This window comes from Arthrobacter terrae, from assembly GCF_015708085.1.
GTDB classification, from domain to species: Bacteria; Actinomycetota; Actinomycetes; order Actinomycetales; family Micrococcaceae; genus Arthrobacter_M; species Arthrobacter_M terrae.
Window position 1 is genome coordinate 1 of sequence record NZ_JADNYM010000027.1, and the last position, 57671, is coordinate 57671.

Annotated in this window: 44 protein-coding genes, 1 tRNA gene and 2 pseudogenes (1 of these 47 running past the window's edge); 35 read left to right on the forward strand and 12 right to left on the reverse strand. The window is 62.2% G+C overall.

Features of this window, described 5'->3' with window-relative positions; genetic code table 11:
- The 7 genes and pseudogenes from IV500_RS17820 to IV500_RS17850 form a co-directional block, all read left to right on the forward strand.
- On the forward strand, positions 1-519 hold a 519-nt coding region (locus IV500_RS17820; RefSeq protein ID WP_281064072.1), incomplete at its 5' end, for an enolase C-terminal domain-like protein.
- 41 nt (positions 520-560) lie between these two features.
- Positions 561-830: pseudogene (locus tag IV500_RS17825) on the forward strand (shikimate kinase); the annotation flags it as partial.
- 299 nt (positions 831-1129) lie between these two features.
- Complete coding sequence (locus IV500_RS17830; protein WP_196398168.1) at positions 1130-2563, forward strand: hemolysin family protein; 1434 nt, start codon at positions 1130-1132, stop codon at positions 2561-2563.
- Entirely contained in the window at positions 2560-3636 is a 1077-nt protein-coding gene (locus IV500_RS17835) for a hemolysin family protein (protein ID WP_196398169.1), read from the forward strand. Before IV500_RS17830 ends, IV500_RS17835 begins: the two co-directional genes overlap by 4 nt.
- A gap of 97 nt (positions 3637-3733) precedes the next feature.
- Entirely contained in the window at positions 3734-4660 is a 927-nt protein-coding gene (locus IV500_RS17840) for a metal ABC transporter solute-binding protein, Zn/Mn family (protein WP_196398170.1), read from the forward strand.
- Between the two features lie 80 nt (positions 4661-4740).
- Complete coding sequence (locus tag IV500_RS17845) at positions 4741-5526, forward strand: metal ABC transporter ATP-binding protein (RefSeq protein WP_312875983.1); 786 nt, start codon at positions 4741-4743, stop codon at positions 5524-5526.
- Positions 5526-6440 carry a metal ABC transporter permease gene (locus IV500_RS17850; protein WP_196398172.1) on the forward strand — a complete coding sequence of 305 codons (915 nt, stop codon included), beginning with the start codon at positions 5526-5528 and terminating at the stop codon, positions 6438-6440. Before IV500_RS17845 ends, IV500_RS17850 begins: the two co-directional genes overlap by 1 nt.
- Positions 6441-6508: 68 nt before the next feature.
- Here IV500_RS17850 and IV500_RS17855 read toward each other — a convergent pair whose 3' ends face one another.
- Complete coding sequence (locus IV500_RS17855; protein ID WP_196398173.1) at positions 6509-6967, reverse strand: Fur family transcriptional regulator; 459 nt, start codon at positions 6965-6967, stop codon at positions 6509-6511.
- A 141-nt stretch (positions 6968-7108) separates the two neighbouring features.
- On the opposite strand from IV500_RS17855, the gene IV500_RS17860 reads away from it, so the two are divergent.
- Together IV500_RS17860 and IV500_RS17865 are read left to right on the forward strand one after the other, a co-directional pair.
- Positions 7109-7765 (forward strand): MBL fold metallo-hydrolase, encoded by a 657-nt coding sequence (locus IV500_RS17860; RefSeq protein ID WP_196398174.1) that lies wholly within the window; start codon positions 7109-7111, stop codon positions 7763-7765.
- An 875-nt stretch (positions 7766-8640) separates the two neighbouring features.
- Entirely contained in the window at positions 8641-8853 is a 213-nt protein-coding gene (locus IV500_RS17865) for a hypothetical protein (protein WP_196398175.1), read from the forward strand.
- 67 nt (positions 8854-8920) lie between these two features.
- Here the strand turns inward: IV500_RS17865 and IV500_RS17870 are convergent, their stop codons facing one another.
- Both IV500_RS17870 and IV500_RS17875 read right to left on the reverse strand, forming a co-directional pair.
- Entirely contained in the window at positions 8921-9454 is a 534-nt protein-coding gene (locus IV500_RS17870) for a hypothetical protein (protein ID WP_196398176.1), read from the reverse strand.
- A gap of 614 nt (positions 9455-10068) precedes the next feature.
- The gene (locus IV500_RS17875; RefSeq protein WP_196398177.1) at positions 10069-11127 is read right to left on the reverse strand and encodes a helix-turn-helix domain-containing protein; all 1059 of its coding nucleotides are present in this window, start codon (positions 11125-11127) and stop codon (positions 10069-10071) included.
- A gap of 144 nt (positions 11128-11271) precedes the next feature.
- Here IV500_RS17875 and IV500_RS17880 point away from each other — a divergent pair, with 144 nt between their 5' ends.
- The 4 genes from IV500_RS17880 to IV500_RS17895 all read left to right on the forward strand — a co-directional run bounded on the left by IV500_RS17880 (position 11272) and on the right by IV500_RS17895 (position 15345).
- The gene (locus tag IV500_RS17880; RefSeq protein WP_196398178.1) at positions 11272-11568 is read left to right on the forward strand and encodes a hypothetical protein; all 297 of its coding nucleotides are present in this window, start codon (positions 11272-11274) and stop codon (positions 11566-11568) included.
- Between the two features lie 275 nt (positions 11569-11843).
- Positions 11844-12620 (forward strand): electron transfer flavoprotein subunit beta/FixA family protein, encoded by a 777-nt coding sequence (locus IV500_RS17885; protein ID WP_196398179.1) that lies wholly within the window; start codon positions 11844-11846, stop codon positions 12618-12620.
- An 11-nt stretch (positions 12621-12631) separates the two neighbouring features.
- Positions 12632-13618: an electron transfer flavoprotein subunit alpha/FixB family protein gene (locus IV500_RS17890; RefSeq protein WP_196398180.1), complete on the forward strand. Its 987-nt coding sequence runs from the start codon at positions 12632-12634 to the stop codon at positions 13616-13618.
- A gap of 668 nt (positions 13619-14286) precedes the next feature.
- Entirely contained in the window at positions 14287-15345 is a 1059-nt protein-coding gene (locus IV500_RS17895; RefSeq protein ID WP_312875979.1) for a cytochrome b/b6 domain-containing protein, read from the forward strand.
- 658 nt (positions 15346-16003) lie between these two features.
- On the opposite strand, the gene IV500_RS17900 is transcribed toward IV500_RS17895, so the two are convergent.
- Positions 16004-17671 carry a serine hydrolase gene (locus IV500_RS17900; protein WP_196398182.1) on the reverse strand — a complete coding sequence of 556 codons (1668 nt, stop codon included), beginning with the start codon at positions 17669-17671 and terminating at the stop codon, positions 16004-16006.
- A 206-nt stretch (positions 17672-17877) separates the two neighbouring features.
- Between IV500_RS17900 and IV500_RS17905 the strand changes: the two genes are divergently transcribed.
- A complete protein-coding gene (locus IV500_RS17905) occupies positions 17878-18831 on the forward strand; it encodes a hypothetical protein (protein WP_196398183.1) in 954 nt (317 codons plus the stop codon).
- A gap of 1225 nt (positions 18832-20056) precedes the next feature.
- Here IV500_RS17905 and IV500_RS17915 read toward each other — a convergent pair.
- On the reverse strand, positions 20057-20980 hold the full coding sequence (locus IV500_RS17915) for a GIY-YIG nuclease family protein (RefSeq protein WP_196398185.1): 924 nt from the start codon (positions 20978-20980) through the stop codon (positions 20057-20059).
- A gap of 1306 nt (positions 20981-22286) precedes the next feature.
- On the opposite strand from IV500_RS17915, the gene IV500_RS17920 reads away from it, so the two are divergent.
- Positions 22287-22565 (forward strand): hypothetical protein, encoded by a 279-nt coding sequence (locus tag IV500_RS17920; RefSeq protein ID WP_196398186.1) that lies wholly within the window; start codon positions 22287-22289, stop codon positions 22563-22565.
- Positions 22566-22586: 21 nt separating this feature from the next.
- On the forward strand, positions 22587-22901 hold the full coding sequence (locus IV500_RS17925; RefSeq protein ID WP_196398187.1) for a hypothetical protein: 315 nt from the start codon (positions 22587-22589) through the stop codon (positions 22899-22901).
- A 953-nt stretch (positions 22902-23854) separates the two neighbouring features.
- Here IV500_RS17925 and IV500_RS17930 read toward each other — a convergent pair.
- Positions 23855-24373 (reverse strand): MarR family winged helix-turn-helix transcriptional regulator, encoded by a 519-nt coding sequence (locus IV500_RS17930; protein WP_196398188.1) that lies wholly within the window; start codon positions 24371-24373, stop codon positions 23855-23857.
- A gap of 94 nt (positions 24374-24467) precedes the next feature.
- On the opposite strand from IV500_RS17930, the gene IV500_RS17935 reads away from it, so the two are divergent.
- From IV500_RS17935 to IV500_RS17945, 3 genes are all read left to right on the forward strand, one after another.
- Positions 24468-25031 (forward strand): YceI family protein, encoded by a 564-nt coding sequence (locus tag IV500_RS17935; protein WP_196398189.1) that lies wholly within the window; start codon positions 24468-24470, stop codon positions 25029-25031.
- 203 nt (positions 25032-25234) lie between these two features.
- A complete protein-coding gene (locus IV500_RS17940; protein ID WP_196398190.1) occupies positions 25235-25852 on the forward strand; it encodes an NADPH-dependent F420 reductase in 618 nt (205 codons plus the stop codon).
- Positions 25853-26798: 946 nt separating this feature from the next.
- Entirely contained in the window at positions 26799-27485 is a 687-nt protein-coding gene (locus IV500_RS17945) for a DNA alkylation repair protein (protein ID WP_196398191.1), read from the forward strand.
- Between the two features lie 174 nt (positions 27486-27659).
- Here the strand turns inward: IV500_RS17945 and IV500_RS17950 are convergent, their stop codons facing one another.
- Positions 27660-28745, reverse strand: a complete 1086-nt coding sequence (locus tag IV500_RS17950) for a PLP-dependent cysteine synthase family protein (protein WP_196398192.1) — start codon at positions 28743-28745, stop codon at positions 27660-27662.
- Between the two features lie 146 nt (positions 28746-28891).
- On the opposite strand from IV500_RS17950, the gene IV500_RS17955 reads away from it, so the two are divergent.
- From IV500_RS17955 to IV500_RS17970, 4 genes are all read left to right on the forward strand, one after another.
- Complete coding sequence (locus IV500_RS17955) at positions 28892-30016, forward strand: magnesium transporter CorA family protein (RefSeq protein WP_196398193.1); 1125 nt, start codon at positions 28892-28894, stop codon at positions 30014-30016.
- A gap of 64 nt (positions 30017-30080) precedes the next feature.
- Positions 30081-31037, forward strand: coding sequence for a sulfurtransferase (locus IV500_RS17960; protein WP_196398222.1), 957 nt, complete (start codon positions 30081-30083; stop codon positions 31035-31037).
- 4 nt (positions 31038-31041) lie between these two features.
- Positions 31042-32091 (forward strand): NAD(P)-dependent alcohol dehydrogenase, encoded by a 1050-nt coding sequence (locus IV500_RS17965; protein ID WP_196398194.1) that lies wholly within the window; start codon positions 31042-31044, stop codon positions 32089-32091.
- 9 nt (positions 32092-32100) lie between these two features.
- Entirely contained in the window at positions 32101-32529 is a 429-nt protein-coding gene (locus IV500_RS17970) for an HIT family protein (protein WP_196398195.1), read from the forward strand.
- A 101-nt stretch (positions 32530-32630) separates the two neighbouring features.
- Here IV500_RS17970 and IV500_RS17975 read toward each other — a convergent pair whose 3' ends face one another.
- The 3 genes from IV500_RS17975 to IV500_RS17985 form a co-directional block, all read right to left on the reverse strand.
- Positions 32631-33206: a GNAT family N-acetyltransferase gene (locus IV500_RS17975; protein ID WP_196398196.1), complete on the reverse strand. Its 576-nt coding sequence runs from the start codon at positions 33204-33206 to the stop codon at positions 32631-32633.
- Between the two features lie 11 nt (positions 33207-33217).
- The gene (gene hrpA / locus IV500_RS17980) at positions 33218-37195 is read right to left on the reverse strand and encodes an ATP-dependent RNA helicase HrpA (RefSeq protein WP_196398197.1); all 3978 of its coding nucleotides are present in this window, start codon (positions 37193-37195) and stop codon (positions 33218-33220) included.
- A gap of 199 nt (positions 37196-37394) precedes the next feature.
- Positions 37395-37470 (reverse strand) — tRNA-Arg (locus IV500_RS17985).
- A 168-nt stretch (positions 37471-37638) separates the two neighbouring features.
- Between IV500_RS17985 and IV500_RS17990 the strand changes: the two genes are divergently transcribed.
- Entirely contained in the window at positions 37639-38907 is a 1269-nt protein-coding gene (locus tag IV500_RS17990; protein ID WP_312875980.1) for an MFS transporter, read from the forward strand.
- Positions 38908-38952: 45 nt separating this feature from the next.
- Here IV500_RS17990 and IV500_RS17995 read toward each other — a convergent pair whose 3' ends face one another.
- Complete coding sequence (locus IV500_RS17995; RefSeq protein ID WP_312875981.1) at positions 38953-40512, reverse strand: HNH endonuclease; 1560 nt, start codon at positions 40510-40512, stop codon at positions 38953-38955.
- Between the two features lie 413 nt (positions 40513-40925).
- Between IV500_RS17995 and argS the strand changes: the two genes are divergently transcribed.
- The 9 genes and pseudogenes from argS to IV500_RS22315 all read left to right on the forward strand — a co-directional run.
- Positions 40926-42572 carry an arginine--tRNA ligase gene (argS, locus tag IV500_RS18000; RefSeq protein ID WP_196398198.1) on the forward strand — a complete coding sequence of 549 codons (1647 nt, stop codon included), beginning with the start codon at positions 40926-40928 and terminating at the stop codon, positions 42570-42572.
- 6 nt (positions 42573-42578) lie between these two features.
- Positions 42579-44234, forward strand: a complete 1656-nt coding sequence (locus tag IV500_RS18005; protein ID WP_196398199.1) for a diaminopimelate decarboxylase family protein — start codon at positions 42579-42581, stop codon at positions 44232-44234.
- 142 nt (positions 44235-44376) lie between these two features.
- A complete protein-coding gene (locus tag IV500_RS18010) occupies positions 44377-45756 on the forward strand; it encodes a homoserine dehydrogenase (RefSeq protein WP_230855148.1) in 1380 nt (459 codons plus the stop codon).
- Complete coding sequence (gene thrC, locus IV500_RS18015; protein ID WP_196398200.1) at positions 45756-46892, forward strand: threonine synthase; 1137 nt, start codon at positions 45756-45758, stop codon at positions 46890-46892. Before IV500_RS18010 ends, thrC begins: the two co-directional genes overlap by 1 nt.
- A complete protein-coding gene (gene thrB, locus IV500_RS18020) occupies positions 46879-47913 on the forward strand; it encodes a homoserine kinase (protein WP_196398201.1) in 1035 nt (344 codons plus the stop codon). The genes thrC and thrB overlap by 14 nt, the downstream gene beginning before the upstream one ends.
- 313 nt (positions 47914-48226) lie before the next feature.
- On the forward strand, positions 48227-50770 hold the full coding sequence (gene rho / locus IV500_RS18025) for a transcription termination factor Rho (RefSeq protein WP_196398202.1): 2544 nt from the start codon (positions 48227-48229) through the stop codon (positions 50768-50770).
- A 219-nt stretch (positions 50771-50989) separates the two neighbouring features.
- Entirely contained in the window at positions 50990-52063 is a 1074-nt protein-coding gene (gene prfA, locus IV500_RS18030) for a peptide chain release factor 1 (protein WP_196398203.1), read from the forward strand.
- The gene (gene prmC, locus IV500_RS18035; RefSeq protein ID WP_196398204.1) at positions 52064-52975 is read left to right on the forward strand and encodes a peptide chain release factor N(5)-glutamine methyltransferase; all 912 of its coding nucleotides are present in this window, start codon (positions 52064-52066) and stop codon (positions 52973-52975) included. It abuts the gene before it with no gap.
- Positions 52976-53061: 86 nt separating this feature from the next.
- Positions 53062-53547, forward strand: a pseudogene (locus tag IV500_RS22315) (L-threonylcarbamoyladenylate synthase); the annotation flags it as partial.
- Positions 53548-53791: 244 nt separating this feature from the next.
- Here IV500_RS22315 and IV500_RS22320 read toward each other — a convergent pair.
- Positions 53792-54814: an NAD-dependent epimerase/dehydratase family protein gene (locus tag IV500_RS22320; RefSeq protein WP_281064073.1), complete on the reverse strand. Its 1023-nt coding sequence runs from the start codon at positions 54812-54814 to the stop codon at positions 53792-53794.
- 168 nt (positions 54815-54982) lie between these two features.
- Between IV500_RS22320 and IV500_RS18050 the strand changes: the two genes are divergently transcribed.
- Together IV500_RS18050 and IV500_RS18055 are read left to right on the forward strand one after the other, a co-directional pair.
- Positions 54983-56914: a glycosyltransferase gene (locus tag IV500_RS18050; RefSeq protein WP_196398205.1), complete on the forward strand. Its 1932-nt coding sequence runs from the start codon at positions 54983-54985 to the stop codon at positions 56912-56914.
- 210 nt (positions 56915-57124) lie between these two features.
- Positions 57125-57671 carry the 5' end (the start) of a polysaccharide biosynthesis protein gene (locus IV500_RS18055; RefSeq protein WP_196398206.1) on the forward strand. 1286 nt of this gene lie beyond the right edge of the window, so 547 of the gene's 1833 nt are visible here — the first part of the coding sequence; its start codon is at positions 57125-57127; its stop codon lies beyond the right edge, outside the window.

Here is a 57671-nt window from a genome sequence, read left to right on the forward strand (position 1 = left end):
GATTTGTTCTGGTTGGAGGACTGCACGCCGGCGGAGAACCAGGACGCCTTCCGGCTGGTCCGCTCGCATACGACGACGCCGTTGGCGGTCGGTGAGGTGTTTAACACGGTTTTTGATTTCCAGACCCTGATCCGTGAGCAGCTGATTGATTATGTGCGGGCCGCGTCCACGCACTTCGGGGGGATTTCGCCTTTGAAGAAGGTCATGGACTATGCCGCGCAGTACCAGATTAAGTCCGGTTTCCATGGTCCCACCGATGTTTCCCCGGTCGGGTTGGCCGCGCAGACGCATCTGGGGCTGGCGATCCATAACTTCGGGATTCAGGAATACATGGAACACAGCGGGACGACGAATACCGTCTTTGAACAATCCATGACCTTCGCCGACGGGTACCTGCATCCGGGGGAGAAACCTGGACTCGGTGTTGAACTCAATGAAGAAGCCGCTGCGTCCTTCCCGTACCAGCAGGCGTACCTGCCCTACAACCGTCTGGCCGACGGCACGGTGCATGACTGGTGAAAGCGCTTACCCCGGTCCCGGTCCTCCACCCGACGGTCGTCATGATGGGTGTATCCGGCTGCGGGAAAACCACCATCGGCGCCCTCGTCGCTGCTGCCCTGGACACACCGTTCGTGGATGGGGATTCCCTGCACCCGGTGGACAACATCGCGAAGATGGCGTCCGGGTGGGGGAGCGAAATGGACCGCTTTAGCGTGGACCTCACCGCTGCGCCGCTCAACCTCGACGAGGACGCCGTCGCCTGGGTTGACGGCACCATCGAGTCGATGAGCCTGGAAGAGAAGATCCGGCAGCTGTTCATCAACCACAACCCACTGCCGGCCCCGCATTGTCGGACCCAACCTGCCGGCCCCGGAGAAGCCATAATGTAGACTGACACTCTAATGGACAGCAACTCTAGGGGCCGGCACCCGGGTTCGGACTGTGGAACTAACCACAGGTCCTCGAACTTGGCATATGCCGGCAGACCCCGCACTCGTGCCCATCGTTCTCCTACACTTTCCACGGCCACAGTTTCCGCGGTCGGCTGCGCTGCAGGCGCTTCCGACCGGCCTCCGCCCGCCACCTTCGGCAGCCAGCCGGACCACCGCCGGGGCGGGGTTAACCGCTGATGGAGTGGCTGCTCTTACTCGTCGGGCTCTTGCTGATCCTGGGCACCGGCTTCTTCGTCGCCGTCGAATTTTCCCTGCTGGCTCTGGATCAATCGACGGTGCAACGCGCCATTGACGGCGGAGATTCTGCTGCGGGCCCGCTGCTGCATTGCCTGAAATCACTCTCGACCCAGCTCTCCAGCTGTCAGCTGGGTATTACACTGACCACGCTCTTGACCGGGTTCGTCATGGAGCCATCGGTCGGTGCCCTGCTGAGCCGGCCGTTGACCGGTTTGGGGCTGGATCCGTCCGTGGTACAGCCCGTCGCGCTGGCTGCGGCGATGATTCTGGCCACCCTGCTGTCCATGCTGATCGGCGAACTGGTGCCGAAGAATATGGCGATCGCGCGCGCTTTTGAAATCGGCCGGGCCTTGGCGCGGCCCCAACTTGTCTTCACCACCATCTTCAAACCGGCCATCCTGCTGCTCAATGGCTTCTCTAATCGTGTGCTGCACCTGTTCGGGCTGGAGGCAAAAGAGGAGATTTCCGGAGCGCGCTCCCCGGCCGAGCTTGCTTCGCTGGTTCGACGTTCGGCTGACATGGGCACTCTTGACGTGCGGACCGCCAATTTTGTGGCCCGCACGCTGAAGTTTGCGGACCGGACGGCCGCGGATGTGATGACGCCGCGTATTCGGCTGGTCAGCATCGAAGCGGATCAGTCCGTGGCGGATATTGTCGAGGCTGCCCGGCGGACGGGACATTCCCGGTTCCCGGTGATTGGCGATTCCCCTGATGATGTCCGGGGGGTGGTGCATGTGAAGAAGGCCATCGCCGTGCCATCCGGCAGGCGCGCTCAACTGCAGGCCGGCGCCATCATGACTGATGTCCTGCGCGTTCCGGAGACCATTCATCTGGATGCGCTGCTGACCGAACTCCGGGAGGGGAACCTGCAACTGGCCGTGGTGCTGGATGAATACGGCGGAACGGCCGGAGTCACGACCTTGGAGGACCTGGTGGAGGAAATTGTCGGCGAGGTCTCCGATGAACATGACCGGACCAAGCCGGGTGTGCTGCAAAGTGCGGCCGGAGAATGGTTCTTCCCCGGGCTGATGCGTCCCGACGAGGTTTCTGAGCAGGTGCCCGGACTGACCGTGCCGGACGAATCGAGCTATGAAACGGTGGGCGGGTTTGTGATGGCGGCGCTGGGCAGGATCCCGCTCGTGGGCGATCTTGTCGATGTGGGCGGCGGGCAACTGGAAGTGGAACGGATGGACCGGCGCAGGATTGACCGGATCCGCTTCATCCCCACTGCGTTTTCCGAAGGTACTCCGGAATCCGCCGGCGGCGCCCAGCTGCCCGGTCGTGATGTGCCCGGTCGTGATGTGCCCGGTCGTGATGTGCCCGGTCGTGATGTGCCCAGTAGAGATGTGCCCAGTCGGGGAGGGGCCCGATGAGTGACTGGTCCGGCATTCTCTGGCTGGTGGTGCTGCTTGCGGGTAATGCTTTTTTTGTTGGCGCTGAATTCGCCATCATGTCCGCACGCCGCAGCCAGATTGAGCCGCGCGCGGAGGCGGGGTCTGTCCGTGCCAAGACCACTCTGGCGGCGATGGAGAACGTTTCCCTGATGCTGGCGTGCTCACAACTGGGGATCACCGTCTGCTCGCTGCTGATTCTCAATGTTTCGGAGCCGGCGATTCACCACTTACTGGCGGGCCCGTTGTCCGCGGTGGGTATCTCCGATGACATTGCCGCTCCGGCAACCTTTGTGCTGGCATTGCTGGTGGTCACCTTTTTGCACGTTACGTTCGGCGAGATGATCCCGAAAAACATTTCCGTTTCGACGGCGGACAAGGCGGCCCTGCTGCTGGCGCCACCGCTGGTGTTCATCGGAAAGCTGGTGAAACCGGTGATCTTTTCGCTGAACTGGCTGGCGAACCATATTGTGCGGCTGTTCCGGATCGAGCCCAAGGATGAGGTCACCTCAAGCTTTACCTTGGAGGAAGTCCAGTCGATTGTGCAGGAGTCCACGCGCAGCGGTCTGGTGGATGACCAGACCGGGCTGATTAACGGTGCCCTGGAATTTTCGGCCCAAACGGCGGGCAGAATCATGGTCCTGCGCGATGCTTTGGTCACGCTGCAGACGGCGGCGACGCCGGTGGACTTTGAGCGTGCGGTCCGCCGCACCGGGTTCTCCCGATTTGTGCTGGCGGACGATTCGGGGAATCTAACCGGCTACATGCACGTAAAGGACGTCATTTCGATCCCGCAGGAAAGCTATCAGCTGCCCTTTGCGGAGAGCCGGGTGCGCTCGCTGGTCAATATTGGAATGGACGATGAGATCGAGGATGCGCTGGCGACGATGCAACGCACCGGGTCGCATCTGGCCCGCGTCATTTCCCCCGACGGCGGCACTCGAGGCGTCCTGTTCCTCGAGGACGTGATCGAAGAACTGGTCGGTGAAATCCGCGACGCCACCCAGGCCACCGGGCTGCGCCGGTTGGGTGGGCAGGGTACCGGCGAGGACTAACGGCACCATCCTTGATGCGAATCGTTCCTATTTGCGTTATGCTGAAGCGAGCTTATTCGTAATTATTCTCATCAAGCAGGAAGTGAAGGCCATCCTAGTGCGCCGTCTTATTGGTATCTGTGCTGCGGGGGCAGCAGCAGCGGTGTTGCTGGCGGGCTGCGGTAACGGTGCGGCAACGTCCCCAGCAGAACCGGCGACGACGGCGGCGGGCAAGATCCGGGTGGTCACCTCCACCGACGTTTACGCCAGCATCGTGGAAAGCATTGGCGCAAACCGCGTCCAGGTCAGCTCCCTGATCAATAAACCAAGTCAGGATCCGCACTCCTACGAGGCCACGGCCCAAGACAAACTCGCCATTTCCAAGGCCCAGCTCGGCGTGGAAAACGGCGGCGGCTATGACGGTTTCTTCGACCAGCTTGCCGGCGGCGGAACCTTGGCGGAAGAGAGGATCCTCAACGCCACGGATATTTCCGGGCTGCGGACCGAGGCCAATAAGGACGATTTCAATGAGCACGTCTGGTACAGCCTGCCCACGGCCGTTAGAGTAGCCGATGCAGTGGCCACGCGGCTTGCTGAGCTGGACCCGGAGGCAGCCGGCATTTTCAAGGACAACGCCGCAGCCTTCAAGAATTCTGCAGCGCGGATAAGCGAAATGCTCGCCGGTCTGAAGGCCGGGCACACCGGCCAGGAAATTGCGGTCACCGAGCCGGTCCCGCTGTACCTGATTCAAGAGGCAGGCCTGGTGAACAAGACCCCGGCGGCCTACAGTCATGCCATTGAAGATGGGCAGGATGTCCCGCCGGCAGTACTGCAGGAAACCATCGAACTGGTGGGTAGCCAAAATACCCGGTTCCTGGCCTATAACGACCAGACAGAAGGACCGCAGACGCAAGTGCTGAAGAAGGCCGCCGTCACAGCCGGAATCCCGGTGCTCAACTTCAGTGAAACGTTACCCGCCGGACAGGACTACCTGACGTGGATGGCCGCCAATGCCGACAGCATTAAGAAGGCCATCAGCCAATGAGCTCTCTTTCTTCGGCACGGTCCGCGGCTCCGGCTCTCTCCTCACGGTCGGCTGTCCCTGCCGCCTCGGCCCCGGCGGTAGTGAACCTCGCGGACGCCAGCCTGGGCTTTGGCGAACGTCTGCTGTGGGATGGACTGGACCTGCAGATTATGGCGGGGGAGTTCTTCGCCGTGCTCGGGCCCAACGGCAGTGGAAAGACCAGCTTCCTGAAAGTGCTGCTGGGACTGCAGGCCCTGACCCGCGGAAGTGTTCGGGTGGGCGGGGAGGCGGCGCGCCGGGGAAGCCGCCACATTGGCTACATTCCGCAGCAAAAGGGCTTCGCAGCAGATACTCCGCTGCGCGCCCGTGATCTTGTCGGTCTTGGGGTGGACGGACACCGCTGGGGAGTGCGGTTAGGCGTGCGCAGGCACCGGCGCCGCGTCGATGAACTCTTGGACCGGGTTGGTGCGGCCGACTATGCCAACGTCCCCGTCGGGCTCCTGTCCGGCGGCGAGCAGCAGCGCCTTCGAGTTGCCCAAGCGCTGGCTACGGATCCGCAGGTTTTGCTCTGCGACGAGGCCTTGCTCTCCCTCGACCTGCATCATCAGCAAGCCGTCAGCAGGCTCATTAGCGACCAATCTCGGCACAACGGCAGCGCGGTGGTCTTTGTTACCCACGAAATCAACCCGATTATTGAGTATGTGGACCGCGTGCTGTACCTGGCCGGCGGTAAGTTCCGGATTGGCGCCCCGGAAGAGGTCATGACCACCGACGTGCTCTCCGACCTCTATGGCACCCACGTCGAGGTGCTGCACACCAACGGAAGAATCGTCGTCGTCGGACTGCCCGACGCCACGACCCACGGGCACGCAGCGGAAGGGCACTGATGACTTTCCAGGACTTCATGGATGCGGTCTTGAACTTTCAGAATTACGGTGAACTCCTGCCGCTGTTTCGTGACTCCATTCTGGCCGGTGCCATCCTGGGGCTGGTGGGCGGGCTGATCGGCACCTTTGTGATGATGCGTGATCTGGCGTTCGCCGTGCACGGTATTGCCGAACTGTCCTTTGCCGGTGCCGCCTTTGCCTTGTTGGTGGGCGCGGACGTGATTCTGGGATCCTTGGTCGGCTCGGTGCTGGCTGCGCTGGTGCTCGGTATCATGGGCGTGCGGGCGCGGGACAGGAACTCTGTAATCGGTGTGATCATGCCGTTTGGCCTGGGTCTGGGGATTCTGTTCCTGGCGCTGTACCAAGGCCGTGCGGCGAACAAATTCGGGCTCTTGACCGGTCAGATAGTCGCGGTTGATTCAACAGCGCTGTCCATGCTGGCCGGTGCCGCCGTCGTCGTTATTGCCGGCCTGCTCATCATCTGGCGGCCGCTTACCTTCGCCAGCGCGGATCCGGAAATCGCCTCCGCCCGCGGGGTACCGGTCCGCACGCTGTCCTTGGTGTTCATGTTCCTGCTGGGCATTTCCGTGGCGCTGTCCATTCAGGTGGTCGGTGCGCTGCTGGTGCTGGCGCTGCTGATCACCCCCGCTGCGGCGGCGTTGCAGGTAACGTCCTCGCCCAAGCTCGTGGTGCTGCTGAGCATCGGATTCGCCATGCTGTCCACCGTGGGCGGGATCCTGCTGGCGCTCGGCGGCCGCATCCCGGTCAGCCCTTACATCACCACGCTGTCATTCTTGGTCTATGTCAGCTGCCGCGGCATCGGCGCCTACCGGCGCAGGCGCGGCCGCAGCGGGCGGATTGTGCGCGTAAAGGCAACGGAACCTATTACGGTCAGTGAACTTTCCGCGCTGTAGTTATTTGGCCTGGTGAGCTATTACAGTCCAGCGACGAGCTGGACACTGCCGTCATTTGGATGCTTCGATCAGTTCCCAGCGGCTTTGGTGGAGCACTCGGGGCAGAGGCCGACGATCTCCACGGTGTGCTGGACCTCGGTGAAACCATGCGCAGCAGCCGTTTTGGCCGCCCAGCTCTCCACTTCGGGCGCCTCAATCTCCACAGCTTTTCCGCACGTGCGGCACAGCAGGTGATGGTGGTGCGCAGCCACCGAACAGCGACGGTAAACCGCCTCACCCTCGGCATTGCGCAGGACATCAACCAAACCGTCCTCCGCCATGGACTGCAGGATCCGGTACACCGTCGCCAGCGCCACTGACGACCCATCGCTTTGCAGGCTCCGGTGCAGCTCTTGAGTACTGACAAAGTCATCCAGCTGATCCAGCGCGGAACCGACCGCCACGCGTTGCTTCGTGATGCGCTGTTCCCTGCTGGGACGCGGCAGCTGCTTGCCGGCACTGGTTTGCGACGTTCTTGCCTCGGACATTACTGCTGCTCGCTTCCTTGCGTGGGTCAGCCGCCCCGCTAGTCCAGATTATCAGTGCACGGCCATGCAGCTCCTGGCCCTTCGCCAATGTTCTTAATGCGTACCTTGGTACACACGCAAGCACGGACGTAGGCTGGTGGCATGAAGCTGACAAAGTACACACACGCCTGTGTCCGGTTGGAAAAAGACGGCCACGTTCTGGTGATCGACCCCGGAATCTTCTCCGAAACAGACGCCGCTCTAGCGGACGCCAGCGCAATTCTCATCACTCATGAGCACGCGGATCACCTTGACTCCGACGCGGTTGCGGCGGCGATGAGGGGAAACTCGGAATTGGTGCTCCATGCTCCCGCGGGCGTTGCAAAGGAGCTGCGAAAGAAGGAACCTACAGCCGCAGACCGGGTGAAGGACGTTGAACCAGATTCGGACTTCTCAGCGGCGGGCTTCGCGATTCGCACCTTTGGCAGTCAGCACGCGCTGATCCACCCGCTGGTTCCAATCGTCGCCAACATTGGTTTTTTGGTGGACGAAAATGTCTACCACCCGGGGGATTCCTTCACAGTGCCCGACGGCGTCCAAGTACAGACGCTGCTCGTCCCCATCCACGCGCCGTGGTCCAAGACCGCCGAAGTCATTGACTTCGTCATCTCCGTCAGGGCACCGAAGGCCTTCCAGATTCACGATGCCCTGCTTAACGAGCAAGGACTGAGTTTCTCCGAGGGACATGTGGCAAAGGTCGGAGCCAAATACGGCACTGAGTTCCGTCACCTCGCCCCGGGCGAAAGCGTCCAGCTCTGAGAAACTGAGTCATAAAGCGGGGGAGTCAGACGTTGGCGACTATGAACCGTGTCTCCCGCCGGCTCCTCCGTCGGCGTCTCAACACGCCCCCGGAAGCCACGGCCACCACTTCCAGGGAAACATCCCCGCGGCTTCCTCAATCCCTGAACCGATGACAAAACCTGCCACTGCCGAGCGTGGCACATCGTCCAGCCGGCGGCATTAGCGTCGTGCAGGAAAATGATCGTTTCAGCCGCTGCCGGGATCGTGCCGGTCCCGGAGTCGAACGTGAGCATCTTCATCGTCACCGCCACTTCTCGCCGCGCGTCATCACGAAGCGCTTCCAGACGTAATCCCAAGAGGTGACGGCGGCAATTATGAGAACGAAGGAGCGACTGAGAAGCATGGTCGTGGTGGCCGTGTCCAAGGGCTGGTGGCAAACGGGATGAGCTCTCAGGTCATGGGAAAGGAGCAAGCGCAATTCTTGTCTTCACGGGGGAAGAGCGCCGGGGTGCGCGACCTTCAGGCCCTCGCCGAGGAGGCACGATTGTTCACTGAGACCGGTTATGCTGACGAAGCGGGCAGGAATCCGTGTTCAGGAGTCTAAACTCTTGCCGTTGACGGAACACTCACACATATTTCTGACGCGGAGATTCGACCGCCACGGCGGTAGGCGCATCCCATACATGAGCCTGCGATCAACCACGCGCTGCTGCGAACCGGCAACGGGTGGACGCTGTCGCCGTCGTTCGATGTGAACACCAGTGCAGCGGCCACTCGGCAGGGGGAAGTCGGGGTTCCTGAACACACGCGTGGAGGCAAGACAGTGCGCGGACACTACCGCAAGCGTCGAAATTGACCGCGAGCTGCGGAAAAGTACTCGCCAGGTGGCAGAGGTGATGGCAGCCCTGGCCACACTACAGGGCCAGGAAGGAGGCCGAGAGCTGCCCGTCTCCGTTCGCGCCCCCGTCAACACGGCGACAGTCGAGGGCCTCAATGCCCTGATCATGAACATCGAACGGAAATCAGTTAACCGGCCGTCGCTGACCGGAGTACGCCACGAAACCCGAAGTGCCACTTTGAGCGCGCCGTGGACGGCACGCTGTTAATAGTTCTGGTCGCCGGATTAAGTCCCCCCGCGGCCGGAACCATTGACAGAGATCCGCAAACTGAATGCTATTTGGAGCTCTTCTCCACGAACAGGCACTCCGCGGGCCGGTGGTTGCTGGACGACTGGCTGGCAACTTGCCCCCCGTCGATCGTGACGGTGCAGGAGATCTCGCCGGTGGCGCCGGAGGCATATTTGCCCAGCACCAGGACCTTAGTGAAGGAGGCGTCGGCGGGCAGCGTGAGTTCTTGGTCGAAAGGCAGCTTTACATCCCGCATGTCTCCGCCGTTTTCCTTGCCGTCGGCTGTCACTACGAGGGTCTTCACGAGTGCATTGGCCTGGGCGCCCTCAACATGCAGGCTCACCAAGCGTCCCACTGGTACCGTCGACGGAGTGGGGTCCGTGTTTGGGGCGGTTGTGTCGTCAGTGGTGGCCTCCGCGGATAACGGCTTTTGGGCCGGCGAAACGGCGCTGAGTGATTCGGCGGGGGCAGCGGTTTCAGCCGCGGAGCACCCGGCCAGCGACAAGCCCAGCACTGCCATCGTGATGCCGGAAAAGGCACTCAGTGCGGACTTTCCGACGGGTGTTATCGTACTGTTCATACAGCCATACTTGCCCACGGGCCGATGGAACGAAAATTGGACATTGGGGCGCACTGTCTGTACCCGGCAGCCAACGCAGACCCGCCGCACGTCACCGCGATGCCGGCAGTAAAGTCGCCGCAACTACCGTGGGTATTCGCATCCGTCGTCGCCACTACGGGCGCGGGTCTGACTTTTGCTGGATCGATACGGCCGGCTCGTCCGCTGGCTCGTAGTGCCTTCCGAGTAGGCTGAACTTTCCGTGTGCTGTACGCGAATGCGAGATGGGCCAGCCGACCATGACGACGGTGGCTGAAGTGATGGCTGATCTCGAAACGACTAGCGAAAGCATCCACTATTCTGCGGAGCATCAACTAGCGGACGCCGTCGTGCGGCGTATCGTCCAGTCACGGCGAGCTGAGATTGACGCAAAAGCCCGTTAGGCAATTTTTGCTTTGCTCTCGGGCCCGCACCTGTTGCTACCTCCGCGGCCCTTGACAGCCGATCAGGTTGGGCTCTGTTCACCACGGAGCCGGCTTGCGTTTCGCGTACAACGGGCCACATCCAGCCGGCAAAGCCATAAACGCCCGCCGTTCACTGGATGGACCGAGCCTCTCGGGGTCATTCGTCGATCTTTAGCCCGCGCGGGTGCCGACGATCTGGGCGAGAAGTGATCGGCGATTGTGCGTCTGCGACTTTGCGAAGATGGACTTGAGGTGATCCTGCACGGTTAACTCGGACAGGAACATCCGCTGGGCAATCAGTTTCGTGTCGCTCCCGTCTGCGAGCATGGCCAGAAGTTCTGCCTCGCGCGCGCTCATACCGTGGGCCAGGGCGAAGACCTCAAGACGTTCCTCGGGCGAGCTCGCTTCAAGCGACACTGCGATCTGCGAACCCATTCTCGCGGCACGAACGGTGATCCACGTGCCATCGGTGAGATGCACACGAGCGCGGGCCTCATGTGAATCGACCTTTTGTTCGACCGCAAGTAGCTGAGCGGCCGCGTTATAAACGCTCGCCGGCACCGGCGGGAAATCACTGGCAGCCGGCAAGAGCGTGCGAAGCCATTCTTCCGCCGCACCGGTCTGGCTGACCACCTCGAGGTTCTCACTCAGAACAAGTACGACGGGTCCGCTGTCGCGGCGACGGGCCGGCGGCACTGTCGAAAAGGTGACCGACTGGCACACACGAAGCCCACGCGTCAGCACCGGCGTGAGCTGCCGAAGAATCGTAAGCTCATCGCCATCGAACGCGTTCGGGGCGCCCCTGCGCCATAGGTCGAGAAACCCCCAGCAGCCGTAACGATCGGCCATGACTATCGATGCGACGTCCTTCACCCCGTAGTCGTGGAGAACTTCCCTCCAGAGAAGGCTCTTCGCCAGATCTGCGCCCGTCGCCTCGACAAGGGAGGCAACCTGCACCCTGCGCGCAATCAAATCACTCCATCGATTAACTGCTGTCAGGTACTTGAACTTAATCAGGGAAGGCAGCTGATCGAACGCCGGTACATCCGCATGCGGGTCGGAACCGACGGTGGTCACCGGATCAGTGAGCAGCCACACGTGCGCGTCAAAGCCGACCGCACGATGCAGTTCGCGTAGTACGTCGGTGCGAAACTTCCTGGCATCCGAAGCCGCCCCGCTGAGGGACTTGATCCGCTCAAGAACGTTAGCGCGTGTAAGCTCTCTGGCCATGTCTCGACAGTACGCTCAACGAAACCCGGCTCGCCCGTTGAGATTGCGGCCGCTCACCGTTGAAAACATCCCAGAGAGCTGGGATGTTTTCTGTCCGCGACCACACTTACGCTCAGAGAACACCCACTAGAGAAAGTAAGGATCATGCCTATTCTTCGGATTGAACATCCCACTGAAGATTTTGCCACATGGAAGGCCGCGTTTGACCGGGACCCGGCAGGCCGAGGCAAAGCAGGAGTACAGCAATACTCCATCTACCAGCCCGTCGACAACCCGCGTTATGTGTTGATCGATCTGGAATTCGAGACGGTTACCCAAGCAGAACGGCTGCTGGACACCATGAAACTCATCTGGAGCTCCGGTGCCGCCGGACCCGCGCTCGGCGGTGAGCCGCGAACGCAGATTCTTGAGACCAAGGAAGTCACACAAATCCTGGAGTGACGCCCGACAACCGTATGGCGCGGGATTCCTTCATCGTGCCCGACGGCGTCAAAGTACAGAGGAGCGCCGCGCACCCGCGACATCTTTGAATGAGAGCGGCTCGTCTTTGAGCTCCGCGCACAGGCAGGCCCGGACGCCCGGGCTGATCGGCCCGACCCTGCCCTTTCCTGCACGACACGGGCTTTGTCAGCCAGGACGGGCACCACTTCCGTAGACTCGATGAGGATTCCAGATGTCTCCTTTGGGGGACATGCCCGCCACAGGAAGAGCCATCGATGAAGATTGTCGTCCTAGTAAAAGTGGTCCCCGACACGTACGGGGACAGAAAACTGAACCTCGAAACAGGCCTCGCCGACAGAGAAGCCAGCGAGGCAGTCGTTGATGAAATTGGTGAGCGAGCCTTGGAACTGGCACTGTCATACGCCGACGCGAACGAGGGCACGGAGGTCGTCCTCCTCACACTGGCTCCAGAGGGTGCCACGGCGACGATACGCAAGGGGCTTGCGATGGGCGCGGGGAGCGCTATCCACGTCTCGGACCAGGGGCTTCGGGGAGCTGATCTTGGGCTGACGGCCGGAACCCTCGCTGCAGCGATCCGTCGACTTGAGTTTGACCTTGTGATCACCGGCAACATCTCCACCGATGGATCCGGCGGCATGATTCCCGCGATGCTTGCGGAATTGCTCGACGTACCGCATGCTACCGGTCTCAGCTCGGTAGAAATCAGCGACGGCGTGGTTTCCGGCTCCAGGCCGGTTGAATCCGGCGTACAGCAGGTATCAGCGAACCTGCCCGCGGTGATCTCCATTACCGAGGCGCTTCCCAGCGGGCGCTTCCCGAACTTCAAGGGAATCATGGCCGCAAAGAAGAAGCCCCTTGAGGTGCTTACCCTCTCAGACCTAGGGATCATCGCCGACGATCCGGAAGCGGCAAGTTCGATCATGCTCACGGTTACAGAGAAGCCCCCGCGTGCGGCGGGCGTAAAGATCATTGACGAGGGTGATGCTGGCGAAAAGCTTGCTGACTTCCTGGTAGAGAACCGACTGGCGTAAGGAGCAACGACATGACTGAATTCCCTCGCGATGCAATCCTGGTTGTCGTAGAAGTCCAAGGCTCCGGTGGGCTCGAGCAGGCTGCGGCAGGACTCCTCGGTGCCGCCGCTGCCGTTGGCACGCCGGTTGCCCTGGTACTAACCCCACCCGGCGCAGGGAGCGCCGCCGCCGCGGAGGCCGCTGTCCTTGGTGCCGCGCGCGTACTTATCGTAGAGACTACCGATCCTTCCGTCCTCGGCGTGCCGAGCGTTGACGCGCTCTTCGCTGCTGTGGAGCGGGTCCGGCCAGACGCGATCCTGATTTCACATTCTTTGGATGGGCGCGACCTTGCTGGTCGTTACGCTGCTCGGTCGCGTGCAGCGGTTTGTGCCGATGCAGTCGGGGTGGCACGTGATGAAGAGGGCGTCGTGGCACACCACTCCGTCTACGGCGGTGCCTACAACGTCACGTCGGCATCCACGTTTGGGGCACCGGTGATAACCGTTCGTCAGGGCTCCATCGAAGCGCGTGCCACGGCTCAGCCCGAGGAGTCAGAGACCCTGGCAGTGACGCCCTCCGAAAAGCCGGCTGCACGGATCGACTCCTTCGAGGAGGAAGTCGGCGCCTCTTCGCGGCCGGAACTGCGTGGTGCCGCGAAGGTCGTCGCGGGTGGCCGAGGCTTCGGGTCCCAGGAACAGTTCGCACTTGTTGGACAGCTCGCCGATACACTCGGCGCTGCCGTTGGTGCCTCCCGTGCCGCGGTGGATGCGGGCTACGTCCCGCAGTCGCATCAGGTCGGCCAGACTGGGGTTTCCGTGTCATCACAGTTGTACGTCGCGCTAGGCATTTCGGGTGCGATCCAGCACCGGGCCGGCATGCAGACCTCGAAGATGATTGTCGCCGTTAATAAGGATAGCGACGCACCGATCTTTGAGATTGCTGACTTTGGTGTGGTCGGCGATCTCTTCAAGGTTGTGCCCCAGCTGATCAGCGCACTCCAGGCGCGGAAGAAGCAGTGATGGTACCTCTATCTCCATCGGTTCGGCGGGGCCTGCCGCGCGTCGAGGGCGGTGACCCCTGGCCTGCAGCAGGCCAGGCACCCGCACACATTGCCGCGGACGAAGCGCGTATCCCGTCGGCGGCTGCTTCCAGGGTGGGACCGGTAGCTGCCGGGCCGCCCTCCACGCCCGCTGCGCCAACCGCTGCTGCTGCTTCCGCCCCTGCTGCCAGTCAGGAGACGGTACCCGCCGCGGCGGCGTCCGCGCCCACTGTGAACGAAAGCCTCAGGCTGACGACGCAGCTTCGCCGGGGCCTGCCCCGCATGCCGGGCGGAGAGCCCTGGCCGCCAGCGGGTGAGGTTTTGGGATCAGTGGCTCTGCTGGAATCCCTAGCCACAGCAGGAACACCCACCCCAAATTCAAGTGTTCCTGCGCAATCCGCGCCGGCAACGACGCTACCTGCGGCGGCTCCAACCACCGCACCCGCTGCGGCTGGTCCAACGACGGCACCTGCGGCGGCTCCAATGACGCCACCCACCACACAGACAATGGGAAGCGTCCCGCTTCGCCGCGGGCTTCCCCGTACCGCCGGCGGCGAACCATGGCCACCGGAAGGATTAGCGCCCACGGTTGTGCCAGCGTCTCTTGCCCAGGCAGCCACCGAAGCTGTTGCTGAGGCACCTTCTGCGGTGACGGCCGAAGCTGCGGCGACGGCTTTTGCCGCTTCTGAAGCACCGGCTGTGGTGAGTCAAGCACCTACGGTGCGTGCCGCCGTCGTGCCCCCAGCACTGGCTCCTGCCAAAGTGGTTGCCCCAAACAAGCCGGCGAAGGCCACAGCCGAGGGGAAGCTCTACCGTTCGCGGACCGTGACGCAGTGGACCAAGTTCGTTGCGCTGCTCGCGGTCGGTGCTGTCGCTGCAGCAGGGATTCTTGTGCTCGCCGCGCGCGGCGTGACGACGCTGCCGGGCGTGCCGGAGTTCCTCCAGCGGTACCCAGGAACGTATCAGCTGCCCGATACGACGCAGTCCGGCTTCCCATGGTGGGCGCAGTGGGCACATTTCTTGAACATCTTTCTGATCGTGCTTATTATCCGCTCCGGCTATCAGGTGCGCACTGAGCAGAAGCCGCCGGCGTTTTGGACGCCGAAGCGCGGTGGCAAGAAAATCAGCATCAATCTATGGCTGCACCAGTTGCTGGACGTTCTGTGGTTGGTCACTGGATTCATCTTTGTGGTGCTGTTGTTCGCTTCCGGTCATTGGATACGAATCGTACCGACCAGTTGGGAGGCGGTTCCGAACGCGCTCTCCGCGCTCCTGCAGTACATGACGCTGGACTGGCCCGTGGAGAGCGGGTGGGTGAACTACAACAGCCTGCAGCAGATCATGTACTTCCTCGTGGTCTTCATTGCGGCCCCGCTCGCAGCGATCACGGGTGTGCGCATGAGCGAGTTCTGGCCGAAAAATGCGAAGAGGCTGAACAAGATCTACCCGGTGGAGATCGCGCGCGCGATTCATTTCCCGACGATGGTGTTCTTCGTGCTGTTTATTCTCGTCCACGTGTTCCTGGTGTTCGCCACCGGTGCGCTGCGAAACCTGAACCACATGTTCGGCGGCACCGACGTGGTGAACTGGGTTGGGTTCTGGCTCTTCGCGGCCGCAATGGCTATCACGATTGCTGGGTGGTACGCCGCCCGTCCGCTCCTGCTCGCGCCAATCGCGAAGCAGTTCGGGCAGGTGAGCAGCCGCTAGGCGGAGCCGACTGCACGGGGGAGGACCATGACCACGCGGAGCCAGGCGCTGGGACGCGAGAGAGTTATTGCGTGGTTTCGTACCCGTTGGCTCTGGTCCGCCGCTACATCTAGTTTCCGGAAGAGCGCGGGCCAATGGAGTCCATCGATATGCCATGATTTGCGGTTGGTTTATGTTCAAAAACCTGAGTAAAACGTGAATAAAACGTGACGGGGCCGTGCCGTGTGGCGCCGAATGGTCTGTTTGGCGGCTGTTTGCAGGTTCGCCTGCCAGGTTGATGGCATGCCGCCGGTTGTCGAGGGCGGGACGTCGTATGCCAACAAACCTTGTTTTCGAGGGCTCCGGTTCGTCCCTGCGGCAAGCTCCCCGCCTTGGGCGGGAAATCTGATTCGCGGTGACATTTTTCATGGCGACAAGAAGCATGGATATCAATGAACCGGACGGGGAGCAACTTCCGGTTGGCCCTCGATTTGGCTCTCCTGCGGGCTTGGAAGTGCATCAATTTCGCGAGTCAAACTGGGAACAAGTAGAAAGTTGGTGCGCACAAAGAATCGCAACCCGAGCACTGGGCGGCGGGTCCAATAATTTGTCGGAAGGACAGGCTTGATATAGCCCTTAAACCGCCGCGCATCCAACATAACTATCGGCGGATCGAGGGTCAGCCGGCCCGGGTGAAGACACCGAGCCCGTTCGGCTCCTGCCCAGCCGCCGGAAACTTGTTGAAGTAGGTCAGGGTGACCCTGGTGATTTGCTCGCCCTCGCGGACGAAGACCGCCGAGGAGAGTGAACCGGGGAGCGCGTTCTCACCGGTGGGCACGAAGGACAGCGTGTCACCGTTCCACGGAGCGATCTCGAACGTGTAACCGCCCTCGGGGCCGAGCGCGCCGGTGAGGGTACCGTTCTCCTCGGTCACGACGAGGTTGCCGAAGTAAGGACTCGTGTATGTGCCGACGTAGTCGCCGGCCGGGCCCGCTGCCGCGGCACCTGTAGGGGGCTCCTGGCCGACGAGGTCGCCCGCCGGGTCGGAATAGTGCGCGAAGACGGTGGGCATCACGTCCAACCAGGGTCGCGTCTCCGCACCGAACTGAACCAGGTCGACGAACTCCGAAACGATCGCCTCCGGAACTCCCGACGGCGCTCCGTTAGTGAGCACGACGATCCCGAGGTTCAGATCGGGGATCATCGTGGCGTTGGTGGCGGAGCCCCACCCGAATGCGCCGGAGTGGCTGATGTTGACGCGGCCGGTCACGGTGGCACCGACGTTCGTGCCGAAGCCGTAGTGCGATGTGCGCGATGTCAGGTTCCTGGCATCGCCGCCGGTGATCGAATGGGCGGAATAGGTCTTTGCGAGCACGAGCGGGTCGATGAATTCAGCGCCGTCGACCTCGCCGTTGGCCAGCACCACACTCATCCACTTCGCAATGTCGCCGGCAGTGGATGCGACACCGCCGGCAGGAGCCTCGGCATCAGCGTCACGGTCGAAGAGCTGCTCGTACTGACCTTCTCCGGTACGCGCGTGCATCGCCGCGCGATCATCTGCGGCGAGGTATTCGTCGTGGACGGTGGTCGTCGAAGTCATGCCGAGCGGCCCGAACAGGAGTTCGTGCGCGGTCTGCGCCCACGTTTGCCCGCGCGACGCCGCGACCGCCTCGCTGCCCACCGTCAGTCCGAAGTTGGAGTACTGGTATGTGTCGCGGAACGACGCCAGAGGAATCTGGTTCATGTGGGCCATGATGTAGTCGACATCGAAGCCGATGTCTTCGAGGTCATCGCCGCCACCGGTTGGAATGCCGGTGCGGTGCGAGAAGAAGTCGGCGATCTTTCCATGCTCGGTCACGTATGGATCGTTCAGCGCGAAGTCGGGGAGGTATTTGACGACCGGATCCTCCCAGGACAGATCGGCGTCTTCGGTGATCGCTTTGGCCACAACGCTCGACGAGAGGGGCTTGGACAAAGACGCGATCTGAAACACGGTGTTGACGTCTACGGGTTCCTTCGTCGTCAGGTCCCGCACACCGTGTCCCTCTTCGAACACGACCTTACCGTTCGAGACGACCGCGACTCCCGCGCCGGGCACTCCTGTCTGCTTGAGCGCCTTTTCGATGAACCGGGGAAGTGCATCGACGGCTGCGGCCACTGCCGTGTCACGATCCGTGTAGAGATCGACGACGTCCTGGTTGGGCGCGTCGCCGACTGTGACAGCGAGCCCGCCCGCGGACGACGGTTCCGCGGTCTTACCCGCGTTGCACTCCGTTATTCCCAGCGTGAATGCTGCCACCGTCGAAACGGCGGCAACGCGTACGATGCCCTTGTTCGTGCTGCTCATGCTGTTCATGTCGCTGCCTCCCGTTGACTATCTGTTACCGGATCCATGGCTTCCTACGCGCGCATACGAAGCCATGGACTCCGGTCCCCGAGATAATTGTGCGTGGACAGAAGCGGACAAAACAACCTCCGCTTCCGGACATGGCCTCTAGAGGGCGTCCGGATGCGGTCACACGCGCCATAATGGTGTCCACACACGTTCCGGAGGTGGACATGGAAGATAGGGAACTGCTCGAACTGATCTACCGCAGCCGCCCTAAGACGGTGGCGGAGCTCGCCACTACCGCGCACGCGGATGAGGGCGAGGCCGCCGATGCCGTTGTGCGTCTCGCGCGGGCAGGTGCGATCTCGGTGCGCGATGGCGCGATCGCGTCCGCGACGCCGGCGATATGGACGGCCGACGTCGTCGAACGCGAAGTGCGTGCGATGCGGCAGACGGCGGACGAGGCCGCCTCGCGAATCGAGGAACTTGTTGCAGACTTACCGGCTCTGCTGCGTCACTGGGCTGTGGGCGAATCATCCGGTGATCTCGTTCCCGTTTTCGTGCGACACGGGCCGCAGGCGGCAGAAGACCTCTGGTACGACATAGCGCGGGAGGAGAGCGACACCGCCTGGGCCGTGCTTCCCGATCTCGGACGCTACCTGCAGACCGATCCCGCGCGCGCCAGCCGTTTCGCGGAAATGTTCACCGGCAAGCGATCGGTGCGCGCCCTTCTCCCGCGTTCGATGGCAGAGGACGCCCGGCTCGTCGCGATCGCCAAGCGCTACGCGGCCATCGGGGTGGAGTTCCGCCTTCTCGACGACCTTCCGAGTTGGTTTTGGATCGACGGCGGGGTGCTCGCATTGCCGATCGAATGGGGCGAGGGGTGGCCGGCCAGCGTGGTCGGTGTCCGTAGCGCGTCCCTCGCCGAGATGGGCCGAAGCCTGTTCCGCGAGCTCTGGCGTCGCGGCGAGCCGATCGGTGGTGTGGAGCCGCCGTGGGCGCCGCTTCTTGTGCTGATGAAGCAGGGCGTCACTCTCGACGCGGCATCTCGCAGGCTCGGGATCAACCCGCGAACGGGTCGGCGTCGCATTGCAGCGGCAATGGAGCAGTACGGCGTGTCGACATTGTTCGCCTTGGGTGTGGCGTGGGCCGCAGACGGGAAGCCCACCGCCCGCTGAGCGGTGGTGTCATCATGCCTGTGCCCGTAACGACCACTCCCTCGTTTGCGCCGACGCTCATCGCACCGTCGCGCGGCCGCGCGCACCAACGACGGGCACACGGCTGCCGGATGAACGTGCAAGACTCCGAGCGTCTCTCGGGATCGCTAGAGAGCGGTGGGTACGTCCTCACCGCCGGCAGGCTGTACGGAACACTGGGACATCTGAAGCCATGCAAAGACGTGCATGACGGCGGCTGTGTGACGCAGATGGACAAGCAGGCCGACCTCGAAATCCTCGAAGCTCTGGAGACTGAAAATGTGTCTTTGGGAGGTTCCTCTTGCGGGAAGGGAAAGCAGTCGCCCCGGAACGGATCTGCCGTAGTCCGTCTGTGTGTGGTGTTTGAGGGCATCGTGGCCGGATTGCGAGAGTTGGAAGGCCGTGTTTGCTGGGCATTCCAGTCTGGCAAATTCTCGACGGAAGTCCTCAGTTAGCCTCGCCGCTCAGTGCCGCGGGGGCGCCGATGGAGGGGTGCTCGTTCTGCCCGCCGATTGAAAAACGTGCCGACAACCGGAAGCTGAATTGCCCCTCCATTGGCCAAAAACGTGAGTAACTTTTCGTTCAAAAACGTGAGTAGAACGTGGTTTGGCCCCTCTTCGCACGCGGACAGTTATCTTGGTCTTGAATGATTTTGCACTTATTGCACAAATAGTTACTGCCGCCGCTTTGATTTTTGCTGTTTTTCAAATCGTTGGTGATCGAACTCAAAGGCTTCGCGAATTTGAAAATTTGTGAGTTCAACGTTACTGGCAGATACTCGACGTAATGTCACCTTCGTTGTACGAGGAAGGGGTTCAGTCTCGTGAATCACCTTCGGATCGTCGTGCATGCCTCAGCTATATGAGGTTGTGCGAGGACGAGCTCGATATGAGGCGAACCGGCTCGATAACGGACAATACCTGGATGATTTGGAGCGAAGGTATAGGGCTTCAAATGGGAATGACTGCATATGCTGAATTATTGGCGGAATCAAAGCCGCATGATTTAGTCAAATTGAAGGAATTTTTAAAAGAGTCTAATAATCCGCTCACCTGGTCGTAGCCGAAGAAGTGGTGGTCCGGGTTAATTTAAAATAGTAACTCTCGATAATGGCTAATTCTCGCGCTTTTGTTTCGTTTTGGCTTTTGGCGGTGCCGTGGTCAGGTGTCTCATAAATGAGCATTGCTGCAATACTGAACGCGACGTCCTAAAAAATTGACGATATTCCATGCGACAATGGGTTCTGGGCGATGTCTGTTTTTGCCACAACATCGACTTCAATCTCGTTGACCGATTTGCCTGCGGCGTTTTTCCAGCTGTCACGGCCGTTAACGCTTCCGCCGACCAGTATGGCGGCTGCCTGGCTCGGACTTGAAAACAAGTGATCCTGGACCATGATCAGTTGCTCGTCCCGAAGTTCAGCAATTCCTCGTTCGACAAGGGATTGCCGGCCACGGATGATCGACTTCGGGGCAGAGGGGCGAGGACGTGAATTCCCGACTGAGCCAGCAAGCACCACAAGCCCCTCCGAAGTAGGGTCCGCTTCAGCGCGGCACCCAGACTGTCGAAGGTAGAGCCGTTCAGCTTCAACTTCGTAGGGGGAATCTTGGGTGTGTTTTCGGATTGATTCAAGTGCAGGGTAACCGAGGGTAGCGGTCAGTACAGAGATGGTCTCCAGATACTCATTGCAGTCGGCTTCCAACGGCGCTGGCGTGTAACGATTGGAAGCCGCATTGCCGTTCAGTAAAGGGTATCGAGCGGCTTGGACGGCACGAGAAATGGCTTCCCACTCCATGAATCCCACATGTGTATCCGTCCACGTATTTGTCAAAGAAACAGCCACGATGGCCCGTTCCCAAAAATCCTTGCCGGCAACGTGTTGCTTCAGCCTGCCACCGACGTTTCCGCTTTGCCCGATGTAACAGGAGACGCCATCTTCCGAATCGCCACCAAATAGGAAATAAAGTCCCACCTGCGACGCTTCGGACATCGAAAGGAAGCCACCAAGCAAGGACCGGGGGACATCGAAGACGCGAACTGTTCGTGTAGTGATTTCTGCCATGCGGATACCTGAGGGGTCACCGTGAGGTAGAAAGATTTGGATTGTTTGGGGACGTGAAGTGGTCTGCATTCGGGTTCTCCTCCGGAAGAAGACTGCATACAAGATCAAACTTACCGCCAGAACAGACTGAAGCTGGGACAGCCTCGGAATTGCATGGGTCACCATGCTCCTCGAAGTCATCGAACAGCTCTAATAGGCCCAAGAACGATGAATTTTTCGGGTCTGAGAACCAGTGCCTGATGTCGATGATACTTGTCATGCGGCGATACCATGACGTGCGGCGACTGCTGGAAGACGGCGTGCCGCTAAACAGCAATCTCTTGGAAAGGCAGCAGCGAGGCGTCCCACCCAACCGGGGATTCAAGGAACGGTGTATTTGGAACGAATGGTTGATCGCGGGCGCGTCTCTCCCGCCCGCCTACGTTAAAGGCCATGATGTGCCTCGATGCTGGAGACTGCCAATGTGCTTCGAAGAAACCAACATGCAGCCGAAAGGAGGGGTCCGCCCAGCTGAAAAGGGGGAGTGATTTCTGACGAAAATTTTGCTGAATTGGGGGAGTAAAGGGGGAGTTGGGTCGTTTTGGCCCTAAACGGCTCTAACCTGCGGAACATAACCGCGGGTCAGAGCCACTATTTGGTGCCGCGGGCGGGAATTGAACCCACAACCAAGAGAAACTCAGGACTCTCATGCCAACTGTTGCCATTCAACGCCGAAAACCGTCAATTTCCGTGGATCTTCAGACCAGTGGAGTTCATCGATATGCCATGATCTGTGGTTGGTTTTCGTTCAAAACGTGAGTAAAACGTGACGAGGTCCTGCAGCGTGGCGCCGGATCTGCTGTTTGATGGTCGTTTGCAGGTTCATGGACACGGGGGACGGCATGTCGTTGGTTGTGAATGGAGGGCCGTCACTGTTCAACAATTGCAGTGGTTTGAGGCGTGGTCTCGGCACCCCAGTCGTGTGGCCACTATTGGCCGGGAAACGTGCTTTTTGCTGACTCTTTGCTGGGGGCGTGGAACACCATCCATCCAAATTGGGCGGCCATTTGCCTCCGGTTGGCCGACCTGGACAGCCCAAATTGGGATCAATTTCATGCGCCAAAATGCGAACAATTCAACGGCGTATAGGTGGCAGTCCAGAGAGGAACCGCGGGGTTTTTAGGGAGGGAAGGGGGTGACGATGGTGACGAATCATTGGTGGGAGTTATTAAATGCTGAGGGCCCCGCAACTCCTGGCCGCGGGACCCTCAGAAATCCATAACAGGCAACTTGTCCCTGTCTCCCACCACAGTTTAGTGCTGTGAACAGGCGCGAACAAATAAGTGTTGAGGCTGTAATGCTAAGGCGGCTGAGTGCGCCGCGATTGACACCGTATGTGGATGCCGCAGGCAGCCTGCAGGGCGCTGTGCGGCTATGCCGGTGGAACGTAGAGCTGTCCGGTGCTGTGTACGAGGCGCTGCACATTTTCGAGGTCGTCCTGCGCAACGCCCTGGACGAGCAACTGAGCGTTTGGAACGCAGGACAAATCGACCCGACCACGGGGGAGCCGCACTCCAGTGATTGGCTTATGGATCCCTCGATCCTGTTGGAGCGCGTCGTTGGTAGGGACCTACCAGAAGCAAAGAACCGAGCTGGCCATTCAACCAGGGCCTGACCCAAAGAACAGCGCGATCCGTTGCACGCGGACATTCTTGCCGCTTTGTCCACGGGGACCTGGCGTTTCCTTCTCCCCGGCCGCAAGGACCTGGGCAAACAATTGCTATGGGATGAAGCACTTCACAGTGCTTTCCCGCATCTTCGGCGACCGGTCCACGAGCTTGAACGGGCGGTCGGCGGTGTCTACCGCCTAAGAAACATGGTGGCGCATTTAGAACCACTCATCAATAGCAGCATCGCTGCACAGCTGGCCAACATGAGGACAGTCATCGGCGCTATCGACCAGGACCTACTCTCCTGGTTCGCATCCGTGGAGAAAATCGGCGCCACCTGAAGGTGCGCCCGAAACCTTGACGGCAGAGCCACCGTGGCTGAATCGACGTCCACCACCTCCGGTTTTCAGCCCGGTCATGTTCGTCAACGACAACAAGCAAGATGGTCTGGCCTGTCGCGGACATTGTCAGGACCTCGTGGAACTTGATTTTATTGGTAAAAGCTTTTGGGTAGCGACGGAGTCAACGCTGATTGAAGATGTGGAGGGAGGCACAGGATGGCAGCATCTACCGAAGAGATATTGGCGAAGCACCCCTTTGGCCGGATTGCCGTGGTGGAGCATAAGAAGCGCATGTTCGTTGAGGTTCGGGGCTGCCTTCTGCGAGAACAGAAACATCACCTCGGACGCGAAGGAACGACTTTCTCGAGACGGCGACGATAGCAGAACAATGTAGATCAGGACCAGTTCACACCGCCACCCACTCCTCTGCAATCGAAGTTGAGAGGTCTCCCGTATACCCTCCCATCACCGGGCTTAATCTCGGGCGGGGTATACGGGACGCCCGTCGAGCGGCAAGATCAAAAGGGCGGGTCAGAGACCCTTGTGCGCGGTGAAGTCCCGGCTTACGGGACAATTCGGAGAATAACGAGAGCAGGTAGGAAGTGACTCCGTTTCATTGCGATTCTCCTCTGGATATGTTCCCATGAGGCGTGACGGAAGTGGTTGAATCGGCAGCTCAATATGCCCAGTGGTTCGACACTGGCAACTCGGCGTTTCACACTGGTGAGCAGTGCGCACCGCTTCGCAGTCACCCCGATCGAATACGAATTACTCTTTGAGAAGAACCCCATCCCAGCCTGAAATTCACAACCTGACGGGCAACCAGGCGATGGGGCAGGTCAAAATGGAAACCAAACCGGGGGGCCAGCCGCTCGCAAAGCCCACGGCACGTTCCGACGGCCGCTACCGGACATCCATGCATACAGACTCCCAGCCGCGGAGTTCGTCGTGGGCTATGGACGGGTCGTCGACGCAGTTGTCGACGCAGTTGTCGACATGGCCGACGCGCTCGGCGCGAGGCGATCGATGGTGCCCTGCGAGATTGCGTGCAGGGCGTCAACCTGCGACGGGTCCAGCGCGTCAAACAGGTAGCGCCGCACTCCGGCGACGTGGATAGGAGCGGCCTTCTCGAGGATGTCGCGGCCGGCAGGTGTGAGGACGATGAATGCGCTGCGTCGGTCTTCGCTGCAGTTGGAGCGTTCAATCAAGCCGCGGGCTGTCATCCGTGTGAGCTGATGGGATAGCCGACTCTTCTCCCATTGCAGCCCGCGCGCGAGTTCGAGCATCCGCACCGGGCCGTCGGGGTGCTCGCTCAGCCAGACCAGCACGACGTAGTCGGAATTCGACACCCCGGCGCCGTCCTGCAACTCCCGGTTGAGGCGGGCGGTGAGTTGGCTGTGCATATTCAAGGAGGCACGCCACGCCAGCTGTTCACGGTCATTCAACCATCGCACGTCCGATTGCTCGATCATTGCACCATACTATCGTAGTTGACACGTCACCTAATTCGTTCTAGATTTGTTGACGTATCAACAAACATCCATTTAATCCGATTAAGGAGCACGCATGACCACCATCACCACCACCGAATTCGCAACCCTAACTGGCACCTACGCGATCGACGCAGCGCACAGCCGCATAGGTTTCGTCGCCCGCCACGCGATGGTCACCAAAGTGCGCGGCAGCTTCAACGACTTCGAGGGCACCGCCGTCCTGGACGGGTCCGACCTGTCGAAGTCCACCGTCACAGTGACCGCGCAGGTTGCCAGTATCGACACACGCAACGAGCAGCGCGACGGCCACCTGCGCACCAACGACTTCCTCGGCGCCGAGCAATTTCCGGATCTGAGCTTCACTTCGACGTCGATCACCCACGTCGGCGGCAACAACTTCGAGGTCACTGGCGACCTCTCAATCAAGGGCGTGACTAAGTCGGTCACGTTCCCACTCGAGTTCCAGGGCGCGGCGACAGACCCGTTCGGGAACGACCGCATCGGCTTCGAAGGCGCGACTCAGATCCTCCGCAGCGAGTACGGCGTCAGCTTCAACGCACCGCTTGAGACGGGAGGCGTGTTGGTGAGCGACAAGATCACCATCGAGCTCGAGATCTCGGCCGTCAAGTCCGCCTGAATCGCTCGCTTTGGACGGCTCACACCTCGTCGAGGTTTGAGCCGTTTGCAAGGGGCGACGCGAGTTCTCACGGATCTGCCAAAAGTCTGGACAGCGCGAGCGACTCGACAAGATCGGCGGATTGATCTGACCCCAGCACTTGGCCGGAACCCACCTGCCGCAGTTCAACATCACCAAATCACGCACACGGAGGTAAATTCATCATGACCACCATCAGCATCATCGGCGCGGGCAATATGGCCACCGCCATCGGCACCCGGGCGGCGAAGCACGGACACACCGTTGAGCTCTTGAGCCGCAACAGCGCCAAGGCTCAGTCGCTCGCCGACCAGATCGGCAACGGAACCACCGTCGGCACGTACGGGGCAAAGCCGGCGGGTGACATCGTCATCTTGGCAGTCCTCTATACCGGCGCGGTTGACATGGTCGCGCAGTACGGTGATGCGCTCGCCGGCAAGATCCTCGTCGATATCACCAACCCGTTCAACGCCGACGCCACCGGACTCATGACCACCACAGGCAACTCGGTGTCCCAGCAGATTGCCACTGTCGCTCCCGATGACGCACACGTCGTGAAGGCAATCAACACAATCTTCGGCCACGTCCTTGCCAAGGACACGCCGCTGGACGCGTTCCTCGCCGGTGACAGCGCTGAGGCGAAGGCAGGTGTCGCGGCGTTTTTGAAAAGCTTGGACATGCAGCCCCTGGACGCAGGAGGGCTCGAGATGGCTCACGCTCTCGAATGGGCTGGCGTCCTCTTGATGGGCGTGGCACGCAACGGCGCCGGCTTCGATGTTGTTTTGGGCGCAAAATCCCTCTGAACACGTCCACCGTGGTTTCATGGACCGGCTTCAGCCGGCAGATGGTCACCTCGACACTCTGATCACCTTCGACACGAGTTCGCCGACTCGATCAATGCCGACCCGAGGAATCATTCTCCGCGAAGTCAGTTAGTGCCGGGACCCCTAGCACCCTGACGGGGAGCCACCGGGCTGGCTAGTACCTCCAGTCCAGACTGGGAGCCGCTCGAACCGCATAGCAAGTTGAGTTCCCGCATCATTCCGCCGATTCCTATGTCGCGTTCGAGAAGCCGCTCGCCCATTGATGTGCGACGTGGCTGGCGAACCCTATCCGCCGGTGAGACCGCCACGCGCCAATCGAAAAACCGAGATGGACGGGGAGCCAGAATCGCCAGGGGTTGGCACCATTCTCACGATCTCTTCCGAAGGCTGAGGCGGTCATAGGATTTTTACGGCCCGGTACTCCTACCCCTGCGGGATGCAGCATGATCTTGACGGAGCTACCGGCTTAGCGTTTTTCTCGGCATAATCCGAACTAAGCCGATATCGGCTTAGTTCGGACAAGGGATCGGGCCATCCAGCGACGGCAACGTGTTGCTGAGGCTGTTTCCCATTGGCGCGATGATGCGCTCAGCCTGGGGGCCGAGCCTGACCTCTTGGGGTTCATGGATCGGGCATTCGATGGGGACAATGCACAACGTGTCGGCTCATTGGCAGTGGCACCGCTCGTGATTGACCTCGCCGACGCCACACGCCCGGCGAATACAGAGATCCCTCCTCAGGGGAAAGTCTGGGTTCCTGAACACCCGCGCGCAGGCAAGACAGTTCGCGGACACTACCGCAAACGTCGAAGCTGACCGGCAAGCTCAGGGACGGCACTCGTCAGGCGGTTCCAGATGCTAGCCCCTTGGGTGACAGTGCTTTTCGGCTAGGCTGAACCTCCATACATTTCGGAGAGAAGGGTGAGATGGCCGAGACGACTATCACCAGTACCACGGCGGCTGAGGTGATGGCGGAGTTGGCCGCGCTGGAGGACCCGAAGGCACGGGCGGTGAACGAGAAACACGGTGACGACCATGGGGTGAACCTGGGCAAACTGCGGGGGGTCGCGAAGCGGCTGAAGAAGCAGCAGGAACTTGCGCGACAGCTCTGGGCAACTGGTGACACGGCGGCGAGACTGGTGGCGCTCCTGATTTGCCGCCCGAAGGACTTTGGGCGTGACGAGCTGGACGCCATGGTGCGCGAGGCGCGCATCCCCAAAGTGAACGACTGGCTCGTGAATTATGTGGTGAAGAAGAGCCCGCACGCCGAGGAGCTGCGCGTGGCCTGGTTCGCCGATCCGGATCCGATAGTTGCCAGCGCCGGTTGGACGCTTACCAGTGAATGCGTTACGAAGCAGGCTGTTGGCCTGGACCTTTCAGGGTTGCTCGATACCATTGAGGCGCAGATGAAGGACGCGCCGGACCGCCTGCAATGGGCCATGAACCACTGCCTGGCCCAAATCGGGATCGAGCACGCCGAGCATCGCGCCCGGGCCATCACCATTGGTGAGCGCCTGGGAGTACTCAAGGATTACCCCACGCCGCCGAATTGCACGTCTCCGTTCACGCCCATTTGGATCACGGAGATGGTGCGCAGAAAGCAGGAGCCGTAGGAACACAGGAACCGGACGGCGAGCCATGCTGCCCGGGCCAGGTGCACTGGCAGCAGGAGATCAAGCCGAAAGCGGCGATTTCACTGGGACCGAAGCCGAACTCGGCGATGCGGGTCAACATTGCGGTCAGCATCACGGAGAACCGAGGAACGACTCGGGGTGACGGGGAGTCCGTCAGTCGTCCCAGCGGCCGGTTTTGAAGAAGTGCTCGATGGTGCCGGTGTTGGCGCCGGGTTCGAGGCCTTTTTCTGCCAGCCACGCCTGGTTGTTGTAGCTGCCCGCATACCTTTCGCCGCCGTCGCACATCAGGGACACGACGCTGCCGCGCTCGCCGTTGGCGATCATCTGCGCGATCAGCTGCCAGACACCCCAGAGATTCGTCCCGGTCGAGGGACCGGCGAATAGGCCGGTGAGCTTGCGCAGGTGCATCATGGCGGCGACCGATGCGGCATCCGGGACCTGGATCATGTGGTCGATCACGGAGGGGACAAAGCTCGGTTCCATTCGGGACCTGCCGATGCCTTCAATGCGTGAGGGAATCCCCGTGGTGTGCTGGGTATTGCCGGTCTTCCACGCGGGGTAGAACGCGGAGTTCTCCGGGTCGACCACGGCCAGTGATGTGGCGTACCGGTTGTAGCGCAGGTAACGGCCGATGGTGGCGCTGGTGCCCCCAGTGCCGGCACCGACGACGATCCAGCGGGGGATGGGATGCTCCTCCAGGGCGAGCTGGCCGAAGATGGATTCGGCGATGTTGTTGTTACCGCGCCAGTCTGTGGCTCGTTCCGCGTAGGTGAATTGGTCCATGTAGTGGCCTCCGCAATCAGCGGCCAGCCCGGCAGCGACGCTGTAGACCTGGTCCGCACGCTCCACGAAATGGCAGCGGCCGCCGGATTGTTCGATCAGGGCGGTCTTCTCCGGGCTGGTGGTGCTCGCCATGACGGCGATAAACGGAAGGCCAAGCAGCCGGGCAAAGTAGGCCTCGGAGACGGCGGTGCTACCGGAGCTTGCCTCCACGATCGTGGTGTCTTCGCGGATCCAGCCGTTGACCAGCCCGAACAGGAACAGCGAGCGGGCCAGGCGGTGCTTGAGGCTGCCGGAATGATGCGTTGACTCGTCTTTGAGGTACAGCTGCACGCCCCAGGATTCCGGCAGTGGCACCGCGTACAGGTGTGTGTCGGCAGAGCGGTTGTTTTCGGCCATGATGAGGCGGAGGGCGTCATCCGCCCAGGTGCGCGCGGAAGTGTCGCTGACGGTATGCATACTGGTCAGCTTATTGCACACCCTTGCTGCGCGGTCTTTGAGCACGGCTTTTGCAGGTAGAGGCGTTTTTAGTGCACGGCTTAACTGCACGGGCGGGGCAGCCGGCACCGAGATTGGCGCAACTGGATGCTGGCTAGAGTGGTTTAATGCTACGAATCAGGGTCTACCGTAACGGCCGGGTTACGGATGAAAAGATTGAGGTGAACCAGCTGGGCCGGCTGGCGAAGGACCAGGACGCGACGATCTGGGTGGATGTGGATTCCCCAGATCCGGAGACCATCGAGGCGTTGCGGGATCAGCTGGGTTTCCACAAGCTGGCGGTGGAGGACGTGTTGGGTACGCGGCAGCGGCCCAAATTGGAGACGTACGGGGACCACTTCTTCCTGAACGCCTACGTCACTGAGGTTCGCGAGGTTCGCGAGGTCCGCGAGGTCCGCAAGCTCCGCAAGGACGAGGAATCCCGCGGGAATCCGGATGCAGCGCCGGCTCCGCCGCTGGGACGGGGTCCGGATGAGGATGCGGGAGAAGACCCGGACCAGGACCCCGGCCAGGGTGCTGACCTGCGGCTGCGAACCACCGAGGTCTCCGCTTTCATCACCGGCAATGTTGTGGTGGTGGTGCCCGGTGGCAGTGGTTTTGACGCCCAAGAGGTGTTAACCCGGGCCGACGAAAACGCCGACATCTGCCACAGTGGATCGGGTTTTTTGGTTTACAGCCTGTTGGATTACCTGGTGGACAAGCAGCTGGAGGCGGCAGAGGCCTTTGATGGCTCTGCCGATGATTTGGGTTCCCTGCTGTTTGCCCGCCGGCCGCAGGACATTCAAATGCGCAGCTTCCGGCTGCACAAGGAGCTGACGGTTCTGCGCCGGGTGCTGGTGCCGATGCGGGAGGTACTCAGCGCCGTGCTTCGTCATGAATCCGCCCCGCAGAATGCTGCGGGCGCGGCAAACTCGGAGTTGCTGCCGTATTTTCAGGATGTCTATGACCATGTGCTTCGGGCGGTGGACTGGACCGAATCGGCCAGGGATATGGTCAACAACGTTCTGCAGACCTACCTGACCATTCAGGGCAACAACATGAACATCATTATGAAGAAAGTGACCAGCTGGGCTGCCATTATTGCGGTACCTACAGCGATCACGGGTTTCTATGGCATGAATGTGCCATATCCGGGCGTCGGCACGCAGTGGGGAGTCGCGGTGGCGGTGGTCGTGATGCTTGCGATGTCGGTGGTCCTGTATACGGTGTTTAAACGCAGGAACTGGCTCTGATCCGGTGAGCGAAAGCGGACAGGACAGGACAGGATCGAAGAATGTGCGCTATGAGGGAGCTGCCGTGAAGACGCTGATAAATGTAACTGAGCTCCGGGAACGGATGCAGGCTGGAACGCGGACGGTGCTGCTGGACGTCCGCTGGACCCTCGGTGGTCCGCATGGCCACGATCCCTACCTCCGCGGGCACATACCCGGCGCGGTCTTTGTGGATCTGGAAACGGAACTTTCCGGGCATGGCAAGGCGCAGCAGGGCCGTCACCCGCTGCCGGATCCGGCGGCTCTCACCCAGGCAGCGCGCGGCTGGGGGATAAATTCCGGAGACACGGTGGTGGCCTATGACGACGGCGGCAACATGGCTGCGGCGCGCTTGTGGTGGCTGTTGCGCGACGGCGGCTTTGACCGGGTAGCGCTGCTGGACGGCGGTCTGGGTGCCTGGCGTGCCGCCGGTTATCCAATCGCCGACGGCGACCAACGGCCGCCGGCGGGCGACGTCCAGTTGGCGTCGGGCCGGATGCCGACGATTGGGATTGGCACGATCAAAAATGGTGCGACTGGAACTGAGGCACTTGGAAACGACTCGGTGAGTTCCGCCTCGGCTGGACTTGATGACGTGCGTCGGTGGCCCTCGTCGGGCGTCCTGCTCGATGCCCGTGCTGGTGAGCGGTATCGCGGTGAGACGGAACCCATGGATCCGCGTGCTGGTCATATTCCCGGAGCCGTGAACGCCCCGACTTCAGCCAATCTGACAGCAGACAAGCGCTTCCTTCCCCCCGCGGAGCTGGCCGCGAGGTTCGCCGCTTTAGGTGTGACGCCGTCGTCCGCCGTTGCCGTCTACTGCGGTTCCGGGGTCACCGCTGCGCACGAAATTGCTGCCCTGGAAATTGCGGGCATTCGCGCAACACTCTTTCCGGGATCGTGGTCGGCCTGGTCCAATCACCCGGAGCTGCCCGTAGCGACCGGGCCCCAGCCGGCGCAGCGGCAGCAGACCGGGAACTCCCAGAATCCCGCGATAAAATGAACCAATGAGTATTACGAAGGCCTATGCGTCCGATTCTCCCACCAGCGGTTTTGCCGCCTCAACGTTAGACCGGCGCGAGCCCGGACCCACCGATGTGGAAATTGCCATTGATTTTTGTGGACTTTGCCACTCCGATGTTCATTCGATCCGGGGCGAATGGGGCGGCAACAGCTATCCCTTGACGCCCGGGCATGAAATTGTGGGCAAGGTCAGCGCCGTTGGTTCCGATGTAACCTCTTTCGCTCCCGGAGACGCCGTGGGCGTGGGCTGCATGGTCGACTCGTGCCGTGAATGTGACAGTTGCCTCAAAGGGTTCGAGCAGTACTGCGAACGTGGAATGACCGGCACTTATGGAGCCGTGGATAAGCGCAACGGTTCGGTGGTCACCCAAGGCGGGTACTCGCAGAGCATCGTGGTGGACCAGGGCTATGTGCTGCGCGTTCCTGCCAATCTGGACCCCGCTGCCGTCGCACCGTTGCTTTGCGCCGGCATTACCACCTACTCGCCGCTGCGCCGTCTGAATGTGGACAAAGGCGACACCGTTGGTGTGATCGGGCTCGGCGGCCTTGGACACATGGCCGTCAAGATTGCCAAGGCGATGGGAGCCAGCGTGACCGTTTTCACCAGCTCGCCGGCCAAGGAGGAGGCTGCCCGCGCACTGGGGGCCGATAGTGTGGTCGTGTCCAGCGACGCACAGCAGCTGGAAGCGGCGAATGATTCCCTCAATGTCATTATCGATACGGTAGCTGCCGTACACGATCTGAATCCCTATTTGCGTACGCTTAAGCGTGATGGCTCCCTGGTCCAGCTGGGCTTGCCGGCCGGGGAGATGCCCGCGGTGAATCCCGGGCAGCTGATCAGCAAGCGCCTGTCCTATAGCGGGTCACTGATCGGCGGGATCGCGGAAACCCAGGAAATGCTGGACTTCTGCGCCGAGCACAACGTGGTCTCCAGCATCGAGATGGTCAGTGCCGGCCAGCTGGATGCGGCATATGACCGAATGGTGGCCGGTGATGTGAAGTACCGTTTTGTCCTGGACACCTCGACCCTTTAAGGACGCATCATGGCAACGCTGTTCAGCCGCATCATCGCCGGCGAAATTCCCGGCCGCTTCGTCTGGAAAGACGACGACCTGGTGGCATTTCTGACCATCGGTCCGCTCACCGACGGCCACACGCTGGTGGTGCCGCGGGAGGAAATCGACCGCTGGACGGATGCTCCTCCGGCGCTGATGGCGCGGCTGACAACCGTGGCGCAGACGATCGGTCAGGCGCAGGTTCAGGCATTCGGGGTGGAGCGGGCCGGGCTGGTCATTGCCGGCTTCGAGGTGGAACACCTGCACGTGCATGTTTTCCCGGCACACTCGATGGCGGACTTCGATTTCAGCCGGGTGGACAACTCCCCGGACCCGGCAGTCTTGGACGGCAACGCGGAGAAGCTCCGGGCCGCGCTGCGCGAGGCCGGGCACGGGGAGTTCATTCCGGAAGGCTGAGCCCGGAGTGTCGGGTGCCTCTCGCGCTGAAGGTGTTTGCGCTGAAGGTGTTTGCATGGATCCGGTGTCCGCGCCGCAGCCGGTGTTGGGCTGTGCCGGGGTTAGTCGGGGAACCTGGTCCACAGCCGGGGCCCGGGAAAAGCACCGGTGTCCACCGCGCTGACGGCGTTGCTGGCGTCCGCAGCGGGTACGTCAGCGCAGAAGAAACCGGCCCGCTCGGCCACCCGTTCGCTAGGGCGGTTTCCGTCCTGCGTCCACAGCGCTACATAAGGTGCACCGGCCGACAGCGCCCAACCGGCAAGGACATTGACCACGGCCGTCGCTGTGCCTTGTCCGCGCCCGGCGGGCAGCAGCGCGTAGAAGATCTCGGGAGCGTCGTCGCTGTTTTTGATTCCCGCAGTTCCAGCCACGGCTCCGTTGCGTTCCAGCACGTACCGGGCGCTGATGCCGGCCGCTGCTGACTCCCGTGCACGAACAATGCGTGCGCACGCTTGCTCGTGGGTGAGGTGCGCAGGGTAAAACGTCCAGGTCACCACGTCGGCACAGGCAGAGAGCGCTTGTTCCATTTGCGCATCCTGTTCCAGCTGTGCATCCACACCCTGCGTATCCACACCGCCGAGCCGCCGGAGCCGCACTGGACCGGTGGCGAGGACAGCCGGCGGCAGCTGAATCTGCACGCGCGGCGTCCTCACGCCGGCGCCAAGGCCTTATTCAATGTTGTTCGGATGCGCTTTTCGGAAACCGGGTAAGCGGTGCCAAGCTCGACGGCGAACAGGCTCACCCGCAGCTCTTCGAGCATCCAGCGGACGTGCACCAGAGGGGCATCCGGCCGCTGCTGAAGGCCAGGCAGCAAGGCCGACACGGCGTCGTCGTACTCATCTTCCAGGCGCTGGATCACGGCCATATTCAACCCGTCGCGCTGAACGTTGGTGGGAAGTTTTTCCAGCCGGCGCTCGATGGCGTTCAGATACCGCGGGAGCATGGCCAGCTGCGCGTAACCGGTGCACGCCACGAACCCGGGGTAGACCAGCAGCTCCAGCTGAGCCTTAATATCATTGAGGGCGGAAATCAGGGCCAGGCTGGTGGTCCCCTTCAGCGCTTTCTCAATCCGGCGCGTGCTGGCCAAAATGCGTTCGACGACGGCGGTGACAGTGAACACCGTGTCGATCAGTTCAGCGCGCACCACCTCGTAGAGAGCATCGAATTCCGCGGCCGACCAGGGGAGCGACTCCGGCGTCAGCTTGTCCACCGCGGCCAGCGTGCAGTCGGCAATCAGGGACGCGACGCTGCCGTGCGGGTTTTGCGTGAAGGTGAGTTTTTCATTGTTGCTCAGGTGCTCCAGCACGTATCGATCGGGGGAGGGGACGCGAAGCGCCAACAGCTTGATGACGCCCCCGCGCATGGCGGCCAGCTGCTCCGGCTCGGTTTGGAAAATCCGCAGTCCAACGGTGGCTCCTTCATCCACCAAGGCAGGGTAGCCGGTGACGGTGTGGCCGGCCACTAGCCGCTTCACGTCACGGGGCAGGACGCCGACAGACCATTCGGTCAACCCTGAACGCTCCTGGACTGCGGCGCTGTTAGCACTGGCTGCACCGTTGGCACCGGCACCGGCTGCACCAGCTGCACCGGCGGATGATATCCGTTCCCCCGCGCCGCGCCGGGGATCCGGGCGTTCCGCGGACTTGCGCTGCGTGGTCTTGGGCGTCGCCCCCAGGGATTCCGCGATGGCCCGGCGGGTGGCACCGGCCAGTTCATCCTGCAGCCGCGCCAGATCGGTGCCTTCGTCGATGATTCGGCCGCTGCGGTCCACCACCTGGAACGTCATCCGCAGATGAGTGGGGACTGCGTCCCAGTTCCACGATCCGGGCGGGATGAGATGGCCCTTGAGCCGGCGCAGCGCCAGCTCAAGGGAAGATTCAAGAGCGTCGGTCGCGGGGTCGAAGTCCGCGGCGAGCGCAGCGGTGGCGGCCCGTGCAACGTCCGGAGCCGGAATGAAATTCTTCCTGACCTGCTTGGGCAGGGACTTGATCAGCGCCGTGACCAGTTCGGCTCGGAGTCCGGGAATCTGCCAGCGAAAAGGTGCCTCCGTGAGCTGATTCAGGAACAAAACCGGAACCTGCACGCTCACCCCGTCGGAAGGATTCGGGGCCGAACCGGGAGCAGTGGGACGGAATTCGTAGGAGAGCGGAAATTCGAAGCCGTCCTGTTGCCAGATTTTAGGGAAGGCTGCCTCGTCAAGGCCAGCGGCGTCGTCGGCCACCAGGACGTCGGGATCGAAGTCCAGCAGCGTCGGATGATCCTGACGCGTGGCTTTCCACCACTTGTCAAAATGCCGTTCGGAGACCACTTCGGACCCGACGCGCTCATCGTAGAAGGCGAAGAGCGTTTCGTCGTCGACGCGCAGATCCCGGCGCCGCATCCGTGTTTCCAGCTCTTCGACCTCGGCCAGCAACGCCTGGTTTCGATGGAAGAACTTGTGATGAGTGTTCCAATCACCCTCCACCAGGGCATGCCGGATGAATAGTTCGCGGCTGAGCTCGGCATCGATCCGGCCGTAGTTGATCCGGCGTTGCGGGACGATCGGGACGCCGTAAAGCGTTACCTTTTCGTAGGCCATGACCGATCCCATTTTCTTGGACCAGTGCGGCTCACTGAAGCTGCGCTTGACTAAATCAGGTGCCACCTGCTCGGCCCAGAGCGGGTCAAACTTTGCGGCCACCCGGGCCCAGAGGCGGGAAGTTTCCACCAGCTCGGCCGCCATTACCCAGTCAGGGGACTTCTTGAACAACGCCGAACCGGGGAAAATGGCGAAACGGGAGCCTCGGGCACCGGCGTATTCACGTTTGCGCGGATCGTAGAGACCGATGTGGCTCAGCAATCCGGTCAGCAGGCTGATATGAATCTCGGTGTGATTCCCTACGGCGTCCACCTCTCCGGGGGCGAGCGCAATGCCGAGGGGTTTGGCCAACTGGCGCAATTGGGCGAAGAGGTCCTGCCATTCGCGGATCCGCAGGAAATTAATAAACTCGGCCTTGCAAAGCCGGCGGAAGGCTGTGGAGGAGAGTTCCTCCTGCTTGGTCTGCAGATACCGCCACAGGTTCAGAAAACCCGTGAAATCTGAGTTCTCGTCAGCGAACCGCTTGTGTTTTTCCGCAGCGAGCTGCTGCTTTCCGCTCTCGGCCTGCGGGCGCTCGCGTGGATCCTGAATGGTCAGCGCGGCGGCAAGAATCATCACCTCGCGTGCACAGCCGCGCTTGCCGGCCTCCACAATCATCCGTCCCAGCCGCGGATCTACCGGCAGCTGGGCGAGCTGACGGCCGACGGCGGTGATGGCGCCTTGGGCGGTCACCGCGCCGAGCTCACGCAGGAGCGTGACGCCGTCGGCAATGGCCTTGGAATCCGGCGGCTCCACAAACGGGAATTCCGCTACGTCCTTGGGTCCCTGGGCCACACCCATGGACGTCATCTGCAAAATGACCGCCGCTAGGTTGGTGCGCAAAATCTCCGGGTCGGTGAATTCGCGGCGGCTGGCGAAGTCATCCTCGGAGTACAGCCGGATGCAGATGCCGTCGGAAACACGGCCGCATCTGCCGGATCGCTGATTTGCCGAAGCCTGTGAGACCTTTTCAATCGGCAGCCGCTGGACCTTGGTGCGGTGGGAATAGCGGGAGATCCGAGCGGTGCCGGGATCAATGACGTACTTAATGCCTGGAACGGTCAGGGAGGTTTCCGCCACGTTGGTGGCCAGCACAATCCGGCGTCTGGCCTTGGGGCCTTTCCCGGGCGTGAACACGGCGTGCTGCTCGGCGAGGGAAAGCCGGGCAAAGAGCGGCAGGATCTCCGTCTCCCGCAGTCCGGAGTTCAGCGGAGCTGATTTAGCGCGGCCGCGCAGCGCCTCGGCCGCGTCGCGGATCTCGCGCTCGCCGGAAAAGAAGATCAGGACATCTCCCGGCGCCTCCTTGGCCAGCTCGTCCACTGCGTCACAGACGGCGTCCAGCGGGTCGCGGTCCTCGCTGGTGCCCGCATCGGCGGGGTCGTCGTCGTCCTCCATGGCCGGACCGCTCAGCGGACGGTAGCGGATTTCCACCGGATACGTCCGCCCGGACACCTCAACGATCGGAGCGGGACCGGCCGCAGTGGCGAAGTGCGCGGCGAAGCGCTCCGGATCAATTGTGGCAGAGGTGATAATGACCTTCAGGTCCGGCCGTTTGGGCAGAATCTGCTTCAGATACCCCAAAATGAAATCGATGTTCAGGCTGCGCTCGTGGGCCTCGTCGATGATCAGCGTCGAATAGCGCCGGAGCAGCCGGTCGCGCTGGATCTCCGCCAGCAGAATGCCATCCGTCATCAGCTTGATCTTCGTCTGCGGCCCGACATGGCCGGTGAAACGGACCTGAAAGCCCACCTCGGCGCCCAACTCGACGTCAAGCTCGCTCGCGATGCGCTCCGCAACTGTGCGCGCGGCCAGTCGCCTGGGTTGCGTATGGCCGATCAGACCCTTCTCCGCCAGCCCCAGTTCCAGGCACATCTTGGGGATCTGCGTGGTCTTCCCGGACCCGGTTTCCCCGGCGATAATGGTGATCTGATTGGCGGCAATAGCAGCCATGAGATCCTCGCGGCGCTCCGAGACCGGCAGCTCGGGAGGGTACTGGATTGTCAAAGTCATTGTGCCTTCCAGTTTATCCGTCGTCTCCGCCAATCTCAGACCCAGCCTCCGACCCGCCCCACCCCTAACCCAACTCAGTAGCAGATAACGCATCCATTCCGCGTTATGAGTGCCTCAACTGCGACCTAGTTGGGGCGCTGCGCGAAAAAACCCCGTCGCCTTCGATGAAGTGACGGGGTTTTTGTGCTGCTGCGTGCGGTGGTGCCCTCGATAGGATTCGAACCTACGACCTTCCGCTCCGGAGGCGGACGCTCTATCCCCTGAGCTACGAAGGCAAGATGACGTGCTGTCATCTGCAGGACTGAAATAGCTTATCAGGTGTGTGCGCTGCAACGGAAAACGGGTTCGACGGCGCCGCCGGTCAGGAGCGCGTGGCACATCCCACGTTACTAAGGGCGGACGCACAGCTCGTTTGTCCGGTGTTTCCCGGTAACGTCTAGGAGGTGGTAAACAAAGGAATTCGCTCCCGCTGGCTGGTGGTGGCCGGCATACTGCTGGTCGCGCTGACGCTTCGCACAACCGTGACAGTTGTCCCACCGCTGGTCTCGACGATCAATCACGATCTGCCGCTGGACCCGTCGGCCGTCGGCGTGCTGGGAATGCTGCCCACGGCAGCCTTCGCAGTCTTCGGCTTCCTGACCCCGTACGTCATTAAATGGGCGAGCCTGGAGCGGCTGACCATCATCGCGATGCTGGTTGCCATCGTCGGGCAGATCTGCCGGGTACTGGTTCCGAGCACCGGGTTGTTCCTGTTGTTCTCCGTAATCGCTCTTGCCGGACTCGGTGCGGGGAACGTGCTGCTGCCGCCGCTGGTTAAACAATACTTCCCGGACCGGATCGGTCTGATGACGGCACTGTACGTCACCGTACTCAGTGCGGGAACAGCACTACCTGCCGAACTGGCGGTCCCGGTAGCGGACGCGGCGGGCTGGCAGACTTCGCTGGCCCTTTGGGCCGGAGTGAACATGCTGGCTGCCGTGCCGTGGTTCGTCATGTTGATTAGTTCCCGCAGACCCGGGCCTTTGGTGCCGGGTACGACGGCGGCCGGAGACGCTGTGGGTCCGGCGGTGGTGGGTCCGGCCACGGCTGTGCCGAAAACGGCTAATACGAAAACTATTAAGATCCGCCCCTGGCGCTCACCCCTTGCTATCGGGCTGACCCTGATGTTCGGCTGCACGTCGTTGAATACATACGCCATGTTCGCCTGGCTTCCCTCAATCCTGACGGACGCAGGTCTGGGGCGCTCAGACGCGGGCAGCATGCTCGCCCTTTTTGCCGGCGTCGGCCTGCCGATGAGCCTGCTGGTACCGCTCGTCGCCTCCCGGTTGAAGAATCCCTTCCCGATGGTGCTGATCTTCCTGGCGTGCTTCATCGGCGGCTACCTTGGGCTGCTCCTGTCGCCGGCCGCGGGGACATGGCTGTGGGTAGTACTGGCGGGCATTGGGCCCGGGACGTTCCCGCTGTCACTGCTACTGATCAATCACCGCACCCGCACGCGCACCGGCGCCGGCGCCCTCTCCGGATTCAGCCAGGGAGCCGGCTATGCGCTCGCCTGCACCGGCCCGCTGTTCTTCGGCATCCTGCACGAAGGAACGGGGAGCTGGCTGGTTCCATTCCTGTTCCTGTTCGCGACATTGCTGCTGTTGGTTGGCGGCGCGTTCTTTGCCTGCAAGCCGCGCTATCTGGAGGACGAAGCTCTGCTCGGGGCCTGACATAAAGGCTGTAGAGCTGCCGCCGCTTAGTGGTGAGGGAAGGACTTAGGTCGGAAATATGAGTCGAGCTCGCCGTTTGCGTAACGTCCTTCGCCGCTTCATGACGGCGGCCTGAGAGTTTGAACGGTCCTTGCCGGGGAGAGCGGGGGCTGTGGAGGTATAGACATTGCCGAGCGGCGTAGTGATGTGCACGGTGTGCCGGGATGCTGATCCTTCTCCCGCAGGTGGGCGCGGGCGCTCGGGATTTGGTTGTGGGGTGGAGGTCCAGCCGGGTGTTTCCTTTTGTAGGTTGCAGCGTTCGCAGAGACCTTGGCCGTTGAGTTCGCTGGTTTCTGCGCCTCTTTTGCCTTTTTGTTTGTTGTGGTGGGGGATGATGTGGTCGATGTGTCTAATGGGTGCGTCGCAGTAAGGGGTTCGGCAGGTTTGGTCGCGGGCGATGATGAATCTGCGTAGTCCGGGTGGGAAGAGGCGTTCTTTGGAGTCCATGGCAACGAGTTGACCGGTGCCGGGGGCGGTGTAGAGGCGACGGATCCAGACCCGGAATGCGGGATCCTCCAACGCCGCGGCGAGACCGGCGCCTGCACCGGTGCAGTTGTTGGCACTGGTTTTGGTGTCGTCGTTTTTGGTGTTGTGGATGATGTTTCTGGCCCAGTGGGCCGGGACTATTCCGTAGCCGGTGAGGTGGGCTGGTTCGCTGTCGCTTTGGAAGAGGGTGCGATCGGTCATGACGAGTTGGATTTCGACTCCGGTGATGCCGCCGCAGGTGCCGGTGCTGCGGCGGACTAATGTGTCGGCCATGATTTGTCCGCGGCCGCGGTGGTCTCCGCCGGCGCGCAGGGTGTCTGCTTCCCGGGCTAGGGAGCCGTACACGGCGACGCCTTCAGCGACGGGCAGGAGCGCGGAGAGCCGGACCATCGCGTCGGGGGCCGGACGTAGGCTGACGTGCCGGTCGTTGACGGCTTTCGCATTACGGGCTATGGCTGAGTTTGGGTCCAGACGGTAGGCGACGCGTTTCGCTTCGGCGGTGACTCGTTTGTACCCCATCCCTTCCATAGTCCCGGTGTCGGCTGCGAGTTCGGTATCGACGGTTTTCCTGTCCTCCAGGGACAGACACGCGGTTTCCCGCACGAGCAGGATCGCCCGGTACTCATTGAGTTTCCCCGTGGCAAGGGCGGTGAAGGTGTGCGGCATCTCCGTGACCAGGACTTTCGCCAGGCCCAGGAGCTGATTTCCTTTATCGGGTGCCTCGTGCCGCGCTAAAGCGATCTCGCGCCCGATCCCGTGGGCGAGCTTTTGGGCGCGTTTATCGGCTAGCTCCTTCGCGAACCTGCTGCCCAGTTTCTCCACTGAGATTGGAGGGTATTCTCGGGCCCGGCGCTGGGACGCATCAAACGCTGCCGCTACCCGTGCCTGGGAGGCACACAGAGCGGATTTGAGTTCTTCGTCCGCACGGAGCAGCCCGACTCGTTCCCGATCATCGAAGTCCTCTGGGTCCATGACAGCTAATTGAGCGATCCAGTCCCGGATCATTGCCTCTCCCACCCGTCGAATAGGGATGTCCGAAGACAGGACGAGCGGAGCAGGCTTGCCCTCCTGCGTACCCACCGCAGTAGCCGACCCTGCCGGCAAAGCGTGAGTAACCGGTGAAGCGTGAGTAATCGGCAAAGCGTGAGTAATCGGCGAAGCGTGAGTAATCGGCGAAGCGGAGGGTGCCGGCGAAGCGTGCTGCGTTTCGCTGTTGTCGGAACCTGTTCTGCTGCTATCGAACATATATTCAGTTTAGCGTTGTCAACTCGAACACGCAATAGTATCCGGCCCTGTGGATACGGGTTTTTTCTGACTCTCGATGCAGGTTTTCACAGTGCGTGGGCCCCGGGGTCTCCACGCTCCCTGCACTGCCACTGGCCGGCGACTGCAGCCGACAAGCGTGGTCGGTTGGTGTACCGTCGATTGCTGCCCGCGTGAGTGCGTGACGGCGCGATTGGGGGCGCCAGTACGGCCCACCTTATGATTGGCAGGTGACTCCTGACGAACTTTCTGCCGCCATTACCGCTTGCCTTATTGCCGCCGTCGACGCCGGGGACCTTGCCGTTCCTGCCGGCACCATCCCGAATCAGGTACGGGTGGAGCGCCCGAAGAGCCGCGAACACGGGGACTGGGCGACCAGCATTGCGCTACAGCTGGCCAAGCCTGCAGGTTTACCGCCGCGGAAGGTCGCCGAGATCCTGAGTACGCGGCTGGCAGAGATCGCCGGCGTGGCCAAGGTCGATATTGCCGGTCCCGGGTTCTTGAACATTACAGTGGAGGCCGCGGCAGCCGGAGCCCTGGCGAAGCACATCGTGGAGACCGGCAAAGACTACGGAGTCAATGATGCGCTGGCCGGCCATGTGATCAATATGGAATTTGTCTCCGCTAACCCCACCGGTCCGCTGCACCTGGCACATACCCGGTGGGCCGCCGTCGGCGATTCCATTGCCCGCGTGCTGGCAGCCAGTGGCGCGCAGGTAACCAAGGAGTACTACGTCAATGATGCAGGCTCACAGATGAATAACTTTGGCGCGTCCGTGCTGGCGTCCATCCAGGGGAAGCCCACGCCGGAGGGCGGCTATCCCGGCCGCTACATTGACGACCTGGCCGCGACGGTGCTCACCGATCATCCGGACGTCCGTGAGCTTACGGATGAGGCAGCGCTTCCCGTGGTGCGTGCGGCCGCTTACCAGGCACAGATGGCTGATATCAGAGAAACGCTGGCGGATTTCGGCGTGGAATTTGACGTTTACTTCACCGAGCAGGACCTGCACAATGGTGCAATTGAAGCCGCTGTGGAGAGGTTGCGCGCTCAGGGCCACGTTTTTGACCAGGACGGTGCGGTTTGGTTGCGGACCACCGACTTCGGCGATGACAAGGACCGGGTGCTGATCAGGGCCAACGGCGAGCCGACGTATTTCGCCGCCGACGCCGCCTATTACCTGTCGAAGAAAGACCGTGGATTCACCGAGAAGATTTATCTGCTGGGGGCGGACCACCACGGTTACATTGGCCGTCTCAAGGCCATTGCGGCGTGCGCGGGAGATGACCCGGACGTCAATATCGAGGTGCTGATCGGCCAGATGGTTTCGGTCAACGGAGCCCGGCTATCCAAGCGCGCCGGCAACATTGTGGAGCTGCGGGATCTGCTGAACTGGCTCGGTGCGGACGCCTTGCGCTACTCGCTGGGCCGCTCGCCGGCAAATTCGCCGATGTCGCTGGAGCCTGAGGTGCTGCAGAAGAACACGAACGAAAACCCGGTGTTCTACGTGCAGTATGCGCACGCGCGCACCAGCGCCGTGTCCCGTAATGCCGCGGCGGCTTCAGTGCAGCGGACGGCGTTTGACGCTGGCGCACTGAACCACGCGAGCGAATCCGAGCTGCTGGCCCAACTGGGCGCTTACCCCTCGGTGGTTGCCGATGCAGCGCGCTTCCGCGAGCCGCACCGGGTGGCCCGTCATCTGGAGGTCATTTCCGGTTCGTATCACCGCTGGTATGACTCCTGCCGAGTTACCCCCGTGGGGGATGCGGAAATCACGGACGTTAACCGGACCCGGCTGTGGCTCAATGACGCCACCGGGCAGGTGCTGGCCAATGGGCTGGGGCTGTTGGGTGTTTCCGCGCCGGAGAGGATGTAACCGGCTATGGCTGACGGGAAATCCGCAGCATCCGCTGCAAACCGTGCCTCCGTCGTGGGGCTCACGGCAGCCTCGGCTTCCGCCGTTGTGGGTGCCTCGGAGCTGGCTCCCGGGTGGCTGCCGTTCCCGGCCGATGTCAACGAGCTCACGCCATCACTGTGGGCGCACGACGTCGTTCGGGACACGTCCGGGCAGCTCACCGTCGCCGGGGTCGCGGCGGCGGACCTGCACAAGGAATTCGGTACGCCCCTTTTTGTTATCTCTGAGGCGGACTTCCGTCGCCGGGCCCGGGATTTCAAAGACTCATTCGATGCGGCTTTCGCGGATATCTGCGGCGGCGTCGACGTCTACTATGCGGGCAAGGCCTTCTTGAGCATTGAAATTGCCCGCTGGGTTGATAGCGAGGGCCTGCGTCTGGATACCTGTTCCGGCGGCGAACTGGCCGTGGCCGCGCGCGCCGGGCTGACCGGGGAGAAGCTGGGTCTGCACGGAAACAATAAGTCCGACGCCGAGATCAACCGCGCGCTTCAGATGCATCTTGGGCGGATTGTGGTGGACAGCCTCGACGAACTCGAGCGGGTAGGAAGCATTGCCCGCCGACGCGGGGAAATAGCCAAAGTATTGCTGCGGCTGACCCCCGGAGTGCACGCCCACACGCACGAATTCATCGCCACGGCTCATGAGGACCAGAAATTCGGCCTCTCCATGGCAGCAGATTCTCTGCCACCTGAGGTGCCTGGCGTAGGCACAGCTCCCGGAGACGGCCCCAACGCGGGCGCCGGCGTTTCGGGTGGAGTGAGTGCGGCGGAACAGGCAGTGGCGATGGCTGCGGCGGATCCGGGAATCGAACTGCTCGGCCTGCACTGCCATATTGGGTCGCAGATTTTCGAGCCGGAAGGCTTTGAGCTGGCAGCCCGGCGGCTGCTGACGTTCCTCGCACAGATGCGCAGCAAGTATTCCCTGGTCCTACCGGAGCTGGATCTGGGAGGCGGCTACGGTATTGCATACACCGCTGCGGACACCCCGCGTCCGGCGGCACAGATTGCGCAGGCGATGGCCGCCGTCGTCCGTTCCACCTGCGCGGCACTGGGCATTACCGCGCCGCGGATCTCGATCGAGCCCGGCCGTGCCATTGTCGGCAGTACTACTTTCACCCTGTACGAGACGGGCACGCTCAAGACCGTCAAGGTAGAACTTTCTGCCACCGGAACACAAAGGACCGCAGGCCCTAAAGACGTCGACCCACAAGGTGCCCGCCCGCAAGACGACCCGCAAGATGACGCGCAGGTTACGCGGCCTCGACGGTATGTGTCGGTGGACGGTGGCATGAGTGACAATGCCCGCCCGGTGCTCTATGACGCGGATTATTCGGCCGTCCTGGCCGGCCGCAGCTCGACAGCGGCGCCCGTGCTCTCCCGCGTGGTGGGTAAACATTGCGAGAGCGGTGACATTGTTGTTAGAGATGTATATCTGCCCGATGACGTCGCAGCCGGGGATTTGCTTGCAGTTCCCGGAACGGGCGCTTACTGCTGGGCTTTGGCCAGTAACTACAATTACGTTCCCCGGCCGCCGGTGGTGGCCGTTCGGGACGGCTCCGCGCGGCTGATAGTGCGCGGGGAAACAGAAGATGATCTACTGGCACGCGATTTAGGGGCCGAATAACTTGACGCAGCTCGAAACCTCTCCGCCCTCCGGCGCAGGGACGGAACCATCAACGCAACGACCAAGGACGCAACCCCAGTCGGCACCGGCGCCATCCGCATCGGCGGATCAGGCGCCACGCACCAGGATCCTCAGAGTTGCCCTGCTGGGCTGCGGCAATGTTGGGTCGCAAGTGGCGCGTATTCTGCTCCACGATGCCGACGCCTTGGCGGCCCGCACCGGTGCGCGCCTGGAGCTTTCCGGCATCGCGGTCCGCAATATTGACGCTCGGCGTGACGTGGAACTGCCGAGGGAGCTGTTCACCACGGATGCGTCCGCGCTGGTGACGAATGCGGACATTGTGATCGAACTGCTCGGTGGAATCGAGCCAGCGCGGACCTTGATCTTGAGCGCCATTGAGCACGGGGCCTGCGTCGTCACGGGAAACAAGGCGCTGCTGGCGGCGGACGGACCGACGCTGTATGAGAAGGCCGACGCCGCCGGTGTGCAGCTTTCTTATGAGGCAGCCGTGGCCGGGGCGATTCCGATCCTGCGCCCCATCCGCGACAGCCTGGCCGGGGATAAGATCACCCGGGTGCTGGGCATTGTCAACGGCACCACCAACTTCATTTTGGATCAGATGGATTCCACCGGCGCGCAGTTTGACGACGCGCTGACGGAAGCGCAGCGGCTCGGATACGCCGAAGCGGATCCCACCGCTGACGTGGAGGGCCACGATGCGGCCGCCAAGGCGGCGATCCTTGCCTCGCTGTCCTTCCATACCCGCTTTGCCCTGGAAAATGTGCACTGCGAGGGAATCACCTCGGTCACCGCTGCGGATATTTCCGCCGCCAGGGATGTCGGCTTTGTTATCAAGCTGCTGGCCATCGCGGAGAAGTTGTCCGTTCCGGCCGGCATGGTACCGTTCGACGGCGGCACGGAGGGTGCGAACGTCCCGTCCGACGGCGGCACGGAGGGTGTGAGCGTCCGGGTGCACCCAACGCTGTTGCCGCGGGAGCATCCGCTCGCCGCCGTTCGCGGGGCCTTCAACGCGGTGTTCATCGAGGCCGAATCCGCCGGTGAGCTGATGTTCTATGGCCAAGGTGCCGGCGGCACTGCAACCGCCTCAGCCGTCCTGGGCGATGTCGTCTCCGCTGCGCGCCGGTTGGTCCTCGGTGGCCCGGGACGCACCGAAACCACCACCGGGCAGGTCCGGGCACTCGGGATCGACGCGGTGCAGACCAGCTACTGCATCGGACTGGACGTTGCGGATCAGCCGGGGGTGCTGGCCAGGATTGCGCAGCTCTTCGCGGAACGCCAGGTGTCCATTGAAACGATGAAGCAGACCATTCACCGGGACATTCCGGCGTCCACGTCCAGAACGGCAGCGGGCACGGAAGCAAATGTGACGGCAGGTTCGGCGGAACTGCGGATCGTCACTCACCGTGCTTCCGAAGCCGCGCTTGCGGCCACCGTCCAGGCGATCGGCAAGCTGGACATTATCAATTCAGTAACAAGCGTACTAAGGGTGGAGGGAGTCTAATGGCTCATCAATGGCGCGGTGTAGTCCGCGAATATGCAGCACGTTTGCCGGTAACCGAGACAACGCGGGTGATCACATTGGGGGAGGGCGGCACCCCATTGGTGCGCGCTCAGGCGCTGTCCGCGCTGACCGGCTCCGAGGTGTACCTCAAGGTCGAGGGGATGAACCCAACCGGGAGTTTCAAGGACCGGGGTATGACTATGGCCATGACGGCGGCCGTTGCCGCCGGTGCCAAGGCCGTGGTCTGCGCCTCCACGGGGAACACCTCGGCCTCTGCCGCCGCCTATGCGACAGCGGCAGGTCTCACATGCGCCGTGCTGGTGCCGGCCGGCAAAATTTCGATGGGTAAACTCAGCCAGGCGGTGGCCCATGGCGCCACCTTGCTGCAGGTCGACGGCAATTTCGATAACTGCCTGGATGTGGCTCGCAAGCTGGCGGACTCCTACCCGGTCTTCTTGGTCAACTCGGTTAATCCGGCACGGATTGAGGGGCAAAAAACCGGAGCCTTCGAGGTTGTGGACAGCCTCGGCGATGCCCCGGACATCCATGTGCTTCCGGTGGGCAATGCCGGCAATATCAGCGCCTATTGGAAGGGCTACAAGGAATACTGCGCACCTTACGAATCTGCGACGGCGGGCACGCTGCCGGCGGTTTCGACGAAGACTCCGATCATGTGGGGTTTTCAGGCGGCCGGAGCAGCTCCCTTCGTTGCCGGTCATCCGATTACCGAACCGGACACCATCGCCACTGCCATCCGGATCGGCAATCCGGCGTCCTGGGATCTGGCTGTTGCCGCCCGGGATGAGTCCGGTGGCCTGATCGACTCCGTCACCGATGAGCAGATTCTGCAGGCGCACCGCTGGCTGTCAGCTAAAGAGGGAGTCTTCGTCGAGCCGGCCTCAGCGGCGGGAGTTGCCGGCCTGTTGAAGAAGCATGCGGCGGGGGAAGTTCCCTCCGGCAAGACGATTGTCATCACGGTGACCGGGCATGGCCTGAAGGATCCTGACTGGGCCTTGAAGAACGCCGACGGCAGTTCGATAGAGCCGCAGAGAGTGGGGTTCGACGTCGTCACCGTTGCCGCCGCTCTTGGATTGGAAGGCGAGGCTGGAGCCGGCGTCGACGATGGCACGCGCTAACGCAGTGGCGGAAAGCATTCCCGCCCCCGCCGGTCCGGTCATTGAACCTGGTCAACGTGTCATCGTCCGGGTGCCGGCCACCACGGCCAACCTAGGTCCGGGCTTCGACAGTCTTGGCATGGCGGTCACGCTGTATGACTCGCTGACGGTGGAAACATTCGACGGTAATGCCGAGGATGGCGGGGGGCAGGAGTTGCGCTTCGAGCTCCGCGGTGAGGGTGCTGAGGCACTGCCCCGCGATGGCTCACATCTGGTGGTCCGCGCCATGGAAGCGGCGTTTAGCAGGCTCGGGTACCGCCGGTCCGGTCTGAAAATAACTGCCGACAACGTCCTTCCGCACGGCCGCGGGCTCGGCTCATCCGCCTCGGCAATTGTTGCTGCAGTGACGGCGGCCAACGAGTTGGTCCCTGAATCGGCCCGGCAGGATACGCAGTGGATTTTTCAGCTGACCTCCGAGCTGGAGGGGCACCCGGACAACGTGGCGCCGGCAATTTTCGGCGCCGTCGCCATTTCATGGCGGGAGGGTCGCAGATACCGTTCCGCGCGCGTCCTGCCGTCGCCGCGGGTGATCCCGATCGCCGCCGTTCCCGCCGTCGAGCTTTCCACCGAGACTGCGCGTGCCATGTTGCCGACGGCTGTTCCGCATGCTGACGCTGCGGCCAATGCCGGACGGACCGCGCTGCTGATCCACGCGCTAAGAGATGACCCTGCGCTGCTGCTGGCGGCAACGGAAGACTATCTGCACCAGTCGTTCCGTTCGTCCGCGATGGCTGGCAGCGCTGCCCTGATGGCCGGATTGCGGGCCCGCGGATTCGCAGCGTTCATTTCCGGTGCCGGTCCTACGGTGATGACACTGGCCGACGGCGAGTCCGAAGCACAGCAGGCCGTGGATTTCATTACAGCTTTCGGTGCGCTGCCGGAATCACAGTCCCGCCCCGGGGTGGAAACATACGCGCAATGGCGCGTCCTGAGACTCAATATTGACTCCGATGGTGCTAAAGTAGAGCTACATCGGTGGTAGCAACCGCCTAGCGTAAAACATGCAGCTGTAACGCTAATTTCTATCGCGCGTGAATTGCCGAGTTTTTGCCGATGCCACCTTCACAGGCCTATCGCCATATCCACAGAACAATTTTGTGGGGAACTGCACCCGCTGCCGGGTGAAACGATGACAGCCCAGAAGGTGTTCCACTACCGGCCCTGCCACTATCTACGGTGACGGGGCACGGAGACCAGACCGCACAGCCTGCTGCGCAATAGACGCAACAGGCGATGGCCCGGGACCAATCACCGCGATCTCAGTGCAGATCGCCCTCGAGGGGGAAGGATCCTTCGTGACAGACACTACAAACCTGACTGAAGGTTTGAGCGATACCGTCAATTCAGCTGATGCAGCACCTGCAAAGAGCACTGGACTGGCCGGCCTTAAGCTGGCTCAGCTTCAGACGCTGGCCGGTCAGCTCGGCATCACCGGCGGCTCGCGGATGCGCAAGGGCGACCTTGTTTCCGCAATTTCAGACCACCAGCGCGGCTCTTCTGTGGCGGACCGCGCCGCAAAGCCCGCAGCCGAAGCCGAGTCGGGCAAGAGCCAGTTGACCGGAACAGAGCCGGCGGCAGCATCCGACGGCGAGCCGGTTAAGCGCGCAGGCACCAGGGGAAGCCGGAACGGTTCGGCCCGCAGTGGTTCCGCCCGGAATGCAGCCTCACAAAACGGCTCGTCCGCGAATGGCACGGTGCAGGACCAGCAGTCACCCGATGCTGGCGCACAGTCCGACGCCGGCGCCGGTGCCGGGAGCGATGCCGCTCCCGAAGCCCCGTCCGAAGCGCAGACTGATCGCCCGGCACGAGGCCGTGGCCGCAGCAGGCGTGCCGTGAGCGACGGCGTCATTGCCTCCGCTGCCGGCGCGGACCAGTCCGGTGCCGACGCTCAGTCCGGTATGGCCGGGCAGGGCGATCGTGCAGTACGGAACACTGACTCCGCGGCCAAGTCCGACGTCGCGGCCAAGTCCGACGTCGCGGCCGGCTCTGATGGTGCGCAAAACGATGGTGCGCAAAACGATGGTGCGCAAAACGAGAGCGGCAACCGCCGTCCGTCGCGTTCCCGTAACAGACGCAACGGCGAAGCCCGCAACGATCGCTCTCAGTCAGGCACGGAGACTCAGCCGGAAACCTCGGCTCCGGCCCAGCAGCAGGTTGCCCCGGACAATACTTCTTCGGGGAACACTGCTCCGGATAAGAACGCCGGGGATAATGCTGCCGGGGAATCCACCGACAGCAACGATCAGCGGAACCAGGACGCCCAGCGCAATCAGCGCGGCCAGCGCAACCGCAACGACGGCAACCGCAGTGATAATCAGCGCAGTGACAACAACCGCAGTGACAACAACCGCAGTGACAACAACCGCAGTGATAATCAGCGCAGTGACAGCAACCGCAGTGATAATCAGCGCAGTGACAGCAACCGCAGTGACAACAACCGCAACGACAATCAGCGCAACGACAATCAGCGCAATGACGATGAAGACGGCTCGCGTAATAGCCGCAACCGTCGCACCCGCCGGGATAGGAATGACCGCTCCGGCGGCCAGGACAGCAACCCGCGCAATGACCGTTTCCGCGATCGTAATGACCGTAATGACCGCAACGAACGCCGCCGTGGCCGCAACCAGGGTCCGGACTTTGACGATGTCGAGGTAACCGAAGACGACGTGCTGCTGCCCGTCGCCGGCATCCTGGACCTGCTCGACAGCTATGCATTCGTGCGGACTTCCGGCTACCTGCCCGGCTCCAACGATGTGTATGTCTCCCTCGCTCAGGTGAAGAAGTACAACCTGCGTAAGGGTGACGCCGTCGTCGGCGCTATCCGGGCACCTCGCGAAGGCGAGGACAGGAGCCAGAACACGGGCCAGAGCGCACGCCAGAAGTTTAACGCTTTGGTCCGCGTTACCAGTGTGAACGGCAAGACGCCCGAGGAACTCAAGGACCGCGTCGAGTTCTCCAAGCTGGTTCCGCTGTACCCGTCCGAGCGGCTGCGCCTGGAAACGGACCCCAAGAAGATCGGCCCTCGCGTCATCGACCTGGTGGCCCCGATCGGAAAGGGTCAGCGCGGGCTGATTGTCTCCCCGCCGAAGGCCGGAAAGACGCTCATCCTGCAGGCAATCGCCAATGCGATCACCATTAATAATCCCGAGGTCCACCTCATGATGGTGCTGGTGGACGAGCGCCCGGAAGAAGTCACGGACATGCAGCGCACCGTCAAGGGTGAGGTCATTGCCTCCACCTTCGACCGTCCTGCTACGGACCACACGCAGGTGGCGGAGCTGTCCATCGAGCGCGCCAAACGCCTGGTGGAAATGGGTATGGACGTGGTGGTGCTGCTGGATTCGATGACCCGACTGGGCCGCGCGTACAACAACTCCGCTCCTTCCTCCGGACGCATTCTCTCCGGTGGTGTCGACGCGGCCGCGCTGTACCCGCCGAAGCGCTTCTTCGGTGCGGCCCGCAATATTGAAAACGGCGGCTCGCTGACCATTTTGGCTACGGCACTGGTGGAAACCGGCTCCAAGGCAGACGAGGTTATCTTCGAGGAGTTCAAGGGCACCGGCAATATGGAGCTCCGCCTGTCCCGCCAGCTGGCGGATAAGCGCATCTTCCCGGCCGTGGACGTGAACGCGTCCGGTACGCGCCGCGAGGAGAACCTGCTGTCCCCGGACGAGGTCAAGATCATGTGGAAGCTGCGCCGGGTCCTGTCGGGTCTGGAAATGCAGCAGTCGCTTGAACTGCTGATGACCAAGATGCGTGAGACGGGCTCCAACGTGGAGTTCCTGATGCAGGTGCAGAAGACGACGCTGGGCGTAAAGTCCGACGACGACAAATAGTCAGTGCCTAAGCCGCCTCCGTTGTGATGGGGGCCGCGCGTGCCTGACTGCTCCCGATGCCGCAAGTTCGCACTGGGAGCAGTCAGCGGACCGTCGCGGATGCCCGAAGCCGCTTGCTGGCCTCCATCACAACGACGGCGGCTTTGTCATTCCTGCCGGTGTCCGGTGGTATTCCGTAGTCGTCATTAGACTCAGGTGTGAGTCGAAAGAGGTTTGAATATGTTTGAATCCATCCAGGGGCTATTGGATGAGCATGCGGAACTTCAGCTGCGCCTCAGCGATCCCGCTGTGCATGCGGATCAGGGGCTGGCCCGCAAGCTGGGCCGGCGTTACGCGGAGCTGAGCGGGATCGTTGAGGGTTACCATCAGGTAGAAACGCTCACCGACGATCTGGCGGCTGCGCAGGAAATGGCTGCCGAAGACGCCGAATTCGCTGCCGAGGTTCCCGTCCTGGAGGAGTCGCTGCTGGTGGCCCAGGAGAAACTGCGCCGGCTGCTGATCCCGCGCGATCCCGATGACGCACGGGACGTAATTCTTGAGGTCAAGGCAGGCGAGGGTGGTGACGAGTCCGCACTGTTCGCGGCTGACCTGGTCCGGATGTACACCCGCTATGCGGAGAATCGGGGCTGGAAGACGGAGATTATTTCGGCCACGGAGTCCGATCTTGGCGGGTACAAAGATATTTCGATTGCCGTCAAGGGCCGCTCCAATGATCCGGCCGAAGGCGTCTTTGCCCGGCTGAAGTTTGAGGGCGGCGTACACCGCGTCCAGCGGGTGCCGGTCACCGAGTCACAGGGACGGATCCATACCTCGGCTGCCGGAGTGCTGGTGCTGCCCGAGGTGGATGAGCCCGAAGAGGTCGCAATCAGCCAGAACGACCTGAAAATCGACGTCTACCGCTCTTCCGGTCCTGGTGGGCAGTCCGTCAATACGACCGACTCTGCCGTCCGCATCACGCACCTGCCCACCGGAATCGTGGTGGCAATGCAGAATGAGAAGTCGCAGCTGCAGAACAAAGAGGCCGGAATGCGCGTGCTGCGGGCCCGTATCCTGGCGCACCAGCAGGCCATCGTCGATGCCGAAAACTCGGCGGTCCGCAAGTCCCAGATCAGGACGATGGACCGGTCCGAGCGAATCCGCACCTACAACTATCCGGAAAACCGCATTGCCGATCACCGGACCGGGTACAAGGCCTACAACCTTGACCAGGTGATGAACGGAGATCTGGAACCGGTAGTGCAATCGGCCATTGAAATGGACGAGCAGGCGCGGCTGGACGCCATCGGCGACTAAGTGGCGCAGCGAACGCTGGCACAGGCCGTCGCCGCAGCCACAGCCGTGCTGACTGCCGCAGGTGTGCCCTCCCCCCGGGTCGATGCAGAGCTGCTGGCTGACCACCTGATGGGTGTGGGACTGGGCCGATTGCGGGCCCTAATGCTCGCAGACGCACCCGAACCCAGTGGCTACGATGCACTGGTTCAACAGCGCTCCCAGCGGGTTCCGCTGCAGCATCTGACCGGGGTGGCGTATTTCCGCTATCTGGAACTTGCCGTGGGACCGGGAGTCTTTATTCCCCGGCCGGAGACGGAATCCGTGGTCCAGCTGGCCGTGGACCGGCTGGCTGAACTACTTAGCGCGGCAGAACAGACTACGTTAAGTCCGCAAGCACCGGTCGTGGTGGATCTTGGTACGGGATCCGGTGCCATTGCCGGCTCGCTGGCGCTTGAAGTTCCGCGGGCTCGGGTGTACGCCGTCGAACTGAGCCCGGAAGCCCACACATTTGCCGAGCGCAATCTGGCGAAGCTCCCGGTTATCCTGGTGCAGGGCGACCTGCGGACGGCCTTCCCCGAACTTGACGGTTCCGCCGACGTAGTGGTGTCCAACCCGCCCTACATCCCGGCAGGAGCGGTGCCGCGTGAGCCGGAAGTGGCAAAATATGATCCGTATCCGGCGCTATACGGCGGCGGCGATGACGGCATGGACCTCCCGTCGGCAGCGGCTGCGACGGCCGCCAGACTGTTGAAGCCGGGGGGATATTTTGTCCTGGAACATGCCGAGGTGCAGAGTGCGCAGATGGCGGCGCTGCTGCGGAAATCCGGCTGCTGGTCCGATGTCAGGACCCACCCCGACCTCAACGGCCGGGACCGGGCTACCAGCGCCATCCGTGCCGGTGAAGCACCTGATGATGAAAGAATGGCTACGTGAGTACGACATCCTATAACTGCACGTCCGACGATCAGCGCGCCGAGGGCCTGGCCCATGCGCAAAAGGCGATAGCTGCCAAGCAGGTTGTGGTCATGCCCACGGACACCGTCTATGGGATCGCGGCAGATGCCTTTTCCCCGCAGGCGGTGGCCACACTGCTTGCTGCCAAGGGACGCGGCCGTTCCATGCCGCCACCGGTGCTGATTCCCCGGCTTAACACCATGGACGGGCTGGCCACGGACATCACCGACGACGCACGGAAGCTGGCGGAGCAGTTCTGGCCGGGCGGTCTGACACTGATTTTCCATTCACAACCATCACTGACGTGGGATCTTGGCGACACCATGGGTACCGTTGCCTTGCGGATGCCTGACGACAAGCTGGCCCTGGATCTGCTGACCATAACGGGCCCGCTGGCCGTTTCGTCGGCCAATCGCACAGGGCAGGCTGCTGCGCAGAGCGCCTCGGAGGCGCGCTCGCAGCTGGCGGAATCGGTGGAGGTTTATCTGGAGGCGGGTTTCCGACCGATCGAAGGCACGGATCCGCTTCCATCGACCATCGTTGACGCGACCGGCGGGATCCTGCGTGTGGTCCGCGCGGGGGCTATCGCGCTGGAACGCCTGCGGGACGTCGTTCCATCCATTGTGGGTCTGGGTGGGGAACTGCCGGAGAAGGACGAGCAGGTTGCTTTGGCCAATGCAGATGTGCCCGCAGTGTCGGAGGCAGATGTGCCGGCCGTTGCGGACGCAGCGGTGCCGGCCGTGCCGGAGAGTCCTGTTGGGCTGGATAGCCCCGTTAAACTCGATGAAGCCGCAGTTATGACGACTCAGTGGACTTCGGCCTCGGACGGCGATTCTCCGGCAGAGCATGAACAGTCCCTTGCTGTGCAGCCGCCTGCCGGAGAACCGCAGAGGCCTGCGGCTGGGGAAGCAGCCCCTGCTGCTCTGCCCAACCAGGCTGTTGCGCCTGACCAAACCACATAAGTTCCAGCCGCCGCAGCGAACCGTGCAGACGTTCCCCGGCTAGCCGGGAGAGGAAATACCCGGTGGACAGGGCCGCCCTGCATAGCCAGGTCGGAAGTTTCAGCGGCTTTCTTCCGCCGGCCGCCGCCAGGACCTCGGTGACGCTCAGCCCTTCCCACGGCTGGAGCACGATCTGCGGGATGGAGCCCGCATGGAGTGCTATCTCTGCGGTAAACCAAGCCAACGCGTTGATGGAGCTGACCGGCGTCGCGGCGGTGCCAGGAGCGGCAACCGAAGCAAGGGGTGAGGCGGCCAGTTTGGCCAGTGCCGCCGTCGTCGGACGTCCTGGTCCTTGAACGGACGTGGCGCGCAGAATTACTGCTTCGGTTCCCCCTCGCCCGACCTTGAGCAAGGCCTCCTCGCCCAAGGACTTCGAGCGGGAATAGGCGGAAAAGGGGGCTCGCTCCGCTGACTCATCGAGCACCGGCCGATGCCCTTGGACGGCCGCGCTGCTGAGCTGGATTACGCGGTGGACGCCGGCCTGGGCTGCCGCTGCGGCGACGATGCAGGGGAGCAGCGCATTGGCCCCGGTCAGTGCCGGTGAGCCGGCATGACGAGGTGTCGCGAGCCCGGCGGCGTTGACCACCACATCCACGCCGGAAAATTCCGCAGCGAGGTGTGCTGCCGCGGCTGAGGCTGCCGGTGAGCGTGCCTCACGGATGAGGTCGGCCGCGTCGCCGGCGTAGGAGTCCAGCCGCGGAGCGTGTACCGGACGGACATTTAGGCCGCGGGCGGCACATTCGGCTGCGATGGCCGAGCCAACAAATCCGCCGGCACCGAGCACTGCAACTAGCACGTGATGTTTCTCCATCTTCATTGAGGCAATGTCCGTAGGGGTGCAGTCCCGGTTAGACTGATGACCGGTCTCCGTAAATTGAGTCTACCGGCCGCTTCCCGGCCGTTAGCTGTCGCAAAAAGCATCATGGGACGTCCCCAGGCAGCCGGAATGACCGCTTGTAGACGGCTGGAAGGTATTTGACGAGGAATGAATTCCCCGGATTTTGGCGCGCGCAGCCCGCGCGTTGTTGCTGTTGTGGTCAGCTACAACCGGAGGGAGCTCCTCGGGAAAACGCTGCAGGGGATCGCCGGCGGTTCGCTGCTGCCTGACGTGGTGGTGGTGGTGGATAATGCTTCGACGGATGGCTCGGCCGGATCTGTCCGGGACACGCAGCTGCCATATCTGGTGGACCTCGTGGAATTTTCGGTTAACCTCGGCGGGGCCGGCGGGTTCACCGCCGGAATCGAGCGGGCTGTCCGGAAGCATTCCGCGGACCTTGTCTGGGTCATGGACGACGACACGGAGCCGCACCGGCAATCGCTGAGCGCACTGGTTGATGCCTGGCAGAACTACTCACCGGCGCCCGAGCGCCGACCCGCCCTGTTGGCCAGCCGGGTGGTCTGGGTGGATGGCAGGGACCACCCGATGAACACCATGGGACCGCGGATCGGTGCCACCAGGGAGCAAAAGCGCTTGGCGCAGCGGGTCAATGCCATGCCTATTCGTTCGGCTTCCTTTGTCTCCGCTATGATGAGCGGCGCTGCTATCCGGGAGCACGGCCTGCCGCGGGCGGATTATTTTATTTGGAACGATGACTTCGAGTTCACAACCCGGTTGTCGCGCTTTGCCGACGCGATCCAGGTTCCCGCATCGGTGGTGACACATCACACGGCGAAGTTCGGCAGTTCGGATGTGGATCCCGGCCCGCGGTTCTTCTATGACGTGCGGAACAAATTGTGGACTTTCAGCCGCTCTCGTTCCCTGGCCGGCTGGGAAAAGTTCCTGTATTCGGGGGCCACCTTACGGATGTGGATCCGGGCGCTGGCCCGCTCCGGCAAACGAAGGGTGCTGCTGGACGGATTGGTGCGGGGCGGGCGAGCCGCGCTGCATGCCCCGCGCCCCAATTCAGAGGTATTTGCCGGTATCTACCCGATTGCCGAGCTGACCGCCGCAGGGGGTCCGGAGACCAGGGTCCAGGCGGCCGCGGATCATCCGCCGTCCGCTCACGGAACGCCGCAGGCCCAATTAAGCCAGCAGCCAGGAGCCGCCCGCGCGGACCTGCCCTTCAGCCTATTGATGCCCGTTTACGCCAATGACTCGGCGGAGCGCTTCCGCCGCGCCTTTGATTCCGCCTCGTGGCAGCAAAGCGTCCCCCCGCATGAGATCGTCATTGTCCAGGACGGGCCGGTGGGGCCAGAGCTCGAGGGCGTATTGTCCGGGCTATCGGAACTGACTACGATTCCGGTCCAACGGGTGATTTTGGCAGAACACGCCGGGCTCACGGCCGCACTGTCCATCGGGCTGACCCGCTGCAGCTACGACGTGGTGGCGCGGGCGGATGCCGATGATGTCTGCCTGCCACACCGCTTTCAGCGCCAACTGCCGCTCATTGCTGCCGGTGCTGACCTTGTCGGAGCGGGCATGCAGGAGATCGGCGGAAGCGAATCCGAGCTGCTGGCGGTCCGGACGGTGCCCGTGGGGGCCGCGGCAATTCGCCGGGCATCGGCGATGCGCAATCCGATCAACCATCCGACGGCGGTCTTTCGTGTTTCTGCCGTCCAGCGGGTCGGCGGGTACCAGCACGTCCCGCAGGCGGAAGACTACTGGTTATGGATGCGGATGCTCGCAGCCGGCGCAACGGTGGAAAATGTCAACGAGCCGCTGGTCCTCTACCGGGTCAGTGCGGGGTCCTATGAACGCCGCGGTGGCCTCGGAATCTTCCGCGCGGAACTGACGCTGCAGTCGAGGCTTCTGGCGGCCGGCTACATCTCCCGGCTGCAGTACCTGCGCAATATTGTCGTCCGGGGCGGCTACCGCTTCCTGCCGACGCCATTGCGGATGGGCAGTTACCGGAACCTCGTCGCGCCGGCGGCCCGGACAGCCCACGGTACACAACCCACGGCGCACCGCGAAGACTGACCCGCCACGGAACAATTTATAGGGCCAATGACGGGTGCAGACAGCGCAGCCCGGACGGCGCTGCGCGGGAAGTCGACCCATTCGTTGTACTTTTAGAAGGGCAAACAGTCATTTGCACGGTCCGGGCACGTTTTCACAAACGGCTCCAGCGGCGGTGCGGATGCGTCAGGGCAATAGTGTGCAACGGAATTTCTTGAACAGGATGTGAGCGTGGCAAGCGACAATAGATCCGATACCAAACCGGCGCTGTGGTTGTGGTCCCAGTTTGTGCTGGATTCCTTCGCTTGGGTAGTGGCTATTGCCCTGGCGTTGTTGCTGCGCTATGAACTTGATGTCACCCTGATCCACGTTGGCGGAACTATCCTGCTGATGGTTGTCGCCATCGTGACGCAGTTGATCGCGGGATGGAGCTTGGCGCTGTATCGCGGAAGATACGCCTTTGGAAGCTTCCACGAGGCCAGGATCCTCGTTGTGGTGACGCTGATCGTGGCGGCTGTGATGTTCATCTTCCTCTACCTCCTGGTCAGCGAAATCCACATTGCCCGCAGCGTCGGAGCCATCGCGTTCCCGTTTGCCTGCCTTTTCATGGCAGCCATTCGGTATATGAAACGCCTCTATGTCGAGGGCAAGGCCAAGCCTGGCGAGGGGACACAGAAAACGCTGGTTTACGGGGCCGGATTCCTCGGCAACTCGCTGATAAACCGCATGCTGCAGGATCAGGAATCGCCGTACTTCCCGGTTGGTTTGATTGACGACG

Coding starts and splice junctions, on each gene's coding strand:
- thrB (WP_196398201.1), top strand. CDS start 46,879: ATGGCACGCGCTAACGCAGTGGCGGAAAGCATTCCCGCCCCCGCCGGT.
- IV500_RS17900 (WP_196398182.1), bottom strand. CDS start 17,671: ATGAGCAGCACGAACAAGGGCATCGTACGCGTTGCCGCCGTTTCGACG.
- IV500_RS18050 (WP_196398205.1), top strand. CDS start 54,983: ATGAATTCCCCGGATTTTGGCGCGCGCAGCCCGCGCGTTGTTGCTGTT.
- IV500_RS17935 (WP_196398189.1), top strand. CDS start 24,468: ATGACCACCATCACCACCACCGAATTCGCAACCCTAACTGGCACCTAC.
- hrpA (WP_196398197.1), bottom strand. CDS start 37,195: ATGACTTTGACAATCCAGTACCCTCCCGAGCTGCCGGTCTCGGAGCGC.
- IV500_RS17870 (WP_196398176.1), bottom strand. CDS start 9,454: ATGAACAGTACGATAACACCCGTCGGAAAGTCCGCACTGAGTGCCTTT.
- IV500_RS18005 (WP_196398199.1), top strand. CDS start 42,579: ATGGCTGACGGGAAATCCGCAGCATCCGCTGCAAACCGTGCCTCCGTC.
- IV500_RS17950 (WP_196398192.1), bottom strand. CDS start 28,745: ATGCATACCGTCAGCGACACTTCCGCGCGCACCTGGGCGGATGACGCC.
- IV500_RS17955 (WP_196398193.1), top strand. CDS start 28,892: ATGCTACGAATCAGGGTCTACCGTAACGGCCGGGTTACGGATGAAAAG.
- IV500_RS17855 (WP_196398173.1), bottom strand. CDS start 6,967: ATGTCCGAGGCAAGAACGTCGCAAACCAGTGCCGGCAAGCAGCTGCCG.
- IV500_RS17875 (WP_196398177.1), bottom strand. CDS start 11,127: ATGGCCAGAGAGCTTACACGCGCTAACGTTCTTGAGCGGATCAAGTCC.
- IV500_RS22320 (WP_281064073.1), bottom strand. CDS start 54,814: ATGAAGATGGAGAAACATCACGTGCTAGTTGCAGTGCTCGGTGCCGGC.
- IV500_RS17915 (WP_196398185.1), bottom strand. CDS start 20,980: ATGCAGACCACTTCACGTCCCCAAACAATCCAAATCTTTCTACCTCAC.
- IV500_RS17830 (WP_196398168.1), top strand. CDS start 1,130: ATGGAGTGGCTGCTCTTACTCGTCGGGCTCTTGCTGATCCTGGGCACC.
- IV500_RS17965 (WP_196398194.1), top strand. CDS start 31,042: ATGAGTATTACGAAGGCCTATGCGTCCGATTCTCCCACCAGCGGTTTT.
- thrC (WP_196398200.1), top strand. CDS start 45,756: ATGGCTCATCAATGGCGCGGTGTAGTCCGCGAATATGCAGCACGTTTG.
- IV500_RS17885 (WP_196398179.1), top strand. CDS start 11,844: ATGAAGATTGTCGTCCTAGTAAAAGTGGTCCCCGACACGTACGGGGAC.
- IV500_RS17890 (WP_196398180.1), top strand. CDS start 12,632: ATGACTGAATTCCCTCGCGATGCAATCCTGGTTGTCGTAGAAGTCCAA.
- IV500_RS17940 (WP_196398190.1), top strand. CDS start 25,235: ATGACCACCATCAGCATCATCGGCGCGGGCAATATGGCCACCGCCATC.
- IV500_RS17930 (WP_196398188.1), bottom strand. CDS start 24,373: ATGATCGAGCAATCGGACGTGCGATGGTTGAATGACCGTGAACAGCTG.
- IV500_RS17945 (WP_196398191.1), top strand. CDS start 26,799: ATGGCCGAGACGACTATCACCAGTACCACGGCGGCTGAGGTGATGGCG.
- IV500_RS17880 (WP_196398178.1), top strand. CDS start 11,272: ATGCCTATTCTTCGGATTGAACATCCCACTGAAGATTTTGCCACATGG.
- IV500_RS17835 (WP_196398169.1), top strand. CDS start 2,560: ATGAGTGACTGGTCCGGCATTCTCTGGCTGGTGGTGCTGCTTGCGGGT.
- IV500_RS17850 (WP_196398172.1), top strand. CDS start 5,526: ATGACTTTCCAGGACTTCATGGATGCGGTCTTGAACTTTCAGAATTAC.
- IV500_RS17860 (WP_196398174.1), top strand. CDS start 7,109: ATGAAGCTGACAAAGTACACACACGCCTGTGTCCGGTTGGAAAAAGAC.
- IV500_RS17970 (WP_196398195.1), top strand. CDS start 32,101: ATGGCAACGCTGTTCAGCCGCATCATCGCCGGCGAAATTCCCGGCCGC.
- prfA (WP_196398203.1), top strand. CDS start 50,990: ATGTTTGAATCCATCCAGGGGCTATTGGATGAGCATGCGGAACTTCAG.